Raw genomic sequence first — 57,671 nt, forward strand, 5'->3', positions numbered from 1 at the left:
GCAATTAAAAACATGGCCCGCCAACCCAGATGCGCACCCACAAAACCGCTTAAAGTGCGGGAGCAAAGTATGCCGATCAGCAGGCCGCTCATTACCGTGCCGATGGCTTTGCCACGCGCCTCGGGGCGGGCAAGCTGCGCAGCCATCGGCACAAACAGCTGGGGCACCACGCTGGTGGCGCCAATCAGCAAGCTGGCTGCCATTAACGTATAGAGGCTGGGGGAGAAGGCCGCGAGCAAAAGCGACAGGATGATCAGGGCAAAATCAACCATGATCAGGCGCTTGCGGCGCAGCATATCTCCCAGCGGAATGATGAACAACAGCCCGATGGCATAACCCACCTGCGTGAGCATGGCAATATGACCCGCTTTCGCCTCCGGCACCCGGTATTCACGCGCAATTTCGCCGAGTAGGGGCTGGCTGTAGTAAATGTTGGCCACCACCATACCGGAAGCGATGGTCATGAGCCAGAGTGTTTGGCGCGTTAAATGTGGTGCGGTATCCGGTGTATTGGTACTACTCATTTTAATGGAAGTGCAAGCGTAAAGTTACCTTAAACATACTTTTGAAAAATATGTTTGAACACACAGCCTGTTTGTTAAGCCTAAACTGCCATCGCCTAAGTTACAATGATAGGGGCATCAGCCACGCATATGAAATTCCGACAGCTAACCTTTTGCTTGTACCGTATCTACCATCCATGTTACCTTTACCGGCGTTAACGGGGATACATTTTCGTTCCCGGGGCATGGTTCCCGTACCTTTACCTAAAACCTGGCAAGCCTGCACCACTTATACTTCTATAGCTAGTACCGTATGACTCGGATTATTTTGATTCTGGGGGTAATATCCCTTCTCCTAGATTGGTATGTTTTCAAGGGCTTGCAACGCATAACAGCCGGATGGAAATCCGCGCGGCTGCGCAAAACCTTTAACTGGGGGTATTGGACCTTTTTGCTGGGCTTCCTTATCTTTTTTGCCTACGGCATCTACACACGCTTTGAAACGGACAGATCTACCCAATTATCGGTCTGGGGGATTGCCGGCTTTCTCACCTTGCTAGTCACTAAGCTGGTGTTTGTGCTGGTGCTGTTTGCAGAGGATATTGTTCGCCTGGTCATCGCCGCTTTTCGCTTCTTCGCAGGCCTCGGCAGAGAGGCGGCAAGGGAGAAGCCGCTGATGCCCGCGCGCAGGAAATTTGTGAGCCAAGTGGCCCTCGCGCTGGCCGCTGTTCCCTTTGTTTCTTTTTTGTACGGCATTGTCAAGGGCAAGTATGACTACACGGTATACCGCCATACGCTGTACTTTGAGGACCTGCCCGAGGCCTTTGACGGCTTCACCATCACACAGGTGTCGGATGTGCATGCGGGGAGTTTTGACGATGCGGAGGCCGTGCAGCGCGGGATCGACATGATCAAAGCCCAAAAGTCTGATCTTTTTGTTTTCACAGGCGACCTGGTGAACGACCAGGCCACGGAGATTGTACCGTACATGGGCATGTTCAGCCAGATAAAGGCGCCCTACGGGCAGTTCTCCATCTTGGGAAACCACGACTACGGCATGTACCACGACTGGCCAAGCGAGGAGGCAAGGCTCGAAAATATCGCGCAGCTAAAGCAGTATCATGCGCAGCTAGGGTACAGGCTGCTGCTGGATGAAAGCGTTTCCATTGAGAAGGATGGCCAGCAGCTTTCGCTGGTGGGAGTGGAGAACTGGGGCGAGGGCTTCATCAAATTAGGTGATCTGGATAAAGCACTGCTGGGGGTGCCTGATGATGCGTTCAAAGTGCTGCTGTCGCATGACCCCTCGCATTGGGACAATGTGGTGAAGAATCACCCGGCGCACGTGCACCTCACGCTGTCGGGCCACACGCACGGCATGCAGGTAGGGGTGGAGACGCCGCTGGTGCGGTGGAGCCCGGCACAGTACCGCTACGAGAACTGGGCAGGGCTGGCGAAGGCAAAGGACAGGTTGCTGTACGTGAACCGCGGCTTTGGCTTTATCGGCTTCTCGGGCAGGGTGGGTATCTGGCCCGAGATAACGGTGCTGGAGCTGAAGCGGGGCAAACCGCAAGTATAAACCTCCTGTCAGCATTTATACTTGACGTGTCGGAAAGTTGGTTTGCTCCCGATCCGTGGAATAAATCGTACCTTTGCAGCAACAGGCTATCGGGCAGTTATAGTAAGCTTATTTTAGCTGTAGATATGGCGTTCAAAATTAAGCTTTGCGCTACCTAAGCTGTCTTTACTTTTCCTGAAGCCATACGTTTACCTCTAGTTATACTTGCACATGTCCTTTTCAGCTATCGGATTATCAGCTTATTTACTTGAAGCCATCACGGCGCAAGGCTACACTAAACCCTACCCCATACAGGAGCAGGCCATCCCGCCCATACTTGCGGGTAAGGACGTGTTGGGCATTGCGCAGACAGGTTCCGGTAAAACTGCCAGCTTCGCGCTGCCCATTCTGGAGCGGCTTAGCAAGCAGCAGGGCAAGCGCAGCCGAAGTGTCAGCGCACTGGTGCTGGTGCCCACCCGGGAACTTGCCATGCAGGTAGGGGAGGTTTTCAAGGCGCTGGGGGCACACCTGCCGCGAAAGGTGAAAACGCTGGCGGTGTACGGTGGCGTTTCGATAAACCCGCAGATGATGGCCTTAAGCGGCACCGAGATACTAGTGGCCACACCGGGAAGGTTGCTTGATTTAATTTCGTCGAAAGCGGTGCGGCTGTCGGAGGTGGAGGTACTGGTGCTGGATGAGGCCGATAAGATGCTGAACCTGGGCTTTAAAGAGGAAATGGATCAGATCTTTGCGCTGCTGCCCCAGGTGCGCCAGAACGTGCTCTTTTCCGCCACATTGGCCGGAGATGTGGCCGCCATCAAAGAGAAGCTGCTGCTAAACCCGGTTACAATCGAGGTGGTGGCCGAAAACCAGGATGCAGAACTTATCAAACAAACGGCTTACCAGGTGCCCGACGAGAGCAAAGGACCGCTGCTGCGCTACCTCATCAAGCAGCAGAACATGCAGCAGGTGCTGGTGTTCATCTCCTCCATCAAGAAGGCAGACAACGTGGTGGTGAAGCTGAAAAAGAACGGTATTGAGGCCATGGCCATGCACAGCCAGAAGAGCCAGGGCTCCCGCACGGAGTCGCTGAAGCAGTTTAAGGCGGGGAAAATCCGTGTGCTGGTGGCGACAGACCTCGCTTCCCGCGGCATCGATATCCAGTTCCTGCCCTACGTGATCAACTACGATCTTCCACGCTCACCGAAAGACTATGTGCACCGCATCGGCAGAACAGGGCGGGCAGAGGCTGCGGGAGAAGCCATCTCGCTCATCAGCCCCGACGAGATGCACCACTTCAAGATAATTCAGAAGAAGATGGGCAAGCGCGTGCCGCTGATCGAAACCGGCGACCTGGACCTGAAAGGATTTTAAGTAGCTAGTGTTTTCGTTTTCAGGAGGTTAAAATCAGATTTTGAGCCAACGCCTTTTATCCCTGACCAATTCGGAACCTTCTGCACATTTCAGGCCTTACTAAGTCGTTCCTTACTCCACTTTTTTTGCCGCTTACGAATGCCCTTACACATCACTTCGCTTAACTCCGGAAGCAACGGCAACTGCTACTACATCGGCAACGAGACGGAAGCGGTGCTGGTGGATGCCGGCATCTCCTGCCGCGAAACAGAAAAGCGCATGAGGCGCCTGGGTTTATCCATGGCGAAGGTGCGGGCGATCTTCATCTCGCATGAGCACTCTGATCATATCCGCGGGGTGGCGGTGCTGGCGCGCAAGTATAGCCTGCCGGTTTACATCACGCCCACCACACTGTACAGTTGCGGCCTGCGGCACGAGAACCTGGAGGTGGTCTCCTTTCTTCCGCATGAGGAAGTTGCTGTTGGAAGGCTTTCAATCACAGCTTTCCCTAAACGGCATGACGCTACTGATCCTCATAGCTTTATAGTAGCCTGCGAGGGTGTGAAAGTGGGTGTGTTCACGGATATCGGCTCGCCCTGCGACCAACTCATCCGCTACTTCCAGCAGTGCCATGCCGCCTTTCTGGAAGCCAACTATGACGAGGGTTTGCTGGAACAGGGCAGGTACCCGTACCACCTCAAGAACCGCATCCGCGGCGGCAAAGGGCACTTGTCCAACCGCCAAGCGCTGGCGCTCTTCGCGGCCTACAAGCCCGATTTTATGAGCCATATTCTGCTCGCCCACCTCTCTAAAGACAACAACAACCCGCAACTGGTGAAGGACCTGTTCTCGCTGCACGCCAACGGCACCCAGGTGGTGGTGGCTTCGCGCTACGAGGAATCTGCCGTGTACTCCATCACCGGCTCCGGTAGCTTTCCGGCTATGCCCGTTCAGATTCCCGATGCAGCCCCGGTGAAAGGCATCCAGATTCCCGGCGTCCAGACATCCCTCTTCGACTGGTAAGCCAGCCACTGAAACGAATTTTCCCCGCAAGTATAGCTACCACGCGTGCCCAGCGCGGTTGATTGCCCATAACAGCCACCGCGAACAGCCGTACACCATAAACTGCTGAGGGGGTGGCGTAGCCTGTCCCGCTAATCAGGCACAAAGGGGTAGGGTGGAGGCGTATTCTATACTTCGCCTCAAACAAGTCCCGTTCAGCCGGCGTGCCTATTATCTAACACCTAACTCGAACTATGGAAAATTATGCTAAGATCGCCGCTACATCAAAATCCCGTGTTGTTATAATAGGAGGGGGCTTTGCAGGCATTGAACTGGCAAAGTCGCTGCGCGAGGCTGATGTGCAGGTTGTCTTAATTGATAAAGAGAATTACCATACGTTTCAGCCCCTGTTATACCAGGTAGCCACGGCGGGCGTGGAGGCAGACTCCATCATTCACCCTTTCCGGAAGATATTCAAGCACCAGCAGAACTTCTACTTCAGGTTAGCCGAGGTGGTGCACGTGGACACTGAGAACCGCTTTGTTGAGACTTCCATTGGCCTTATAAAGTATGACTACCTGGTGATTGCCACCGGGGCCACCACAAACTTCTTCGGCAACAAGCAGATGGAGAAAAACGCCATCTCCATCAAAAGCCTGGATGATGCGCTGGAGCTGCGGAATACCATACTGTACAACTTTGAGAAGGCGCTGCAGCTAAACGATAAGGAGCAGCTGAACAGCCTGATGGACTATGTGATTGTGGGCGGAGGGCCAACCGGCGTAGAGGTGGCGGGCGCGCTGTGCGAGCTTCGGAACCACGTGTTTCCCAAAGACTATAAAGAACTGGACTTCCGGGAGATGGATATTTACCTGATCCAGAGCGGGCCGCAGCTGTTGAAGGGCATGTCGGATGAGGCCGGACAGAAGGCGCAGGAGTACCTGGAGCGCTTTGGCGTGAAAGTATGGCTCAACCGCCGGGTAAAGACCTACGACGGCTACACGGTAACGCTGGATACGGGTGAAACACTTGTTACGCGCACGCTTATCTGGGCGGCTGGAGTTACAGGGGCGCCGGTGCACGGGATACGGCCGGATAGTGTGCTGAAGGGAAACCAACTGCAGGTGGATGTATACAACCGGGTGGCAGGTTATGAGAATGTGTTTGCCATTGGCGACATAGCCGCCATGATTACGGAGGAGTACCCGCTTGGTTTGCCGATGCTGGCCCAGCCGGCGCTGCAGCAGGGAGAGCTGCTCGGGCAGAACCTGAAGCGCCTAATGGCCGGTAAGCCCATGCAGCCTTTCGAGTACAATGATAAGGGATCTATGGCCACTGTGGGGCGCAACCGTGCGGTGGCAGACCTGAAACTGTTCAAGAAGGAAATCAAGACACAGGGATTCATCGCCTGGCTGATCTGGATGTTCATTCACCTGATCTCGGTGGTGGGCTTTCGCAACCGTTTGGTGGTGCTGGTGAACTGGGGCTGGAATTACTTCACCTACGATACCGGCAACCGGTTGATTATGGGCAAGAAGCACGTAAATGTTCCGGTAAAGGAAACTATCACCGAGAAAACCATGGAATGACCATTTCTATACTTCATAAGAGAAGGACCTGACTTAAAGAATCAGGTCTCTTTTTTATGATGCTTACATAGAGGAGGTAAGGCTGTTTATTTTTTGCTAAATAATCCTGGTGAATTTTGAATACGGGGTTTGTACCCGGTGGAAAAGGCGCCCTACGCGGCTTCTTTTTGCTGGTATGGCGTGATTTCGCCGTCCTCCACAAGAAAGGCTCTGTCCGCCCGGTTCAAAATTTCTTCTTTGCTGTCTGAATAGGCTTCGATAATTTTATAGGGCTTGCCCTTGAGGTATTGTTCCAGGCGGGCAATCTTCTCCTCCGCTTTGCAGGCCAGCCCATCGGCCAGGTAGGTGTGGCCGTTATAAGTTACCTTGGTGCCGGCGAAGGCATCAATTTTATAAAGGTCGAACAGAGGTTTTACGTACAACTCCAGGCCGCCGGTAGCGCAAAACAGCACGATGTTCTGTGCTTTAAACTCATCGAAACGGTGCATGAGGTCCTGGTTGAAATTGGAAGGGAACTCCCGCTCCCAGAACTCCTTTGCATAAGCTTCCACCTGCGCCGGCGGCAGGTCATCCAGGTAATTAAAGAAATTTTCCTTAAACTCTGTCTGCCTGATCTGGTGCAGTTTTAGCAGCAGGTTGTAGTAGCCCATCTGCAGCAGGTATTTGATCCGCTTTGGCCGCTTGGTTAGGATGAACTTATAGAACTCATCTTTGGAGCTCTCGTTGTAGAATGTCCCGTTCAGATCAAAAATAACAACCCTTACCTCCTCTTTGTCGTGCTCCATTCCTTTTTAATTGAAATTAGGGGTGCATTCACATGTACTTTGCGGTACATTTACGTACAATTGTCAGCTTCGCCACCTAAAAAAAGCGATTTTTTTTCCTGGAGAAGCTTATTCTGGATCGCAAGCCCACAGGGGCATGAAACTGATCTAAAGCCCGTTTAGTTATGAAGGCGAAGTACACGAAAGGAAGCAACGGATGTTAGAAAACTCAATGTTTCAGAACCTGCCATCCTGGCACCAGGCGGAGGTTTTAACCAGAAAAGGCACCTTATTGGCACAACGCAGGCACAATGGCTGGCTTGTTAGCCTGTATGCGCTGGACAACTCTTTTATAGAACTCTGGTCGGGAACAGCGGCCGAGGTGGTGGGCATGTTCTCTAAATCAGCAAGCGCATTAGAGATTCTGGATCCTTACACCCATGCCATCGATATCCAGGAGTTCCTGGATTAGCAACTTAGTCTATAAAGCCATACTGCTGGTTATCAGCTGGAAGTATGGCTTTTCTAATTTAAAGGAACAAGTATAAATCTTTGCTTAGTAGGCCACAAAAGAGGGATTCAGCAGGTTTGGCTTGTTGTATTCCAGGTCGTGTTGCAGGTCTGCCTGGTACACGCTGCGGTTCACGGCCCGAAGTATGGCGTGGCCGGCCGCGGTGTCCCACTCCATGGTAGGGGCAAACCGGGGGTAAATGTCTGCTTTGTTCTCGGCCAGTAACATCAGCTTAAAGGAACTGCCCATCGTCTCCAGCCGCACGTTTTTAAACTGATGGATGAACTGCTCTGTTTCAGGAGACAGGTGAGAGCGGGAAGCCACAACGATAACCTCGTCTTTCTGCAGCAGCGCCTCTATACTTAGCTTTTCCTGCAGCGGGTGCAGCAGCACCTTCTTTCCGGCGGCTTCTTTGTACACCTTCGTCTCTTTGGAGCCATAGTACAGCACCTGTGGCACAGGTGCGAAAATAACACCTGCCACCGGGATGTTGTCCTGCATCAGGGCAATGTTTACTGTAAATTCTCCGTTGCGTTTGATAAACTCTTTGGTGCCGTCAAGCGGGTCTACAAGCCAGTACAACGGCCATTTTGTCCTTTCCTGAAAATCCGTTTGAGCGCCCTCCTCTGAAAGTATGGGCAGCCCTGTTTTCTGCAGATACGCGGTAATGATGGAATGGGCGGCTTTGTCCGCCTTCGTGAGTGGTGAGTCATCTGTCTTCAGGTTCACATCAAAATCGCCGGAGGCATACACTTTCAGGATGGCTTCGCCTGCCTTCAGCGCCGCTTCTCGCGCAATCTGCACTAATTCAGAAATATCCATGTAGTAGGTAGGGTTGGGGAATGAGAAAGGTTTTCTGATGAGCGCTGGCTTATACTTGCGACAGCACTTTCATACGTTGCTGCGGCTTTAGTTGCGGCTCCACTACCTCAATCAGTTTGAGCAGCGACTCCTCAATGGCCTCCTGGTCCGTCTTCAGTTCAACATCCGGGGCAAGGGGAGACTCATAAGGGGCGCTGATGCCGGTAAAGTTCTTTATTTCGCCGCGCCTGGCTTTGGCGTACAGTCCTTTGGTATCCCGCTGCTCGCATACTTGCAGCGAGCAGTTCACATATACTTCTGTAAAGCGGTTTTGCCCCACTATCTCCTGCACCAGGTGCCGTTCTTCTTTGTAAGGAGAGATAAAGGCGCAGATCACAACCAATCCGGCATCCAGCATCAGCCTGGCCACTTCGCCTACGCGCCGGATGTTTTCTTTCCGATCCTCCGCCGTAAAGCTTAAGTCTTTGTTCAGCCCGTTGCGCACATTGTCCCCGTCCAGCAAAAACACTTTGTATCCCTGGTGAAAAAGGTAATGCTCCAGCCGCAGGGCCAGCGTACTTTTTCCCGAACCCGACAAGCCGGTTAAAAATACCAGGCGCGGTTCCTGCTGCATCATCTCTTTCCGTTGGCAGTAGCCTACCTGGGAGTCGAAAGGGAATAAGTGCTTCATTTTTTTCAAGGTTTTAATTGATCAGGGAACGGCAAACATACCGGGTAAAGAAAGACAGTCCTTGTACCTGAAAAAATGGAATTGAGTTATGCTACTGGCTGATTCCGGTTATTTCCTGGTGTAAGCATCCGCTTGTGCCGACGTACACGGAAAGGTCATTGTCATCTCGAACACAGTGGGAGATCTATCCGGAATACTGTAAAGATCTCTCACTGTGTTCGAGATGACAATAGTAGAGGTGCTCGAAAGTGTAGCTGTGCAGGCCATGAACCTTTTTTTCATCGCAAGGCACAAGCGGACGCTTGCGCCAGTGTTTTTGCAACTTTAAACAGTATAGAAGAATGTATACCTATACTTGCCGGAGCCGTATAGGGGCGTGACGAAATTTATAAACCACCCCTGACTATGAAAATCCTGCAAGGCGGCGCACCCAAGTGCGGTAACTTCTGGCTCTACCAAATCATCCAGCAATTACTCGAGCGCACCGGCTACGACACATCCACATTCATTCAGAAACAGCCTATTTACAAGCTCGCACAGAAGTGGGAGCTGAACTATCCGACACAGGCGAGCATCGATATGGTGGATATAACTGACCTGCAACTCAGCTATCGAATCAGCAGTATCTTCCGAATGCCCATCGAGAATATTGAAAGTTACCTTAAACAGACCAACCACGTGTGGACGCACTCGCCGATTTGCAAGCGCAGCCCGGAACTTCTGAACCTGTTCGATAAGAAAGTATACATAGTGCGCGACCCGCGCGACAGGGCCATTTCAGCCTCCAAGTACTATACTTCGGAGTACATGCTGAAATACTATCCGCAGGAGGAAACGAATGCGCAGCGCTACCTGGAGAAGCACTTTGAGGAGCTGATGCTGGAGTGGGTGTGGCACGTGTACGATCATGTGCGCCTAAGCCGGGAACATAACATCCATATCGCTTTCTACGAAGGCTTTCTGCTCGACTTTCAGCAGGAACTGGGCCGGCTGCTAACATATTTGGGTGTTGATCTGCCGCAGCAGGAGCGGGAGGAACTGCAGGAGGCAATGAGCTTCTCGACACTCAAAAAGAAAAACCCGAAGCACCTCAAAAAAGGCACGTCGGGGTATTGGATGGATCAGCTGACGGAGGCGCAAACAGAAAAAGCCAGCATAGTTGCCGGTCCCTTGATGGATTTTCTGGGCTATCCGTCAGGCAAAGATCAACCGATGAACTATGCCCCCGAGCCCGCCCATCAGGATTTTGAGCAGCTGAAGCAACAGATTATTGCGGCACAACAGCCGCTCTACCAAAGCTGAGGGGCAACTACCAAACACCCAGTTGCCGCCCGATTGTCTTTAACTGGCCGATATGGTAGCCGGTGTGGTGTAGTGTGGTCATGGCGGCCCAGGAGCGGGTTTCACCGTTTGCCTGTACCTCAAAGAGGTCGGTGTTGGGGTTCTGAACCAGCTGTATCATTTCGTCCAGTTCAGCCGCATAGGCATCTATGGCCTGGTTCCATTCCTGTTCGCTCTGCGGCACGTGGTTCTCGGGCCAGTGCGCGTCGGGCCATACTTCCGGGTTGTCGGCCGGGGCTTTCATAAAGTTCAGCAGGGTTTGGTGGCGGGCGCGAATGTGGCCCAGCAAGATCCAGGCGGAGAAATGAAGGCCCTCCAGCATTACACCTGCTTTGTCATAATTGAACTCCCGCAGCAAAATAACATTCGGGGCAAAACCGCCTTTCAGCAGTTCTACCAGTTGCGCTCTTACAAGTTGATCTATGTCGTTTTCGGATGCCATATAGCCATGCTATTATCTGAATTTCTGAAGATAAATTTCAAGAGTTCAGAAACGATTTTATACTTGCGGGGTTTAGGTTGATGGCAATATACAGGTATAATTTCCTGGAAATCAGTGGTATGTATTAAAATTGATTTTGCTGTTGCTGCAGTAGCTTTTCTTCCTGCTCGTGCACTGCTTGCAGCATCTCGTTTTCGGGCGCGGCAAGTGCTTCCTGCATATCCCTTTCCTCAATCTGCTGGTTCACCTGTGCCGCATGCTGTACAAGTGTCTGGAAAATGCGGCGATGCGCTTTCTTTTGCGGCAGGTACTCCGGGTGCCACTGTACGCCAATCACAAATTCCTGAACTGTGTTCTCAATGCCCTGCACCACCTGGTTTGCCTCCTGGGCTACTATGTCGATGTCTTTGCCGGGTTCTTTGACCGCCTGGTTATGCAGCGCATTTACATCCAGTTGCCGGGTGCCAAGTATGCTGCCGAGTTTGCTTCCCTCTTTAATGTACACGCGCTTCACTGGGAAAATACTCGATGGATTGGGCTCCTCGAGGTAAAAGGTGTTAATGTCCTGGTAAAGCGTGCCGCGGAAGTAGACGTTGAGCAGCTGTGAGCCCCGGCAAATTCCAAGTATAGGAAGTTGTTTCTTTACCGCCTGGTCTATCAGTTGGATCTCAAGGTGGTCGCGGGCATGGTCTAATCCATGGCTGCGGCTGCGCTTGCGGCTGAAAAGCTTGCGGGTCAAGAAAAGAGCCGGGTAGTATAGCCAGCGGGCAAAACGGCCCACGCGCTGGAAGATATTTTTGGTGGGGTGCTTGAGGGTGCGCTGCAGGTACTCATCAAAAACATGGTCCTGCTCATACGTGCTGGGGTCTACGTCGGCGCCTCCGCCTACCACCAGCGCCTGCAATCCGTCGGCGGTGCGGGGGCGGGAGGGGGTAATCCGTACGGGCCAGCCACCCGCCAGCAAAATTCCGAACGCTGTAAAAAACCAGGCCGTTCCTCCGCCTTTGTCCGGCCCCGTCACGCCGATAGTTGGTCTGTTGCGGTCTATTTTATACTTCTTCGTCAGGTTAGCCATTTTGCAGTTTCTTTTGTCCACTTGCCCTCAAACCCGAGCAACGACTTGTCTTTCAGGTACAGGTACTCTTCACTCATTTTCGCGATTTTATCTGGCTCATTTGCCAGGTCATCCAATACCACCCAGTTGTTCCACTCCTGAGCCAGCGTCCAGTCGGGTTGCGAGATAGAACTGTTTGGCAAGCGGTAATGGAATGTTTCCCTGTCCTTCACCTTGCCCACATCCTGGAACTCTGATACCGTCTCTTTACTAAGCGCAGAAAAAAGCGGGTACATGTCCAGCGGCCGGTTGCGGTCGGGGTTGTAGAGGTGGTAATCGCGGATAAGCGTTTCCAGGTCCGGCTCGTATGTCGGTGCAAGTATAACTTTCGCGTAAGCCTCCGGGTAAGGATCGATAAACGGGCTCACCCGACGGGCAAAATCCGTTTCCCCGACTTCCAGCAGCCAAGGGTAAAGCAGCAGGAAAGCGCGCAGGTAATTGAGCAGCGTACGCGGCTCTGTATCGGGCACCTCCACGTTGATGTGTGTGCCGAAGGCGTTGGTTATAAAATCCTTCGTACCCTTGGCATGATGCGCATACAGGGCTTCCCGCAGCTTTTCCAACTGTTCCAATTCATTGCAGGGTACCGGAGGCGTGGCGATCTCGTAGGGGAATATTTTGCCGACCACACTTTCCAGCATTGTTTCCACGCTGTCTTCCAACGTGTCTTCGCCGATCTTGTACTCGTTCAGGTTGATGTGCAGCTTATCGAAGGCTTTCTTGTAGTTCTTTTCCGTCAGCAGCGTCAGGTCAAACTCCACTGTAAAATCACCAATTGTTGTATCCACCACCTTCTGCGAAAAACGGTGCGCCTCCTGCACTTTTCCGCCGTACAGTTGCTGTATAATCTGCACAGCCTCTTCCACACCTACGTTTGTAAACTCAAGCTCAAACCCAACGGTACGCAGGTTCCCGTTCTTATTATGCTGTACAGACAGTTGATTAAATTGCATAGGCAAATTAGATTTTTCCTTCTTACAAACGGTAAAAAGCAAAAGCTGTTCACTTTGGCGGGTCTGATAGCGGAAATAATGCAATATTTAAGTTGCTCTCACAGCGATATCAGAAAGATTTATAAAGGTCAGAAAGAGTGAGGCAGAAATTCAAAGAACTTGCTTTACTTTAGCTTCTACCTGCTTTGCATCAAAAATCAAGACGCCTTTGATGGCTTTTCAGGGTGAAATGGTATCTTCATCAAATCATTGCGTTCAAACTTTAAATGAGTTCTACATGCCAGAATTTGTACTTGGTGTAGATATCGGAGGCACCCACATAACAGCTGCGGTAATTGATCTAAGCAGCCGCGCAATTCTGCAGGAAACCCTAAGCCGGGCACCCGTAGACTCCGGCGGTTCGGTGCAGCAGGTAATAACCACCTGGAGCAGCGCCATGCATGCCGCCATCCGGAAATCAGGACAGCAGGTGCGCCGAATGGGTATTGCCATGCCTGGCCCTTTTGATTATGAGTATGGCGTGGCGCTGATGCAAAACCAAGGCAAGTATGATCACTTGTATGGCGTCAATGTCAGGCCGTTGCTGGCCCAGGAGCTGCAGGTGCCGGAGGAAAATATCCTGTTTCAGAACGATGCTCCCTGCTTTCTGCAGGGCGAGTTTTTTGGCGGCGCAGCAAAAGGATGCACCAGGGCCATCGGCATGACTTTAGGAACTGGTTTGGGATCTACGTGGTATGCGAACGGCAAAGCAGTGGACGCCGACAGGTGGAATACCCCTTTTGGCGATAGTATAGCGGAGGAGTACCTCAGCTCGCGCTGGTTTGTGAAGCGCTTTGAGGAGCTGACAGGACAGCAGGTGCCCAATGTTAAAGCCATTGTTGACCAATTTCCTACAGAGCCGAAAGTGCAGCAACTGTTTGATGAGTTTGGGAAAAACCTGGGTGTTTTCCTGATCCCTTTCGCGCAGGAGCGGAACCCAGAGGTGATTGTGTTGGGTGGCAACATTGCCAAAGCGCTGCCGCTTTTTGCCCCTTTGCTGCTTCAAACGCTGCACCAGCAAAACGTTCATGTTCCGGTAAAGCAGGCGCAGTTAGGTGAGGAAGCCGCCTTAATTGGAGCAGCTAGCTTATGGAAGCAAGCGTAATAAATCGCCATACTTCTGATTCATAATTTATTATTCAGCATTCATACTTTACCCTTCGCTCAATGAAGAAGCTTTTACTACCCGTTCTGCTACTCTCTCCCATACTTTTGCTGGCACAATCCAAGCCTGCGCATGACCTGGTGAAGTACGTTAACCCGATGATCGGCACGGCCAAAATGGGGCATACGTATCCGGGAGCCACGGTGCCATTTGGTATGGTGCAGCTAAGCCCGGACACCGACACCATTCCGTATGCGGTGGATGGCAAGTATAACAAGGATGTTTACAAGTACTGCGCAGGTTACCAGTATGACGATCCAACCATCGTTGGTTTTAGCCATACGCATTTTAGTGGCACCGGCCACTCTGACCTGGGCGATTTTCTGATTGCGCCTACCACAGGTAAACTGCAGCTGAACCCCGGTACGGAAGACAAACCAGAGAGCGGTTACCGCTCGGCTTTCTCACATGCCAACGAAAAGGCCGAACCTGCCTATTATAAAGTGAAGCTGGACGACCACAACATCCTAGCGGAACTGACTGCCACAAACCGGGTAGGCATGCACCAGTACACGTTCCCTAAATCAGACGAGGCGCACATTATACTTGATTTGATGTCAGGCATTTATAACTATGACGGTAAAAACACCTGGACTTTTGTGCGGGTGGAGAACGATACACTGATTACCGGTTACCGCCAAACCAATGGCTGGGCCAGAACACGCACCGTATACTTTGCCATGGCCTTCAACAAGCCTTTTCACCAGTACGGTAACAAGAACTACGAGGAGGAGCAGGTGTACAAGGGCTTCTGGCGCAAGTTTGATCAGACCAAGAACTTCCCCGAGTTTGCCGGTAAAAAGCTACGCGCCTACTTTGACTTTAAAACGGAGGAAGGAGAGAAGATCAAAATAAAATTTGCCCTCTCACCGGTAAGCACAGCGGGCGCGCTTGCGAACATGCGCGCCGAAATTCCGCATTGGGACTTTGAGCGGGTAAAGCAGGAAGGGCAGGCTAACTGGAACAAGGAACTTAACAAGGTGGTAGTAGACGCCAGCAAGGACAACCTGACGAATTTCTACACGGCCATGTACCATTCCTTCCTGGGCCCGACAACCTATATGGATGTGGACGGCAAGTACCGGGGCCTCGACATGAACGTGCACCAGGCGAAGGATTTTACGAACTACACCAGCTTCTCGCTTTGGGATACGTACCGCGCGCTGCACCCGCTGTTTAACATTCTGCAGCCCGCCCGCAATGCCGATATGGTGAAGTCGATGCTCGCGCATTACGACCAGAGCGTGCACAACATGCTGCCGGTTTGGTCGCATCATGCCAACGAAAACTGGTGTATGATCGGCTACCATGCCGTGCCGGTGATTGCGGATGCGGTAATTAAAGGAAACGCCGGTTTTGATGTGAACCGGGCACTGGAAGCCTGTGTCACCACCGCCCGAAACAACTACTACGATGGCCTGAACTACTACATGGAGATGGACTACGTGCCGGAGGACAAGAACGGTTCCTCTGTATCAAAAACGCTGGAGTACGCCTACGACGACTGGTGCATCGCCCAGATGGCCAAGAAGCTGAACCGCCAGGACATCTACGAGGAGTTTATGAAGCGCGCCTCCAACTACAAGAATGTGTATGATTCTAAGTCTGGTTACATGCGCCCGAAGTTAAGCGATGGCTCCTGGAAAAAGGAGTTTGACCCACTCGATACGCACGGGCAAGGCTTTATTGAGGGCAACTCCTGGAACTACAGCCTCTATGTGCCGCACGATCCGGCCGAGATGATAAAGATGATGGGCGGGAAGCAGCGCTTTGCCCAGCACCTGGACTCGCTCTTCACTATGGACCTGCCGGACAAATACTTTGCGAATACGGAAGACATTTCCCGTGATGGCATCATCGGCAACTACGTGCACGGCAACGAACCTTCGCACCACGTGGCCTACCTTTACAACTGGACAAATGAGCCCTGGAAAACGCAGGAGCGAACGCGTATGGTGTTGAAGGCCATGTATAAACCGACTGTTGACGGTCTCGGCGGCAACGACGACTTTGGACAGATGAGTGCCTGGTACATCTTTAGCTCGCTTGGCTTTTACCCCGTTGCTCCCGGCTCGGACCACTATGCCATCGGCAGCCCTGCAGTAAAATCGGCCAATATAAACCTGGAGAACGGGAAGACCTTCAACATTGAGGTGAAGAATCAGAAGGATAAGAACGTGTATGTGCAGAAGATCGAGCTGAATGGCAAGTCTATCGACCGCAGCTACATTACACATAGCGAGATTATGAATGGGGGCAAAATTACCTTTTACATGGGCAGCAAACCAAACAAGAAGCTGATGGCAGTGGCTGAATAAGTATAAACCAGCAAGCATGAAAAAGCAGAAGAGCACCTCTAATAAGCGGTGCTCTTCTGCTTTTAGCGGTGTAATTTCCTCTCCGGCCATCGAGCGCAAGTCTTCAGACTTGTGTCTAATTATTATGTCGAGTTTGAAACTCGACTGGCTTGAAAAGCCATCCTTGCATAGCGGCGGCTATACTGGTTGCAGCCATAGTTGTTACAATATCTGGCGCAAGCGTCCGCTTGTGCCGTCGTCTGCTTCAGCTATACTTCCATCGCCACAGCTTCCGCATATGCGAACAAGCTATCCTTTCTAGCTACTGCTGATCCTCCAGCTCCCAAATATCTATCGTTTCACCTTTAGCTTTGGAGCCCTCACGGCCGGGAGGTCCCGTCCTCGGGCATCGCGCTGGGACCTTTTCTTTGCTCGCTGCGCTTTGCAATCCCGCTCCCGCGGGACCGAAAAACTCCAAAGGCGCTCTTTTTCGAGGGCCCCTACCCCCACCAAGGACTGGAATCAGTTTAAGTAGCTACTGCTTTCGCTAAATGACTTCAGCCAAGTCCCCCCTTAAGGGGGGTAGGGGGATGTTTTACTCCTGCGGATAATTCCCCTTCTCGGAGGGGCGAGGGGTGGGTAACGCATCTAATAAGTACTGCCATCAAGCCTATTGCTGCTCATCTCTGGAAAAGGAGTATGGAAAGGCACTTTCCGATATTCCGCGGGTGGTGTTTGGTGTTACGACCATGTCAAATTTAAGCTTTCCGCCCTTTAGAATTGTTTCGTGCGATATCCAGTTCTTATCATACTTCTTTCCATTGAGCCTGGCCTGCTGTATGTATAGGTTTTGAGCGCTGTTGTTGGGTGCTTCAATCACAAATTCTTTCCCGCTTTCCAGCTTCAGCGTTATCTTCCTGAAGAGTGGTGCGCCGATCACATACTGGTTTACCGCTGGCGTAACCGGGTAAAAGCCCATGGCCGAGAACACGTACCAAGCCGAGGTCTGGCCGTTGTCTTCGTCGCCGATGTAGCCATCTGGAATCGGTTTATACATGCGGTTCATGGTTTCGCGCACCCAGTACTGTGCTTTCCAGGGAGCGCCGGCATAGTTATACAGGTAGATCATGTGCTGTATCGGCTGGTTGCCGTGCGCGTATTGGCCCATGTTAGCAATCTGCATCTCGCGTATTTCATGGATCACACCACCGTAGTAGCTCTCGTCGTACACGGGAGGCAGCGAAAAAACAGAGTCCAGCTTGGCTACAAAGTTTCGCTTGCCGCCCATCAAATCCACCAGCCCCTGCACATCATGGAAAACGGACCAACTGTAGTGCCAGCTATTACCCTCTGTAAACGCGTCGCCCCACTTAAAGGGGTTAAACGGTGACTGAAAAGTACCATCCTGGTTTTTGCCCCGCATCAACCCTGTTGAAGGATCGAAGAGGTGGCGGTAGTTCTGACTACGTTTGGCGTACAGGTCAATTTCCTGTTGCGGTTTCTTCAAGGCTTTCGCCAGTTGGTAGATGGCAAAATCATCGTAGGCATACTCCAGCGTACGGGCCGCGTTCTCGTTGATTTTTACATCATAAGGAACATATCCCAGTTTGTTGTAATAGTCGGCGCCGGCACGACCAATGGCTGTAATCGGTCCTTCGTTGTTGGCGCCATGCAGCAGTGCCTCATACAGTGTTTCGATGTCGTAGCCGCGCAGGCCTTTCATGTAGGCGTCGGCCACCACCGAGGCAGAGTTATTGCCTACCATAATGTTGGCATAGCCCGGGCTTGACCACTCAGGCAGCCAGCCTCCCTCTTTATAATCATTTACAAGCCCTGCCTGCATTTCTTTGTTGATGGCCGGATACACCAGGTTCAGGAACGGGTAAAGGGCACGGAAAGTATCCCAGAAGCCAGTGCCGGCAAAGCGGTAGCCGTCGTATGTTTTCCCGTCGTAGGGGCTGTAATGCACGGGTTCTCCAGCCGCATTCAGCTCATACATTTTGTGCGGGAAAAACAGCGTGCGGTAGAGGCAGGAGTAAAAGGTGCGCAGTTGCTCGTCTGTGCCTCCCTCAACGATGATGCGGCTCAGGGCTTTATGCCACTTTTCTTTGGCTTTGCGTTTGGTAGCCTCAAAATCATCCTTTGCCAATTCCCGCTGCAGGTTTAACTCTGCCTGCTCCATACTTATAAAAGAGGAGGCGACCCGCAGGTTAACCTTTTCGCCCTTCGCTGTTTTAAAGCCTACAATTGCTCCGGCATGGTTGGCCTCCATCTCCAGCGCATCTTTTACCAGGGTAGAGTCGTGCCAGGTATAGGCCACCTTCAAGGGCTTATCAATATAGATGACGAAGTAGTTTTTGAAATTTACCGGGTTGCTGCGTGCGGCGCGGGTAGTATAACCGATGATTTTGTTTTGTTCCGGAAGCACCTTCACGTATGAGCCTTTGTCCAGGGCGTCGATGACGATAAAGGAGCTGTCGGATTTGGGGTAGGTAAAACGGAATTGCGCGGCGCGTTCGGTTGGAGTGAACTCTGTGGTGACGTCGTGGTCAGCCAGATAGACGCTGTAGAAATAGGGTTTGGCTACCTCAGATTTGTGTGAAAACCAGCTGGCCCTGTCCTCCTCCCGAAACTTAACTTTGCCCGTTACGGGCATAATCACGAACTGACCGTAGTCGTTCATCCAGGGCGAGGGCTGGTGTGTTTGCTTAAAGCCTTTTATCTGGTCCGCATCATACGTATAGGCCCAGCCGTTTCCCATTTTACCCGTTTGGGCGGTCCAGAGGTTCATGCCCCAGGGTACAGCCACAGCAGGGTAGGTGTTGCCATTCGACAAGCTGACTTTTGAGTCAGTGCCCATAAGCGGGTTTACCAATTCCTCGGGTTCAAACGGCTTTTGTTTTTGCTGTGCAAGGGCGGGAGACACTGCGCCTACAGAAAATGCCAGGAGAAGGTAAGTTATTTGCGATTTTAATTTCATAGTAGAACAGCAGCAGCTTTATATGTTATGTTGCAAGAGTTTCAAGGGATGGTAAAACCATTTGAGCGCATCAACCTTGTTTATTTTCCTAAATGGAATTGATATAGGCAGGTACGCTTGTACAAAGTAATGTTCTTTCGCGCAAAGATCAAGAACGCGCTGCTTGAAGTATACCATACCTGGCATGCCAACCGAACAGGGCCGACAACAAAAGCGTGCTGAATCAGCACAGGCCGCCTTTAAATGCTTTTGTTGAATACAATGTATCGTATAAGAGGCCCTGATCACACGCAGCTATCAGGTGTAGGTATTTATACTTACTAGTCCGTATAACATGGTATTATTCAACAATAAGCCCTTAATAATTATATTATAAGTGGCAGCGTAAGCTTTTGCACCGTATCTTTAGATTATATGCAGGTAACAGTATGGCCAAAGCATTAGCTGAGGTAAATGTCTGAGGTTTGGCTGACCTGTATCTATCTTAAAGGAGGGAGAAGTCATTTGTGATGGGTGCTATGAATGGCTCTCCCTACCCTTTATTCTCTCTAAAGCTTCTTAGTAAAAAGGCTCTGGCAAATACTGCCGGAGCCTTTTTATTTATGCAAACTTTAGCAGACACGGCTCTACCCGCTTTACCAAAAATACAAATGTATTTAATGCAACCTAAGCGCATTGGCTGCTAAACCGGCTATTGAAGCTAATTTACACTTTGGGCGCAATACTCATTTACCAAAGAACAGGCAGACCAAGTATGGCAGGCTTATAACGCCAACCGGCCCCTCATGTAGTTGAGAGGCCGGTTGGCGTTCTGATTTTAAATGTTCATGCTTAATTGCCAGGCCAGGAAACCCAGGGAATACGGATCAGGATCAGGAGTAGTCCGATGCCATAAAAGATGGCAATGCTTTTAAAACCTTTGTCGGTTCCCACCATGCGCTTGGCACGGGAGTAACCAATGGTAATCAGCACCACCGCGATTACCATGGTTAGCGGGTGCTCCAGGATGTAAAGCCTGGAAATAGAGTCGCCCATTGCGGCGCCTGAAAAGTTGCTGGCTCCACGCGGTGAGACAAAGTAGAGGATCAAGCCGATAACCCACTGGAGGTGCGCAGGAATAAGGCCAAGCAAGGCGATTTTTCGGTCACCGTCTGAAAAAATTCTTTTGCCGAACAAGCCGATGAGGGCGCTGATAAAGCTGATGAGCAGCCCGAGCAGCACGAGGTAAGTCATGTAGGAGTGAGAATGCAGTAGTCCTGTATACATAGAGGGTTTGATTTGTTGCTGCCGTAAATATATAAATTTAAAATTCAAAGTTGCAGCACGGCACTCGAATCAAAGCAGCAACGCATCCACCCGATACGCATAAACCATTTCCTCGCACGGGGACCAGGCAAAGATGGTAAAAGCACCATCCTGCGAGGCCACCATGGCAATGGCATTGGGTTGGTCGTGCACAAACTGGGCTGCCGATAAGTGCCGCGTGCCGCCGCTCTGTGTGGGAGAAAGGGTAGTAGGCGTGCTGCCAACGATGGGCTCCGTGAACACAACTTTCTCAATTGGATCCTTTCCCTCTGGCCTTCCGATCTTCGCACCAAAGGCCAGCACCTCGTATTGGTCGCTGATGAGGGTGGCGCCATCCACTGCCGTGAAACCGGCAACGCCCTCTACGGCATCACGCAAGGCTCCCTTCCACAGGCTCTTGCTTCGCTCCGTTTTCTCCTGCCGCATCAGGTTTGCCAACCCCGCGTAGGCCGGCTCCACAGCGTACATGATCGGGTGCATGATTGATTTGCGCCAGGAGTCCGTGCCCGCTGGCACCACCAGCAGCGTGCCCCCGCGCTTATGCGCCCGCATCGACACAGCCAGTTGTACGAGCAGGTTCACCGAATCCTGGCCGGTGGAGGGAGATGTGAAGTTTAGCAGGGCAGACAGAAGAGTGGGGCAGTCAGGCAGGCTGGCCGCTTTCTCGTCAACTATTTTTACCTGGTCTCCCTTCAGCACGGCTACGTTGGCCAGCTTCCCAAGCCCCCCGAAACGTCGGTGTTTTACCACCAGCAGGGCAGGATCAGAAACATCAAGCACAAAGCAAAGGTCGGGTGTGGTGCGGGTACAGCCCCAGATATAAAGTTCTCCCTCCTCATGCCATACCCCCAGGTGCACGCCCGGCCGCTCCACAGCCGGGGCTACTTTTGTGAGGGTTGCAGACGTAAAGGAAAGGCGCTGTTCAAAAATAAGGGGCGAGCTGGATGATTCCGGGGGAAGAAAAGCCATTGAAATTTTAGGCGAAATGCCCTCTTCGCGGCGCAGGCTCGCCCAAAAGGCTGTGTCGATCATCGACTCGATCTCGTGCGCGCCCGGCGCTGGGGCCAGGTTCTGATCACCGCGCTCCTGCGCCAGCACAAACTGCTGCTTAAAGTGTGCTTCGATGGAAGTGGCCACAGCGCGGGCTGCCTGGTAGGTGGTATGGTGCGGGGATAGCATGTATGGCTTTAAACAAAGTATAATTAGGAGTACACGTAAACTATAGGGTGTAACCCCAAAACGGGCTAAAATGTTAAGGTACAAGTATAGCACCCTGACGCTGCTGACCTTTCGCAAGCGGCAGGGCTTGTTCAGGCAAAGTTAAAAATTCGCTGGGAAACGGGTTATTTATACTTGCTTAAGGATTTCCGGAGACTTACATTGCCATCAATCGTTACCTTTGGCAAAATCCGGATTTGCAGGAGTGCAGCGTATACTTGATCGCGCGCACCGCCAAAACCGCTTCCATCAGACACAGCAACAACACAGATGCCGACCCAGGTGTGGACTTTTAGACGCTTCTTTTTCAGCGAGTATTTTGCGGACGGGGTGCGGGTTACTTTTGCCCTCCTACTTCCGACACTACTTCTCTCGCTGCTGGGTCATCTGCAGGCAGGCATTCCGCTAGCCATGGGTGCTTTGCTGGTTAGCCTTTCCGATGCGCCCGGTCCTGCCACGCACAAACGAAATGGAATGCTTGTATGCATTCTCACCGTTTGGTTAGTGGCCCTTACTACAGGCTTCGCCCGCCTGAGCAGCCTGGCAATGGGTGCTGAGATTCTTGTTTTTTCCTTTCTCTTCTCGATGCTGACCGTGTACGGCAACCGTGCGGCACTGATCGGCTCCGGGGCTTTGCTGGCCATGATCCTGGTTATGGGCCTGCACCCTGAAAATGTCTGGGGCTTTGCTTTTCTGGTGGCTGCCGGCGGGTTGTGGTACTTTTTGCTAAGCATGCTGTTTTTGCGCCTCTTGCCTTACCGGCCGGCGCAGCACGCGTTGGGCGAATGTATTCGCGAAACAGCGGCCTTTCTGAAGCTGAGGGCGGCTTTTTATAGCCTCTCCACTGATCCTGATACTAATTACCGTAAAATCGTGCAGCAGCAGGTGGTGGTCAGCGAAAAGCAGGACGCGGTGCGTGAGTTGCTGCTTCGGAGCAGGCAATTGGTAAAAGAAGCCACCGACCAGAGCCGGCGGCTGGTGCTGGCCTTTGTGGATGTGGTGGACCTGTACGAACAGATTTCCGTGATGCAGAACGACTACAATGCCCTGCGCGACACGCTGAGCAAATTAGGGCTGCTTGACCACATTGGCCTCCTGATCCGCCATATGGCTGAGGAACTGAACGAAATGGGATGGGCCGTACAGTCCATTGCCCCTTACAAGCCAACGCATGCGCTGGAAACCGAGCTGGCAAATCTGCGGGAACGGGTGCAGCAAACTCCTGAAGCAGCCCTGGCAGCGCAATCGCCCGTGCTACAGGGAATACTGGTAAACATGGAGCGCATTCTTGAGAAGTATGCGCACATCCGCCACTATTTCGGACCTTCAACAGGCGAAAGCGCTGGTTTGGGACAGGAAGAGGATTACGCGCGCTTTGTCTCGCACGAGGAATACAGCGCCAGCAAATTAGTAAACAACCTTACCTGGCAGTCATCTATTTTTAAGTATTCCCTACGTGTGGCGCTGGCATGCTTTGTTGGCTTCATGCTCATGCAAACGGTGATAGAGGGCAGCCACAGTTATTGGGTGTTGCTCACCATTCTGGTTATACTAAAGCCTGCTTTCAGCCTGACAAAGCAACGCAATTTCCAGCGCCTGTTGGGTACCATTATTGGTGGGCTGGTAGGGGTGGTGGTGCTGGCACTGGTGCAGGACGAGGTACTGCGTTTTATGATCCTGATAATAGCAATGGTTGGAACTTTTAGCCTGATCCGTCTGAATTATATTGTGAGTGTAATTTTCATGACACCGTTTGTGCTGATTGTTTTTAGCTTTCTGGGAGGTGCAGGCACAAACATTGCCCAGGAGCGGATTATCGACACGTTGATCGGTTCAGCTGTTGCGTTTGCTGCCAGTTACCTGCTATTCCCGAACTGGGAATCAGCTAAACTAAGCCTGTTGCTGCGTGCTATTCTAAAAGCGAACATCGCATACCTGCAACGGCTCTCCCTAACCCTGGCGGGAAAAGATGTGGCCTCCATAGAGTATAAACTGGCCCGGAAAGAGGTGTACGTCAGTGCTGCCAACTTATCGGCTGCTTTTCAGCGGATGATATCAGAGCCAAAGAGCAAACAGCGAAACGTAGAAGCCATTTACAATTTCCTGGTGCTCAATCATATTCTTTCCTCAAACATTGCGTCTGTGGCCTCGCTGCTGCAGGCGGGCCGACAGCAAACCGCTACGGCCGGGCACCTGCAGGAGGCGGTAAACCAGGCAGTGGACCTGCTGCAGCGGAGCCTTCGGCAGATCGAGGAAAGCCCAGCCGTGGCCGAAGCGGCTCTTCCACAACTGAATGCCGAACCTCAAACAGGCCAGGAACGGTCTCTGCTGCAGGAGCAGCTGGTGTTTCTGCAGAAAGTAAGCCAGGATATTTACAGAACAACCGGTGCCATAGTTGTCTGAATAGGAGAAGCTGCAAATGAGCTGTGTCGTGCCGCATCAGTATACAAGCAAACCCCGCCTGTTTGCACACCTTTAGAGACTTGCAGGCTCTTCCGATTTGTAGAGAACACCAGTCTAGCTTCTTTCTGCAGCTGTTTTCCTGAACCTGCACCGCTGTTTCGCCTGATGTATCGCTTTATTTAGATGGGTAAGGGTTAGCTGGCCGCAGCCTACAGCAACTATTTACGTAGCTAAAGGCTGCGGCTCAAAAGATAACCTGCTGTTTTGCAGTAGCCGTTAATTTTGTAGCTTAGGCCAATTGGCAGAACCATCTTCATGAAACATAAATTGAACCGTTTTCAGCTGGGCTTTTTCAGGTGGCGCAGGAGGCAAAGCAACAACCGCATTATGCCCTTTGTGCTTAGCGTGGTGGTGGGTTTAATTGTGGGAGTGGCGGCCATACTTATCAAAACAATCATTTTTTACATTGAGCAGTACGCGGTATATTTCGCGCCAAACCTGCTGAACTTCCTGTTGCCCCTCATCGGGTTTCTGCTGGTTACCTTCCTGAACCGAAATGTCTTTAGCCAGACCGCTCATTTCAACGGTGCGCGCAACGTTATCCAGGCCATCGAAAAAAACAGCTCCATCATCAAGTTCAGGCTTATATACTCCAAGTTTGTTACCACGGGCCTGACCATTGGCTTTGGGGGAAGCTCCGGGGTGGAGGCGGCCATTATCTCGAGTGGGGCGGCGGTGGGCTCTAATGTGGGGCGTGTGTTAGGGCTGGGCTACCGGCTGCGCACGCTCCTGATCGGTTGCGGTGTGGCTGCCGGCATATCCGCTGTCTACAATGCCCCGATGGGTGGGTTTATATTTGCCCTCGAAACCATACTTCCGGAATTTACGCCCACGTTGCTTATTCCGCTGCTGGTGGCGGCGGCGGCCGGTAAAATCCTGTTCGAATTTATTATGGGAGAGCACCTGCGCTTCGAGGTGCCGCTCACTGATTTTGCCTACGAGCAGATACCACTCGTAATCCTGCTTGGGGTACTGGGGATGCTGATGTCGAGCTACCTGTTGCGCACCTACAGCTACTGTGCCACTTACTTTGGCCGGATTAAGAATGCCTATCTGCGGGCTATAGTCGGAGGCGTTGCCCTGGGTAGTATCATTTACCTGCTGCCTCCTATGTATGGGGAGGGCTACGTAAGTATAAATGCCTTGCTCAACTCAGAAGAGCGCTCCCTCATTGCCAATTCGCCGTTGTCTGTGTTCCCGAACACCATCTGGTTCAACTTTCTTTTCTTCTTTTTGATCACCATGGTGAAGCCCCTTGCCACCGGCATCTGCGTGAACTCGGGCGGAGAGGGGGGTTATTTTGCCCCTTCCATTATCACAGGTGGTCTGTTGGGGTTTTTGTTCTATAAAGTGGCGGTGCTGGCAATGCCTTTTTACGAACTCAACCCATCCACCTACATCTTCCTGGGAATGGCCAGTGTGTTTGCCTGTATCATGAATGCCCCGGTAACGGCAATATTCCTGGTAGCGGAGATCACGCAGAGCTACCAGCTGTTTGTACCGCTGATGTTGGTTTGCTCCGTATCATACTTCCTGAAATACTACATCGAGAACCTAAGCAAGAGCGTGGTGCAACCGCAGGGGCAGAGTAAGGCAATGCGCGTGGACAGAATCCTGTTAAACGAGCTGGACATACGGCTACTGGTGGAGGACGACCATACGCCTGTGCGGGAAGATGCGTCGTTTAGGAGTATTGTGGAAACATTTGCCAACTCTAACCGAGATGTACTGCAGGTGCTGGACAAAGAGGGCATGCTGGTTGGCGTTATTTCATTGAGCGATCTGCGGAAGCAGTTAGGGGATGTTTCTAATTATGATACGGTGCTGGCCCGCGACCTGATGCAACCACCTCAGGTAACGGTAGACATAGACGAGCCCGCGGCTGATGTCCTGGACAAGTTCGATGAAAGTAAACTGTGGTCGCTGCCTGTAGTGCACCGGGGCAGGTTTAAAGGGTTTATTTCAAAAAGCAGCCTCCTGACGCAGTACCGAAACGAATTGACGCGTGTTAACAGGTTCTTTTGATCAAGGACATATTTGGTGTTGTGCTCGTGCACGTTGCCTTCAAGTATAAACCTGGCCGCCGTTCTTTTTTCTTTATTTGCAAAGGCATGCGCCTTAACTGTGATGTAGCAAAGCAATGCTGCAAGTATAAATTAGAGCAATCCAATGTGTGGGAAGTATAAATAAACACATGGCAGCACCTGCGGGCTCTTGCTCTCGCAGAACAATCATGTTTCAGGCATAAACCTCTTTGGAAATCATCTCCTCCACAAAGTACATATCGATTGCTCCTTTGTTTTTGGCATCTATCTTACCTCTGTAGTAGCATACAAATTCATCTTTGATGATTTCGTAAGTGGCACCCGATATATTTATTTCCCCCTCTTTGCAACTGGATTCCATGCAGGCTGCGGTATTTACGGTGTCCCCCCAAATATCGTAGGCAAACTTTTGCGTTCCCACAATACCCGCCACCACCGGACCCGTGTGAATGCCTATCCTTATCTCAAACTTATGCTTCTTTGCATAATTATCCGGGTTCAGGCTTTTCACGAAGGCCAGTATCTCAAGCCCGGCCTTTACCACATCAGCGGGTGTGTTGGCGTCCGGGTTCGGAATGCCGCCTGCGCACATGTAGGAGTCGCCTATCGTCTTGATTTTTTCAATGTTGTACTTCGCAATAATTTTGTCAAAGGCGCAAAAATAGAAATCGATAACTGCCACCAATTCCTCCGGCGTCAAGTTTTCGCTGATCTTGGTGAAGTCTTTGAAATCAGTGAAAAGCACGGTGGCGGCCTCATAGCTACGCGCCTCCGCACGTCCTTTCAGCTTCAGTTCATCGGCAATCTCCACGGGCAAAATGTTCAAGAGCAGGTCGTCCGACTTTTTCTTCTCCGTCTGCAATTGCACGGTGCGCTTTTGCACGAGTTTCTCAAGCCTTCTTTTGGAGGCGATCAGGTTGCGGTGCTTTGCCTTGAAGACGCCCCAGATAATGCTGCCCCACAGCAGCACGTAGAAAAGGTAAGCCCACCAGGTACGGTAGAACGGCGGAAGCGAGGCAAAGCTGAACGTGGCTTCCTGGCTTTGGATGCCGTAGATATTCCTGGATTTCACCCTGAATACATAGTCGCCTTCATCAAGGCCGGTATACTCTTTTTTTGTTTCGGTCGTCCAATGCGACCAGTTTTGGTCTTGCCCTTCCAGCATATAGCTGTACATCAACTGCCCGGGGGCGTCGTAGGAGGTGGCCGCATACTCAAAGCTGATGGAGCTGATGGCGTGCGGCAGCGTGAATTTAAAGCGGGGAGACTGTTTTAAAGACACCTGTCCATTCTCGGAAAAAGCGCCGTAAAATACGGTGGAATCGCCCGAGAGCTTTACTTTGCGAAGTAAGGTGAGGTGCTTATCTTTGTAGTCTTTAGGAATAAGCGGATTATACCTGATAATGCCTTCGGTTGTGCCAAGCCATACGATTCCCTGAGGGTCAGTGTATATTGTCCATACATCCACCCGTGGAATGCGGCTTAAGGGGGTGGTATCCCACACATAGGTGCTGTTTTGCAGCTTAACCAACTGCCCGGTCCTGAACTCGGAGGTTAACCAGATGTCACCGTTGTTGCCTTCTGAAAGGTTAATCGCCTCCCGTGATCCATCAGCGAATTTTACCCCAAGGGATGCATCAGGTTTGAGTTGGTAACTGTCGCCTTGTTTCTGCAGACTGTAAATGCCCTTGCTAGTTCCAAAATAGATATTTCCCTGGATGCTGTACACCTGAAAGCTGCGCAGTTCGTTTGCCAGCTCAGCAGATGGCTTGAAGTTGCGAACCGGTGGTTGCAGCCCATGTGCCTTGGAGTCGTCGATAGCGGAAATATTGTCGTTGCAGGAGGCCCAGAGCGTTCCTGTTTTATCTGTTGCCAGCCAGATCACGTCATGATTAACGGCTGTTATCTCACCTTCCCACTTCCATTTGCCCTTGCGGTGTGTTACCACAGCCAACCCATCAGAGGAACCAACATAATATTTGTTTTGGTCGAAGGCCGACTGCTGTATTGTTTTATAAGTAACGCCCTCAGTTTGCGGTGAAATCTGTTTTAGAACCGTATTCTCCAACACATACACCCCAGGGGAACTGACGACCAGTAGTGTGTCTCCCCGTTGCAGCAGTTTCCATACTTCAGCCTGCAAATGAGGGTGCTTCTGGAATTCCGGCATGTACGTGCTCTCATCAATAAAGTACAGGCCTGAGGATGTGCCTACATACAGGCGGTTCTCCTGCTTTAAAATAGACAGGGCAATGCCATCGAGGCCCATCGGTTCGCTCAGATAGGTGAGGGGGGAGGGATAGTCAATACGGCTAATGCCTTTGTTTAGGGCAGCCCACAAAGCGCCCTCCATATCCACGTATAAATGCAAAGCAGCATTGTCGTTTAAGCCGTTTTCCTTTGTTATTGACTTTTTTATCTTCCCCTTTTGGTCCAGAATTACCACGCCTCCGGTAATGGTAGCCAGCGCGATAGTTCCGTCTACAAGCGGTGTGGCATGCATAAAAAACTCCTGGCTCAGTACCTCTGACGGCTCAGTTACAAATTCCTCCAGTTTTTGGTCTTTGAAAGAGAACAGACCTTCATCATACGTCACCACCAGAAAGTGCGGCTTTGAGGCTTCTGTATCAGGGAGTGGGAGCAGGGAAACAACATTCAGGTCTTTCAGGCTTTTTCCTCCCAGGACAGGCTGGAACCGATTGCGCTCCAGCACGGAAAGGCCTTTTTCTTTATCGATAGCGTACAGTTTGTTCTCGCTCTGGTAAATACGGCCGAAGCCTGCCTTACTGTGCCACACGTTAAATTTCTTTCCAGACCAGCGGAAAACATTGTTTTGAGTGCTGAAATACACCTCCTGCCCCAGGGTGGCAATTTTGCCGATCTTTAGCTCTGGGTACTTGTGCTTCAGGTGATGCATCAGGGATATAAACTGCATCCTGCCAACCGAGTCGGGCGCCAGGTATCCGAAGTCGCTGTTACTTCCTAAAAAGATCCTGCCGTCGCTGTTCTTCGCAAGTTGAAAACGCCCTGTGTTTGCAGTTCCATGCACCAACCGCCAGGATATGCCATCATACTCCAGCACACCACTCGTGTTGCTCACATAGATCACGCCTCTGTCGTCCTGTATCACCGCCCAATTCTGCGGACTGGAGATATAGGAGTCGCTCTGGTAAGCAGCGGGTGGGAAAGACTGGATGTGAGCATCTCCGATTTGCGCCATTAACCTACAACTACCTATCAGAATGGATATGGTAATAAATAGATATCTAAACATTGTAATATATCATGAAAAAATAATACTTATTTATATATACGCTTTGTAGTTATTTAGATATTAATTAGTACTTTTAATTTAGTGAACAGGCGGTAATGTCTGATAATCAATCTCTAAACCAATTAAGCGAAGAAGCCATGCCACGAGGAGTAGTAATTGCCATCACGCCATCTAAAAAGAGTGTACAGGCAGATGAAGAAGTACAGGAACTCGCTACGAGCGATACATCTGCCGAAAATGCAGCAGGTGCAGAAATAGAAAGTGCTGCAACAGCAGATAATTTGGTGCGAGATGGGGCAGGTGCGGCAGAAGAAGATCAGGTTCGTGCCGGTTGTTATGGAACAGTTAGAATCGAAGAAACGAATCATGAACATAATGGTAAAGTAGCAAAGTTTGTCATTCCAAGAGGGTCAAGGCAGCAGCCCTGTTGTTCCAAGAAAAGAGGGGACGAGGTTACTGTAGGTAATATAAGAGAGGAGAAGGACGGCTTGCATGCTGATATCATAGGTAACTGCTGACTTATTTCCTTTTGTGTAAAGATTTAAAAACCTAAAACTCATAGCCATGCCACAAGGAACAGTTATAGCCATTAAACCCATGGGCTTTGTTGGAGATTCTCAGCAACTGCAGTCGTTTGACTCAGGATTAGACCAACAATATGCCTATAGCGCCGCTGGAAATCCCGAGCAGAGCGGAAACATAGTCTTCATTAAGGTGCCACCAAAAGGAAACACCGACCGAATTTTCTGGTTTGAGGACAGGGTTGAAATGTTTGCTTTGAAGGACAAAGTAAAGTTTGACATAGATGAGGCCAACACCAAGTCAATAAAAGGGGCTAAAAACGTTGTTAAGCTTAAAAGCAGAGTTCCTGCGCTACCTGGCGGCCTTCTCCCGCAACTGGCACTTCTGGCCGCCGCGCTACTCATAATCGGCGTTACGCTAGACAAAAACCGCTAAGACATAAACTTCTTACTTTGCTCCAATGCTGATGAAGTATCAAGTATAAATGTTTTATAGCCAAGCTCGCGTTTGGGCAAGAATAGAGACAAAGGACTTAAAAAGAAAAGCGCTGACTCTATTAGAGCCAGCGCTTTTTCTATGGGATTAAGTTTAAGGTTAAAGGATACGCGAGCGGTCACCTTCTGATCGGTGACGTCTCAGTTCCTCTTCACTTAGGTTCTCAACGTCAACATTCGTTTTGCGAACGGTGCCGTGTATGTCCTCTACATGTTCTTCCACATCCTTGCCAATATTTATTTCCTCCACCACGCGGGCTTCTTTGTCAACAATTGGAACTTCGGCATGCTCGGTCATTTCCACCTCTCCCTCTTTAAAGGCATTCAAATCCCGCTCTGATGCTGGGCGATTAACCGGGTTGCGCTCCACATGCACATGCTCCTCGCGTAAGCGCAGGTGCTCTTCAATGGGACGCTCCACAATGCGGCTGCGCACGCGCACACCACCTGTTTCCACGGTACGCTTGCCTACGTGCATTTCCTCTTCTATTATCGGGATAGTGGTATCATTGGTAGTGGTATCTCTTCTGGTGGTATCTGTTGCGGCTGTGCCAGCGGCACCAGCGGCGTAGCCTGTAGAAGCGCGCTCATCTAAGTTAACAGCGCCATACTCATCAAGAATATCGGCTGCGCGTTCTGCTTCCTGTGCTGAATTGGCGTGTACCGTTACGATGGCGCCATTGCGGGCATAACTGGAATGGCGTTCTGTGCGCTCATCGCTTCCGAACAAGTTTCTGAAAAAATTTCCGATGCTGTCGTTGTCCTCATGGCTGTCTTGTCCGGAGGTTGTCTGAGGGGCGATATCTATTCGTTCTCTCTGGAAGCCACCGCTCACTAATTGCTGTAAGGCTGTCTGTGCTTCTCTGGAGGTATCAAAAACTCCTACTACTGTGTGTGACATAGTTTTGTCTTTTAAAGTTAAGTTTGTTTCATGCAACAGCCTTTTTAAGGGGCTGGCTAGCTTGGATTGATAGCAATAAAATTAAATTTTATAAGTAGTAATACGCTGGGGTTTGGGTATAGTTGGTATTTTATTTTACTAATTTATAAGCAGTATATAGCGATTATTAACTTGATGAACAGGTGGGGTGCTTGTGATTTGGGTGAGAAAAGTACAAAAAAGCTTGCCTGGTGATGGCTTAGTGCAAAAGAGCATTATAAAGCGCAGCTTTTATACTTGTTGCCAAGGGCTGATGTAGGATTGAAGCATCAGCCTTTACCTGTTCCTTCTGCTTCCGAAACATGGAGCATGCGGAGAAGGGCTGTTTTCTTGTACTGGTGTTGCTGCATCCGCTTCATGATATCATCCAGCAGGGCAATGGATTTTAGGATGTAAGTGCCTTTGTTCAGCATTACGCAGTCTGCGCGCTGGGCCATGGCCGCATCGGTGATTTCGGCGCGGGAGGGGCGTCCTTTCTTGGTGAGTTTCTCCAGCACCTGCGTTGCCCACACAACCGGCAGGTGTGCCGCCTCTGCAATCCATAAAATTTCCTCCTGTACCTCGGCCAGCCGTTGCCAGCCCAACTCAACAGCCAGGTCACCCCGCGCGATCATAATGCCGACGGGATGGTTGCGCATGAGCGTGAGCAGCAGTTGCGGGAGGTTCGCGAATGCGGCCTTCGTTTCTATCTTCAGCATGATTCCCACATGCGAGGAATTGTGCTGCTGCAGGGCCTGCTGCAATTCCTCCACCATCTCCAGGTGGCTGACAAAAGACAGGTTAACGACATCGGCATGCTGCACTACAAAGGCTAAGTCATTCCTGTCTTTCTCGGTCAAAGTAAAGAGCTCCAGGTCGCTCTCAGGCAGGTTTATGCCCTTGTCAGGCCTAAGTTTGCTGCCGCTTTCATCCGCGCCGGTTATTTTAACTCTGATCACATCTGGTGTAACCTCAGTTATTTCGCCTTCTATTTCGCCATCATCAAACAAGATTGGCTCCCCCACCTTTACCCGCGAAAAAACTTCCGGCAGGGTGCAGGAGATATGGGCTGGTTTCAATACATTTCCATCCTGGTCGAGTTTGGCAGGTTCACCCGGAATATCCTGGCGATGCAGTAGCAACTCCTGCCCAGCCTTCAATATGAGCGGAGTTACCATGGCGGGCATCGCCCCCAGCTTTTCTGCAACCGCCTCGCCCGACTCATCCATGACGCGCAGCTCAGTGCCTGAGCCCAGGTAAGCCGATTTGTAAAGATGCACCAAAGCGCCCTGTTTGTTTTTCTGGACAACGGTAAACTTTCGCTTCCTGCGCCGGGTATCCACAAACCGGATGTCGCTTCCTTCGGTAAGCAAGTTAACCCATTCCGGTGAGACAGTGAGTGCTACATCAACAGGTTCCGGTGCCGGCTTGCCTTTAGGCGCCAGCCATACTTTCGCCGGCATCAATATATTGCCCAGTTCATCGATTAAGGGATGAATGCCCATTACCTTTGGCCCCGGTTTCAAAGCACCTGTGCGGAGTTTGGGTCCCATCAAATCAAACAGGATGGTACACTGCCGGCCTGTTTCCTTCTCGGCCTTTTTGATGTGCCGCACCATTTTCTCCCACACTTTTTCGTCGTCGTGGGCGCAATTGATGCGGGCACAGTTCATGCCAGCGGCCACTAAATCACGCACCTGCTTGTAGTGGTCGGCCATTTCTTTTGCAAAGGTTACCATGATTCGCCCGGCACGGCCGGGGGAAGGAGCGCCGAGCAGTGCTTTGATATTCGCGTCTAAGTGAAAACGGGAAGAAGGGAAAGGCTCCAGAACGGGCATTGATTCGCTTACGTGGCCCAATAGCAGCTGCAGCTGGTTGCGCACAGCCGTTAAGTTGGCCAGCACATGGCTCTCCGACCTCCCGAGCGAGGACAGGCCCAGACGCGAAAGCTCGACCTGTAGCTCGCGTATGTCATGCTTGCGCAGGGCCAGGTAATGCAGCAGATTTTTGCTGCTTTCGAGGTGCTTCGGGTGCACCTGTTCCAGCTGTGAGACAAACTTTTTCTCTTGCGCTACTGCTTCCTGCTGCAGCTTCTCAAGTTGCTTCAGCAGCTTCGTAAGCGCTGTTTTTGCATATATCTTTTTTGCAGCCGGCTTTGACTTCTGATCCTCTTTCATTCCTTTATCAGTTGCGCGTGAGCGTATTCCTGTAACAGCCAGAACATGCTACAAGCCTCTCTCTCATACGTGTCTTTAAGAGACACAGTAATGTTGTAAAGTTGATGTTCTGCTTCTTCAATATTTTATTTTCATAGAATTTAAAACTTCAAAGGAGGTATGGGAAGGGCAGAAGTTAGACGTTATGGGTATACTGGCACTAAGAAATGCTTGTAGGGATGGGAGAACTTGCACTGGACTTTATTTGTTTTCTGCCAGTTTCTCTAACAAGGGGAGGTGTTGCTTGTAGTGAAGTCCCTGTTTTTATAGGAGATATGTTTAATGCCTCTATACCAAGTATAAACTCTAGGGGTTCTGCTAGTAAATAGTAGCAAGTAAACCCTAGTTAGGGATGGTACAAATTTGATTGTTGAATTAGTACGCGATATGATGAAGCCAATCCATCAGGAATTAAAAATATTAGCAAAAACCTGCGTCTTTTGAGCTGCCTTGCCGTCATCAGGTTGTAAAAACCTAAAAAGACACCTACATGGAAATCTCAACACAAGACAAGCCTGCCTTGATTCTTATCGATATTCAAAAAGCCTTCGATGACATCAATTATTGGGGAGGACAACGAAATAATTTGGAGGCAGAGGACAATTCGGGTAGGCTGCTCAACTTTTGGAGAGACCGCAACTTTCCCATTTTCCATATACAGCATTGCTCGGCAAACCCCAAGGGCTTACACGCCGAAGGAAGTATAGGCAATGAGTTTAAGGACGTTGTGAAACCAAAGGAAGGTGAAGTTATCATAAAAAAGAGTGTAAACAGTGCCTTTATAGGTACTAACCTTAAGCAGCAGCTCGACGAGAATCACATCACGAAAGTTATTATAATTGGGCTGACAACGGACCATTGCGTTTCCACGACAACGAGAATGGCCGGTAATTACGGGTACGACACCTACATTGTCTCTGATGCAACGGCAGCCTTTTGCAAGAGAGGTGTGGCCGGGCAGTTATTCCCGGCAGGGATGATTCATGACACCGCCCTGGCAAGCCTTATGGGTGAATTCGCCACCGTAGTTAAGACAGACGAATTGATAGACGCTTTAAGTAAAGAGATTCTACCTGAAAGCATTAAACTTGCATCGGAGGCGGAACTGATGTTTCGGTGGGTGCCAGACACAAGTATAATGGTTATGTTTAAATAGGTTGATCAGAAGTATAATCATTTGCAGCAGCTCTAGTCAAAGTAGGGTGGCTGCTGCTGTATAGGTTCTTCGTGAGAATTTTCAACCTCTTTAACTTCTTAAGCAATCTGCAAAAAATTATTTGGCATAGCTCTGCTTGTTTGCGGCCCGGAATTGCTCTGGTGTCTGGCCGGTGTGCTTTTTAAAGAAGCGAAAGAAGTAGGTGTTGTCGAAGTACCCTAGTGCCGACGCGATCTGGGAACTCGTCAGGTCGACGTGCACCAGGAGCCGTTTTGCCTCCAGCAAGGTACGGTACTGGATCAGTTCATTGGTGGTTCTGCCCAGAGAGGCTTTACATACTTCGTTCAGGTGCTTTGCCGTCACGTGCAGGCAATCGGCATAAAAGCTGACGGGAGCGTGCTCCTTGTAATGCAGGTCTATCAGCCTTTCCAAGTTTTGGAGGAGCATCCTGTCTTTTCCCGGTACTTCCGATGCCGCCTCCTGCAAGTGAAAAACTCGTGTCAGACTGATCAGAAGCACGTCCAAATACCTGCTAAGCATTACGTCGCGCATCAACTTCGCCTCCCTGAATTCCTGTTCCAGCATGTGCAGCACAGGCATCAGCGCAGTTTTATCTTCCTGCGACAAAGTAAGTATGGGTTTGTTTCGTAAAGCATTAAAATAAGGAAAGTCAAAGAGCATGCGGTGCGGATACTCGTTGGCGTAAAATTCCTGCGTAAAGAAAATTACACAGCCATCCGCATCAGCCGACAGCTCCCAACTGTGCACCTGGCCCGGGGTCATGAAGAACACAGTATCCGGCTTTACATCGTATACAGTGAAATCGATGGTGTGCGTACCGGAGCCTTGGGTTACAAACAGCATAATATAGAAGTTGTGGCGGTGTGGCTCCCGGGTAAACTGATGCTCCTGCAGGTGGTCTGCTAACGAGCTAACGTAAAAATACTGCTCTTTCTGGGCCAGCGCCTTAAAGTCCTGTATTTGGTATATGGGTAGGGGTTCGTTCCGCATGCACGCGTGTTTTACGGGACACAAGTTAAGTATGTAGAAGTTAAAGGCAGCAATGTATTTTCTGGCACTGTGGTAAGTGGCCGAAAAGTGCAGTAAAGGGAGACTTTTGTACCGCTGGTTTTTCGCCTGCTATCGTACTTTTGCTTTTGTAATGCTTTGGAGTAATCAACCATGAATCAGAAAAGATCAGTCCTGTACAGTATAATCACGGCCAAGTGCCCCAGGTGCCGGGAAGGCAATATGTTCACGAAAGGAACTTTGTACAGCACAAAGTTTGCGGACATGCACGAAAGCTGCCCCTGCTGCGGGCAGGCGTTTGAGCCGGAACCCGGTTATTATTACGGCGCCATGTACGTCAGCTTCGCCTTTAACGTGGCTATTTTCATTGTCTCGCTTTTTATACTTTACCAGTTTGTGGAGGATGTGACCATTGCCATGATGATGGGCGTGGTGGCCGTGGTGGTAATTGGGTTGCTGCCTGTCATCTTCCGTTTGTCGCGTGCGCTCTGGATCCACATGTTTGTCCGTTACGAAGGTCCCTGTGATCAAATTCCGAACAAAGTGCACGAGTAGCAGGACAAAAAAAAGCAGTACAGAAGTGATTTAGCGTAGCAAGGTCAGGTTCCGACAAGAGGCCCGTCTTCAGCTGCGCCAGGGGGGTGGGCAAAAAGCTGCTGCAAATTTAAGCTTTAGGTCAAAATTGAATAAAATTTAAGCAGGGATAATGCCTGAGATGCCTTATATTGAACGCTGAAATTTGTGTTGGTTATAAGGTATGGCTTTTCTTAGATTACAATCACTGTTGACCAGGTGCATGGCCGCATCTGCTTTCTGCTTGGCGCTGCTTTCCTGTTCGGAAGATAAAAAGAGTACACTGTTTGAGACGATGTTCCCGGACAATGAGGGCCGTGAGTTGGTGGTGGTGCCAGCCTCTTTCACCCCGGACAGTGCCCGGCAGTTGGGTCACCAGCTGGACTCTATCTTTAGCCGCCTGCACAAGAAAAGAGGCTTTAACGGCACGGTGCTGGTGACCAAGTATGACCAGGTAATCTACAAGGGGGCTTTTGGCTATGGCGACTTTCAGTGCAAAGACACCCTTACCACCGAATCTGTTTTCCAGCTGGCTTCTGTTTCTAAGCAGTTTACGGCCATGGCCATCATGATGCTGAAAGAGGAGGGGGAGCTCAGCTATGATGACAGCGTGCAGCAGTATGTGCCGGATTTTCCGTACAGAGGCATCACCATTCGCCATTTGCTCACGCACCGGTCCGGCTTGCCGAACTATACTTACTTCAGCGATGAGCTTTGGCCCGACCGTAAGGTTTCGCTCACAAACGACGACGTGCTTCACCTGATGGCTGCCCATCAGCCGAAATATTACTTCACCCCGGACAAGCGCTTCGATTACAGCAACACCGGCTATGCGCTGCTGGCCTCCATTGTGGAGAAAGCCTCAGGCGTACCCTTTGATACATACCTGCAGGAGGAGATATTTGAACCCCTGGAAATGACGCGCACCTATACTTTCAGGCCGGAACTGGCCGTGCAAAATGAAGGCATTGTGACGGGGTACACCGGTGGCCGGCGGAAAAGAACGCCTGACTACCTGGATACAGTGCTGGGTGACAAAGGCCTTTATTCTACTGTGGAAGACCTGTACAAATGGGACCAGGCCTTGTATACCCAGAAGCTGGTGAAACGGGAAACGCTGGCGGAAGCTTTTATAGGCTATAGCCCGGGCATCAAAAACGAGGAAGATTACGGTTTTGGCTGGCGCCTGAAGCAGGTGGAAAGCGGGGACACGGTGGTGTATCATGGCGGCCTGTGGCACGGCTACAATACCTACCTGCTCCGAAACCCGAAAGACCACAGCGCCATCATCGTTCTAAGCAACGTGACCAACGGGAGCTTAAATTACCTGAAAGAGCTGCGCAAGTTTTTATATCCTGCCCAGCCAGTCAAAAAGGATGAACAGAAAGAAAAGATAGCTGCTAACTAGCAGCCTTTATCAAGGCATGCTACTGTTGTTTAATCAGGTGGTTGTAGAGACTGTTTACCGTCGCCACGATCACCTGGTTTGGCTCTTCTTCGGCTGGCGTATTGCTGCCGTTGGTTAGCACTACAATTCCGAATTTCTCTTTCGGATGAAAGAACATGGCGCTATAAAGGCCGTAGGCGGTGCCCGTGTGGCCGCGCATGGTTTTGCCGGGTATCAGGTTCTCCACGTTGTCAATAGCAAGTCCATAGCCATTCTCTGCCACCTTTTTCTGCATCCTCTTCGCACTCTTCTTCGAGATAATCCTGACGCCGTTATACGCACCATCGTTCATGTGCATCAACATGTATTTTGCCAGATCGGTGGCAGACATCTTCATGCCTCCAGTAGGTGAGAAGATGGGCGCGCTGTAACCCATCACATAGTTCTGGATTTCCTCGCGGCGCGGTGCGTAAGCCGATGGCGACGGAGTATACTCTTTTGTAGCAGGATCATAGGCGTACAAGGTGGCGAAGCGGGTGGAATCCAGTGACTCAACCCAATAGCCGCCGTACAAGCCCAAAGGGTTCAAAATATGCTGCTTTACATACTGGTCAAACCGCTCCCCTGATTTCTTCTCGATGATGGTGCCGATCATGTTAAAGTTAAGGTTGCAGTATTCGTAGCCCTTGCCCGGTTCATAGTCGTTGTAGCACTTGGCCCAATCGGGGTTTTTAGCAGGGTTAATCACATCCAGGTTAAAGTAGCCTTCACTGTCGTTGATGCTGGAAGTATGGGAGAGAGCCATTTTAAGGGTGATGACTTTTTCCGGATACTTCGGGTTACGCACCCTAAAGCCTACCAGATCACTCATGTCATCGCTCAGCGACAGCTTTCCGGCCTCAACCAGTTGCATGACGGACGTGGCGGAGAAGGACTTGGAAATGGAGGCAATCCGAAAAATGTGCTCCTCCTTCAGCGGAGCATTCCGCTCCACATCCTGCAAGCCGAGGGCGTTGGAGTAAATTATTTTATCGTCTTTGACCACAGCCACAGACATACCCACCACATCCATCTCGTCCATTATCCGACGTAAGTCTGCCTCGGCTTCTGCAACTTGCCCACGGGCGCTAAAAGAGAAGATTAGTGCCAGGAGAAGTATAGCTATGTTTCTAGGGTTTGTTATGACCATACTGCTTTGATTTTTGGAATATTAAGATACAAATGCTTTGGCACAAAGCAATTTATACTTGCTGGCAGATTCAGCCCTTTTTTCATACTTCCTGATTGATATGTTGTCGCTACAGTATTTCTCCAGAATTGAGCGGTAAAGTTGTACTGCAAAAAGACAACATACATGAAACCACTGCTACTCACATTCCTCGTGCTCCTATGCGCCTCCCAGGCTGAGGCACAGCTATCAACTGAACCTGATTCAGCGTCCTCCGTGGTGCCACTTGTGCCGCAGCAGAATGATTCCAGCCACTGGGTGAGGGAGGCAAGGCAAAACCTGCACCCATTGGTGCGCCAAGCTATTGTGCCAAGTATACTTATTGGCTGGGGAATTACGCACATGGGAGATGAAGGCATGTTTGAGGGAAGCGAAGGAATTAGAAACATGGTGAAGCGCAACTACCCTGAATTCAAAACCTCACTGGATGACCATACCGGCTTTGCGCCCATTTTGATGGTTGTAGGGTTAAACCTTTCTGGCGTAAAAGGGGAGCATCATTTTACCGAGCAGGCAGTATTGCTCGGCATGACCTACTTTGTTAACCGCAGCCTCACCAACAACCTGAAAAGCCTGACCAAAATCAACCGCCCCGATGGGCAGAGCAACGATGCTTTCCCGTCGGGCCACACCTCCACAGCCTTTGCCTATGCTACTTTTCTGCACCGCGAGTATGGGCGCCAAAGTATCTGGTACAGCGTGGCCGGCTATTCCTTTGCCACGGCAACTGGTATGATGCGCATTCTAAACGACCGACACTGGCTTTCAGATGTGCTTACGGGAGCGGGTGTGGGCATTCTGTCGGCTGAAATTGCCTACCTGGCCTACCCCTTGTTGCAGCGCAGCATCCTGAACAATTTCAAAGAAAAGCAAAGCATTGGGATTGCCCCTTACTACAACCAGGGAGCCGGAGGACTTGCCTTCGTCTACCGTATAAGGTAATCCGGGCGCCGGCTCTGCCAAATACAGGTCCGGCAGGACGGCAACAGCGGCTCAAGATTGCAGACCGGTTCCTGAATTGTTACAGAATTATCCCATAGCTTTAGCTCCTTATGAAGATCCTGTTGATAGAAGATGAGCCCGCCATGCTCGACAACATGGTCAAATCCCTGACAGGGGAGAAGTACGTGGTGGAGACAGCCACTACTTTCCGTGCTGCCATGGATAAGATTCATGTGTATGACTACGATTGCATTCTGCTCGATATCTCGTTGCCTGACGGAAACGGGCTGGTGCTGTTGGAAGAGTTGAAGGCGCTCGATGCCGCGCAGAGCGTAATCATCGTATCGGCCCGGGATTCGGTTGATGACAGGGTGGCCGGCCTCAACCTGGGAGCCGACGACTATCTGCCCAAACCCTTTCACATGGCAGAACTGCATGCGCGTGTGAAATCGGTTCTTCGGAGACGAAAGTTTGAGGGCAGCCGCATTATTGAAATAAACAACCTGCGGGTAGACCCCGAGGAGCGTGCGGTGCATGTGAACGACCAGCTGCTCCTTCTCAGCCGCAAGGAGTATGACATCCTGCTGTATTTTATCTCTAACAGGAACCGTCTGGTGAGCAAAACCGCCTTGGGCGAGCACGTATGGGGAGATCAGATAGACGAGGTGGACAGCTTTGACTTTATCTACTCCCAGATAAAGAACCTCCGCAAAAAGCTGAAGGAGCATGGGGCGCAACTGGAGATCCAGGCCATCTACGGCATAGGGTATAAACTGCTGCTGGCATGAAACTGCTGAACCACACCCTTTCGTACCTTGCGGCCATACTTTTCGTGGTTATCACGGGCTGGTCGGCCCTGCTCTACTACAGCCTGCTCGATGAGATTTACGACAGCCTCGACGACGGGTTGGGAAACTATAAACTGCTGATTATGCAGCGCGCGGCGGCAGACAGTACCATCCTGCAAAGAAGCAGCTTTGGAGAGAATAATTATGCCATCAAGCCCATCGCAGGTCCCAAGGTATTCCGGGTGACGGATGTGTACAGCGACACGGCTATGTTTATGGTGAATGAGCAGGACTTTGAGCCGGTGCGCATGCTGAAGACTGTTTTCCGGCACAACGGCAATTTTTACGAACTGCGGGTTATTAACTCAATGGTAGAGACCGATGACCTGGTGGAGGACCTGCTGGTATCTATCTTTTGGCTGTACCTGGGGCTTATAGCTATTATTCTCGTTCTAAATAATTTCCTGCTGAAAAAGACATGGCAACCTTTTTACCGTTTGGTGCAGCAGCTCAGGGATTTCCGCCTGGAGAAGCAGCACCAGATCAAGTATGAGGAGACGCGCGTGGAGGAGTTTCAGGTGCTGCATGATGCCGTTTCGAAACTTATCCAGAACAGCACCGATACCTACCAGAGCCAGAAGCAGTTTATCGAGAACGCCTCGCACGAGCTGCAGACACCGCTGGCCATTAGCCTGAACAAGCTTGAGCTGCTGCTGGAGGAAAGCAACCTGACCGAGGAGCAACTGCGTCTGCTGGCCGGCGCAGTGAACAACCTGGAGCGTATGAAGCGGTTGAACAAGTCGCTGCTGCTGCTCTCCAAGATCGAGAACAGGCAGTTTCAGGTAGAGGAGGAAGTCAACATCAATCAGGTAATCAAAACCCTGCTTGATGATTTTTCTGATCAGGCCGAATACAAAGGCCTCGCCGTTACACTGGTGGAAGAAGGAGATTGCAGGGTGCGCATGAACCCTGATCTGGCAAGTGTGCTGCTTACGAACCTGCTCAAAAACGCTATCGTGCACAACCACCAGGAGGGCTTTGTGGAGGTAACCGTCAGCCGCGATAAACTGGTTGTCGCTAACAGTGGAAAGACTAGCGCCCTGAACGAGCAGCGCATGTTTTCTCGATTCCAGCAGGATAGTCCCAGCGAGGCCTCTACCGGACTTGGGCTTCCGATCGTGAAGGCCATTGCGAACCTTTACAGGTTTCAGGTAAAGTATAGCTTTACCGGTAAACACATCCTAACGCTCTCTTTCCACCCGCCCCACCAATAAGCTTCTCCTTTATTTAAGATTATTTTTAAACCTCACGTATCTCACCCGATTCCCAATTCTCTACAGATTCGGCCTTTACCTTTGTTAGGTATCTTCATTATAAGACCTAAAAAAGAGAATGTTATGAATCTAAATATAATAGCACTCGCCGCTGCCTGTTCGCTTATGTTTATTTTTTCTTCCTGCGCCAGCCAGGATATTCCACAGGATAAAGTACCATCTGTAGTCGTAAACACTTTTGCGAAAGCTTACCCCACAGTTACCCTGGTGGAGTGGCAGAAGCATGAGCAGGGATTCGAGGCAGAGTTTGACAGCGACACCACAGAGCTCACTGTACTGGTAGATAACAGCGGTACAATCGTGCAGACGAAAAGGGACCTAATGGTAGCGGAGCTTCCGGAGGCAATTCAACACACCCTGAACCTCAACTACAAAGACAAGAAGGTAGACGATGTGGAAATAGTAGAAAAAGCCGGTCAGGCCTTTTACCAGGTGGAGCTGGACGCTATGTGGAGGGACACCAAACTTGTGTTTGATGAAGCTGGCGAAGAGCAGCAAAACTTAAATTATTGGGAATAAATTAACATGGTTACAAGTATGGGCAGGAGACAATAAACGCCTGTTCATACTTGCCAGTCATACTCTTATAAATATAAACGATGATAAACATACCATTTAAAAAGATAGCAGTTGCCGCCTCTTTAGCGGGAGCCATAACTTTTGGTGCTATAAAGTCTTTTGGCGATGCCCCGAAACCTGTTTCTACAATAGAAACGACGGAGGAGATGCTGCCCAAAAGTGTTGTAAAGTGGGAATTGCCCGCAGCACTGCGTGAAGTATCGGGTATCGCCCAGCTGCCCGATAACCTGATGGCCTGTGTGCAGGATGAGGAGGGAGCCATTTACCTGTACGACCTGAACACTAAAGCGGTAAAGCGTAAGATTGCGTTCGCAGGGCCAGGCGACTACGAAGGCATAGCTGTGGATGGCAACACCGCCTACATCCTCCGAAGTGACGGCACCCTGATTGAAGTTGCAGCCTTTTTAGGACCCAAACCCGAAGTGACGACACACGCGTCGGTGCTGACACCGGAGCACAACACAGAGGGGCTGGCCCTGGACAAAAAGAATAACCGCCTGCTTGTTGCCGGCAAGGGCTTTGACACCAGACTAGGAGACAACAAAGGGATATACGCCTTTGATCTGGGGAAAAGGAAAATGGCTCAAAAGCCTGTTATCACCATTCCGCTGGCGCAGAAGCAGTTTGCTGCAAAAGGCAAAAAGAAAAAGAGCAAGTACGATGTTTTCCAGCCTTCATCCCTGGAGATCCATCCGAAAACTGGAGAGCTATACTTGCTGGATGCCGTGAATGAGCGGCTGCTGGTGCTAAGTGAAGCAGGCGCTATTCAGAGAGCTGTTGACCTGGATAAAGGACAACTGATGCAACCAGAAGGCCTTAGCTTCGACAGCAACGGAGCGATGTACATTGCCAGCGAAGGTGGTAAAAAAGGCACTGGGGTGATTGTAAAGTATGACAAAGGGATCTAATAGAGAACCCTCAATAATTGAGCAAGCGTAGCGATTGCAGCATCCAAAAGCCTTTGCTGTATCCGGTTGAAAGCGACTCGATCAATTATCAATACTAAACCCGGGGCAGCCTAAGCTCATCCCAGAAATATATTAGGCCTGGGCTGCCATACTTTTTTTCAGAGTAAATCAACTTACATGTATGCCGGAAAACACCCAAGCCGAAAATAAACAAGCCACCGAAACAGGCATAGGAACAGATAAAGAGCATGACGCTAATAACGGCCAAAGCAAATGGCCTTTGATAGGGACTGTCCTACTTATCGGCGGCCTCGTTGCCGCTTACTTTGTCTTTCCAGGTTTTAAGGGTGGGGTGCAGGAAGCATGGGCTGTGCTCACAAGCGGGGATGAGCAGCGCATTTCGGCATGGGTGGAGCAGTTCGGTTTCTGGGGGCCGTTCTTTATTGTACTGGCCATGGTAGCGCAGATGTTTCTGCTGGTTATTAATGTAGTGGCGCTGATGCTGGTGGCCATTATTGCATACGGTCCTGTTTGGGGCTCTGTGATTGCAGTGGTGGCCGTGGGGGTGGCGTCTACCATCGGCTACTGGCTGGGGCGTAGTCTGGGGCAGGCGGGCGTGAGCAGGCTCATCGGCGAAAAAACAGAGCGCAAGGTTGAAGGTTTCATGGAGGAGTACGGCATTTGGGCAATTATCATCGCCAGGATATCGCCATTCCTCTCAAACGATGCTGTGAGCTTTGTGGCCGGCATCGCCAGAATGGGTTACCTCAGGTTTATCGCCGCTACCCTGGCAGGCATCATCCCGCTGACACTGCTGCTGGCCTGGCTGGGGGAGAACAGCGAACGCCTTAAAACAGGGCTAATCTGGGTATCCGGCGTAAGCCTTGCGTTCTTTATTGGTTACATCCTTTACAAGAAGTATGGCAGGTAAAGTCAGAGCCTGCACCTGCCGTAAAATTTGCACTTTAAACACCTTTACACTATGAAAATGAAGCAAGTAAGAATTATATTTTTTATTATCATCCTAGCCTTATCTGCTATACTAGTAACTGAACTGATGTACTGATGTGGTGCAAGTATAAATCTCTGCTTTCAGAACTGTGTATAGTTGGGGATTATGTTCTTGCTAGCCAAGGCTAAAGTTCAGTCTCTTGGCAGTTGGTAAATCAAGTATACATGAGGTAATGCGGTAAAAGAAGTTGTAATAATAAAACAAAAGAACTCTCGGTGGACTTACTGTGAGTTCTTTTGTTTTGAGCAATAAACAATTGAAAGTAAGCTACTAGGCGTTGTCAGTTTCGTATAACAAACAAAAGGTTAGGTGCGGCCCACAGGCGAAAACTGGATTATGGTGAAGCTTAGAATATTGTTTTATTTGCTGTCGGCCAGTATGGTGCTAAGTTTGTCTTGCGCTGAATCAGACCCTGAGCCTGTGGCTACTTTCAAATTTACTGTGAACGGAACATTGCTGGAATGGAATGGGCCGGGTAATGGCATTCCGGTTTGCGTGCTGTGCGGTCCCGGTCTCTCGAATTACGCCTCCTATTTCGTACTTCACTCCAGTGCTCCTCAAATGTATGGCGAGGCCTTAATTCTGCAACTTAATGCCGCTTCGCTGGAAACCAAAACATATAGCGATACAGTAAGCACTGCTGTCGATTCTTTGGAAGCTACGCACAGGCTTTACCTGCCAACTCTAAAAGCAGCCGCAACAGAAGTAGGCGATTACGCATCAGTCACTTTTACATCCATAGAAAACGATAAATACTATAGTGGCACTTTGAGGGCAAGCCTCACCTCATCTCCTTTTGGCCCGGACGCACCCAAAGTCGAGATAGAAGGGGAGTTCAAAAATGTAAGAGGAAGCTTATAGACAAGAAGCTGCGGCTGCCGCCATAGTTTGAACCTGCTTCTGGGACAGATATTTTAATGTATAGCCATACCTCCTAAATGTTTATGTACCATGGCAGCAAAATGGCTTTCTAACAAATGTATCATAGCAGGAATGGTAATGTTGCTGCTGGCCTGTGAAAAAGAGGAGAGGCCACAGTCTGAGGCTGTTATGGTTACTACTTTTGCAGGACGTGGAGAAGGTTTGGTCGATGGCGCCGGTATCCAGGCACGGTTTAATGGACCTAGAGGTGTTGCAACAGATGCCCAAGGCAATATATACGTGGCTGATGCAGCGAATAACGTCGTCAGAAAGATTACACCCGCAGCCGAGGTAACCACACTGGCAGGCAGTGGGGAACTGGGCCACAAAGATGGACCTGGCAGCACCGCACAATTCACTAATCTTGACGCCATAGCAACTGATGCACAGGAAAATATCTATGTTACGGACTTTAACCGTGTCCGCAAGATTACTCCGTCGGGAGATGTAAGCACGGTGGCAGGAGGAGGCGCACCCGGCTATGCTGATGGAGATATAAGTGTGGCCAAGTTCACTGCCTTAACAGGTATAGCGGTGGATGTGCAAGGGAATATTTACGTGTCGGATCTGGAAAACCAACGTATCCGCCAAATATCTCCGGAGGGAAAGGTCAGAACGTTGGCGGGAAGCGGAAAGCCGGGTTTTGCTGATGGAACAGGCAGCGCCGCACAGTTCAATTATCCCAGAGGGTTGACCATCGATAACCAGGGCAACCTTTACCTGATCGATTCTGTGGATGACCACATTCGAAAAATAACGCTGGCGGGGGTGGTAAGTACCCTGGCTACTGTAAGGGATGCGGCCGGAATCGCAACGGATGAATTGGGGAACATCTATGTAACTGAAGCAGCGCTTACCCCGGAGTTCCATCGTATCCACAAGATTTCTCCTTCGGGTACAACGAGCGTTTTGGCCGGTCATGCTTCCGGCTATGCTGATGGCAACGGATCAACTGCTCTGTTTGATACCCCTGTGGGTATAGCCCTTGATGAGAGGGGGAACATCTACGTTTCGGAATACCGGCCAAACCGGATCAGGAAAATTTCCTTCAATTAAAGAAGCTGCTACTTGTTGGAGCCAACGCAAACCAAGTAGATGTGCCGCAAGTAGAGGTCGTGTACTACGGTGCCTGTGCTGGAGTAGAGTATTTTCCCCTATCCTACAAGTTTTAATGTCGGCCCGCTCAAAGGCCCCGGCACAGAAAAGTACAAACAACCATGTCATACTTCCGAACAATCCTGCTATATTTCATTTGAAATAGGGACAGCTAATTACCGCTTTTCATATCTGAGCTGCATGTTAAAAATTAACATGCATGGCATGAAGTACTTATAGCTTGGTGGAGCTGATTTAGCAGCCGGAAGCTGCGGGAGTTCAGTATCTTTAGCTGGGCGGAGTAAGGCAAAAGAAAATTTATACTTAAAGGCAAGGCTCCGGCGAGTGAAGCGTTAGAATAAAAAAATTACATGGGATTACTGAATTACTTTAGCCAGGGAATTGCCATAGATCTAGGCACGGCAAATTTTCTGGTCATACATGAAGACAAGATTGTGGTGGATGAGCCCTCTATTGTGGCTTTTGACAGAAGAACAGGAAAGATGATTGCCGTGGGGCGAAAAGCCATGCAAATGCAAGGAAAGGCCCACGATGACATCCGGATTGTGCGTCCCCTTAAGGACGGCGTTATAGCTGACTTCCATGCCGCCGAGCAGATGATAAAAGGCATGCTGCAAATGGTTAGCAATGGGAAAAGCCGGTTTACACCTTCTTACAAGATGGTGATTTGCGTACCCTCTGGCACCACAGAGGTGGAAAAGCGCGCTATCCGTGATTCCGCCGTGATTGCCGGCGCTCGGGAGGTGCACCTGGTGCACGAGCCTATTGCGGCTGCCGTCGGCATAGGGCTGGACGTGGAAGAGCCAACCGGGCACATGATTATCGATATTGGCGGGGGCACCACCGAGATTGCCGTGATTGCCTTAAGCGGGATAGTTTGCGACCAGTCGGTGCGGGTGGCGGGAGATACTTTTGATGCCGAGATTGTGCACTTTATGCGCCGCAAACACAACATCCTGATCGGTCAGCCTACAGCGGAACGTATAAAAGTGGAGGTGGGATCAGCCTTGCCTGAGTTACAGGACCCACCCGTTGATATAACCATTCGTGGCCGGGACCTGATGACGGGCCTCCCCAAGCAGGTTTCTGTTTCGTATGTAGATGTGGCACACTGCCTGGACAGATCGCTCTCTAAAATAGAGGATGCTGTATTGAAAACCCTGGAGATCACGCCTCCCGAACTTTCCGGCGATATTCACCAGTCCGGTATTTTCCTCACCGGCGGCGGAGCGCTGCTTCGTGGCTTGGATAAAAGAATATCATCTAAAACCAAGCTCCCCACGCATGTGGTGGATGACCCGCTTCTGGCCGTGGTGAGAGGCACGGGCATTGCCTTGAAAAACATAGGCCGTTTTCAGTTCCTGATGCGCTAGTTTATACTTGACGCAGTCTCCAAAAGTATCTTTAACCTACAAGTATAAAGTCAGGCATTCCTGAAGCTTGCGAAACAAGAAGCAGCAAGTATGAGTGTTCTATAGAAAAGGCCGTTCCACTGAAGGTGGAGCGGCCTTTTCTATAAGTATAACTGTAACTTAACTTAAGATGTACTGCCTTCTGCGTGATAGTCTTTTAAGGAAACACTATAGGGTGGGGGAAGTATGGCCGCAGCCTCAGCAAGCTACTTCCTGAATCAAGCGCTTAATTTCTTCCTTTGTGAGGTGCCGCCACGCCCCCGGTGACAGATCGCCTAATTCGAGGTTGATGATGCGGGTGCGCACAAGTTTCTTCACCTCATATCCGAGCTTGTAGCACATGCGCCTGATTTGGCGGTTTAGCCCCTGGGTCAACACAATGGTGAAAGTTATTTCATCTACCTGCCGCACGAGAGCAGCCCTTGTGGTTTTTCCCATAATAACGATACCGGCAGCAAGCTGCTCCAGTGCCTGCTGTGTGAGTGGATGGTCTACGGTTACCTGGTACTCTTTTTCCTGTAGCGTCTCCGCATGAAGGATTTTGTACAGCGTTCCGCCGTCGTTGGTGAGCAGCATAAGCCCCTCCGATGCTTTATCCAGCCGCCCTACCGGAAACAGGCTCTGCGGAAAATTCAGCGCCTGCAGCAGGTTGTCCTTTACATCGGGGTTCATGGTGGATTCTACTCCGCATGGCTTGTGGTAGGCAAGGTAGATATTCTCCCGCGGGGCTTTGATAACCCGCCCGTCCAGTTTAACCTCATCCTCGGGGAGCAGCGCCTGGGTTAAGGTCCCTCTGTGGCCGTTCACCAGCACCCTTCCCGAAAGTATAAAGCCAATGGCTTCTTTATTGGAAACGCTAAGTTGCTGCACAACATAATGCTTTAAAGACGAAGTATAGGCTTTCATGTATAGCAGAGAAAACTGATAAAGAACCTGGTTATTTTAAAACAGCATCTTTGTTGATGTAGAAGAGAACTGCATCTTGAATTGAACATGGTTGCGTCAGCAAAAGCTAATCAAGAATATCTGGCCCAACCGGCCTGTGGCAAAGCATTCTATACTTGCTTTTTGAAGTATACCTGAAAGGTAGTGCCACGGTTTACCTCACTTTGCACCTCAATTTTTCCCTGGTAGTTATCAAGAATCCGTTTGGTGACGTAAAGCCCCACGCCGCTTCCCTCTACGTGGTCGTGAAGCCGCTTAAAAAGGGAGAATATCTTGTTTCGGTGCTTGTTCAAATCGATGCCTATGCCATTATCGGCAACTGTCAAAACAATATATTCCTCGGTGTCAGAAGTAGTTACCTTCACAAATGGAGCCTGCCCAGGTGAGCGGTATTTGATAGCATTCGTGAGAAGGTTCTGCAGGATACTTTGCAGGTGTTGCGACACAAAATGCACCTTGGGTTGTTTGTTGAAATCATAGGCGATTTGCACCCCGGACTCCTGAACCAGGTGGTTTATATTCGTCAATACGTCTTTGAATACTTTTTCGAAAGATATTTCTTCCAGCACCTCCTCTTCAGCTCTGCGCTGTATCTTGCTCACATCCGACAGGTCCTGAATGGTGCGATTGAGTTTTAAGACAGACACTTCCAGGCGTTGCAGGATGGGCGCTACAGCTCCATTGGGCAAAGCCATTTCTTCGTTCAGTGCAGTTAGCAAGCCTTCCATATTCGTTATGGGCACCTTCAGGTCATGCGAGGCGGAATAGACAAAGTTATCCAGGTCGGAGTTGATCTGGATTAGCTCGTTGTTTTTAGTGATAAGGGCCGCCTGTGTCTTTTCCCTTTCCTCTATTTCGGCAGCTAAGGCGTTGTTAGCCTGCAGAAGCTGGTGTGTTCTTTCCTCCACCCGGGCTTCAAGCGCCTGTTTCGCCAGGTTGAGCTCGTCCTGAATTTTTTCACGCTCCTCTATTTCTGCCTTAAGCTGGCGGTTAGATGCCTCCAACTGAGCATTGCTCGGTATGGCCAACAGGGCAGGAATGGACTTATAAAGCACAACGGCAGTAGCGATGGATACCAGCCCGGTTACCATTTTAATGGTCCCTGCGAGCCGATATGTGGGAATCCAGGCTGTCCAGATATCCATAACGTGCGTTGTGCCACACAGCATGATAAAAGCACCAAAGAGAAAAAATACATGTTTGTGTGCCAGGTCCTGACGCGTCCTGGCAAAGTAAAAGAGCATCAGTGGAATGGAGTAATATGCAGCTGCTGTTAAGGCGTCTCCGCCCACCGTGAGCCACAGAATTTCGGGCTTCCAGAAATAGCAATGCCCGTGAGGCATAAAATCGGACTGTAGTAGTTTCTGAAAAAACTCCATTTGTATGAGGTATAGACGATGAAAGTCGAAGATAACTTCAAATATAATTCAAAATGTGGTGTGATTGCATAAGGCGGTATGGTCAAGTTTCAAGTAGGCTGCGATATGCAAGGCTTGGAACACAAAAGCCCGATTCCGAAAGCAGTGTCAGCGTCACGGCAAGCAACCTATCTGCACCCTCTTAAACTATATGCACATTTTTTCAATCCAGATTCGACCTACAGCTCGCCCTATACTGACGGATTTTGCTGCCTTCATTTTTCCAGATAAAAAGGAGAGGCTTTCGTTCAATGCAGGCCTTGGCTCGAAGATGTGCCAAATAATTTTAGTAAAGCATTAAGAATATAAAGTATAAGTATTATGAGATTAGTTTATGCTATTTATATTTACTGAAATTGATGCACCATCCCTTCTTCCTGCTGCTGATCCCTTGCAGTCACGCTAAACTTATTGTTTAACAATTTATAAATAACGCTATGACTAAAGTATGGACTCGCGGCTATAAGCTGCTGGGAATGTTTGTTGCGCTCGCCCTTTTTGGTTGCGAGAGCCAGGAAGACGTGCAGCCAGGTAGCATGCAGTCTTCCCTGGAGCAGGAGCAGAAGAAAGTAAAAACGACTGTTTATTACGGGCCACTTACAGCGTATTTAGGCGGAACCGCCCGCACTTGGGTTGAAGTGGTGAATGGCAAGCCTATTGCCATAGGAATAGAACTCTCTGAGGACGTACTGGTGAATCTTCCGGAGGAGATGGGAGAGTTTGTGCTTAAGCTCCCCGGTCAGGCACATTCCACCGGAATAAAGACCATAATGGTGGGGTGGAACCCAATGGGACACGATCCTGAAGGCGTGTACACAATCCCTCACTTCGACTTTCACTTTTATACCATCACCCATGGGCAGATTAAGCAGATCACCGGAGGAGTGGATGAAGGGGCCTATACGCTCCAGGAAAAGGGGATTTTCCCCGCAGTCTATACTTTTGGCCCCGTGCCTTTTGCTGTCCCCCACATGGGCGTGCACTGGTCGGATATAACCTCTCCTGAGTTTTCACCTGCAGGTTTTAGCAAAACATTTATTTATGGCTCAAACAAGGACAGGGTCACCTTCCTGGAGCCTATGATTACACTTGCCTACCTCAGGAGCCTGGGGGCAAATCAATCAGTTGAGACACCCATCCCTTCATTGCTCAGGTACGAGGACCCGGGTTACTACCCAGAGTCCTACACCGTCACGTATGATGCTGCTTCCGGCACCTACAGTATTGCCTTAACAGACCTGATATGGCATAACAGGAATAAGTAATTAAAAAGCAGGCTCCTTACCTGATCGTAAGGAGCCTGCTTTTTGATTTTGTTGATGTGTTGGTGTTTATAGATTCAGCTTTAAGGAATCAGAAGTTTGTCTTTCTGCTGGACCTGCTTGTTATACTTGTTGCGGTACTCGATGGGCGTAAGTCCGGTGATTTTCTTGAAGACGGTCCGAAAGGCTTTGGTATCGGTATACCCCACGTCAAACAATACTTCGTTGATGTTTTTTCTACTGGTTTCGAAACTGCGTTTAGCAGCTTCTATTTTAACCCGTTGCATATACTCCAGCACCGAGTTATGGGTGGCTTTATAAAAACGGCGCTCAAAACTGCGCCGGCCTACGGCTACTTTTTCAGCTAACTGGTCCACTGAAATCCTGTCATTGTAATTTTTTTCGATGTATTCCTGAGCCGCTTTTACAGCTGAGTCATTGTGGCCTTTCTGCCCCTGAAACAAAGCAAAAGCTGCCTGGCTGTTTCGGTCTATATCAATGGCAAAATATTTCGAGGCAAGTATAGCTGTTTCGCGGTCTGTATATTTTTCCACCAAGTGCAGCAACAGGTTCCAATAAGAGTTGGCCCCGCCACTGGAGTACAGCCGGTTTTCCTCGGTCACTATACTTCCATCAGCCACCTCCACATCCGGAAACATTTCCCTGAACTCATTGGCAAAGCCCCAGTGGGTTGAGCACTTTTTACCAGCTAGCAAACCCGTTGAAGCCAGCAGAAAGGCACCCACACAAAGCGAGGCGACTTCAGCCCCCTTATGGTACTGCGCCACGATCCAGGGCACAAGGTTCTGGTTTGCCGCCACCGCACTTGCCATATCTCCAGCCAGAGCAGGAACGATGACCAGATCTGTTTGCGGCACATCTTTCAGTTCCTTGTCAGCATGCACCGTAAAGAGCCCCTCGTTTAGTTTCACCTCGCACCTGAACCCGACAAGCTGCACATGGAACAGGGGCGCCCTTCCTGCTACGGCTAAAAACTGGTTTACAGCGGTAAACAGATAACGCGGGTCAGCAATGGCCTGCATCACCGACAATTCGGGAACCAGGATGGAGACATGTTTCATAGGGGTTAATATACAGAATTAGTGGCGCAAAATGCCCTTTCTTTGTCGTTTTTGTACAGGTTGTTTGTCTGATATTCCCGCTAAGTTTGTCATGTTGATCAAGGCATGATGTTTTTGTAAGTCTGCTATATAGCCATCTGGAAAACGAAAAATATTTTAAAGTACACCACTAAAAAAGATAGAAATGGAAACCATGAACAAAACAGCCATAACCGTTGAAACGACTGTTCACGCCCCTGTAGCGAAGGTATGGGCGTGCTGGAATGAGCCACAGCACATCACAAACTGGGCTTTTGCTTCGGATGACTGGCACGCCCCGCATGCAGAAAATGACTTACGCGAGGGAGGTAAATTCAAAACGACCATGGCGGCCAAGGACGGAAGTATGGGTTTTGATTTTAAAGGCGTCTATACTTCCCTCAAAGATCAGGGAATGATTGCCTATACTATACTTGATGGCCGGAAAGTAAACATTGCATTCACTGCAAAAGGTGAAGCAACTCATATTGTAGAGACGTTTGAGGCGGAAGACAACCTTCTGCCCGAACTACAGCAGGACGGTTGGCAAGCAATCCTTGACAATTTTAAAAAGTATGTGGAAGCAAACCGGTAAGTCTAAAGCCTGAACAATGAAACCATTGTAGACCTAGTGACAGCAGCCATTATGCTGGAGCGCCTTCAGAGCCGGATGCCCTAAGCAGAAATCAACTTCGATCTGGAAGACTGCGACAACATATGAAGGGTAAAAGCGAAACAGTGCCTGTTCAGTCCTTTCTGGCGTTGGTTCAAGCACACGGCGTTCACTGTGTCGTATTGCCCTAGCCAGGATTTCATTGCAGTCGTAGCTAAGCAATGACTAATACCAGGAGGATAAATAACACATTAAAAAAAGCCGCTCTACAGAATGAGGAGCGGCTTTTTTGTGATTTCCATAACGATGTTGTATTCCTGAAAAGCATGCTTAATTAGCGATCAATGGAGTGGTAAAAAAAGATCAAGTCCACTCCATTGCTATAGCTTGCTGCTAATGATTGGATGGACACATTGTATATTCTCTTATCGATATATACAACTGGAGTTACGTGTACAGGATGTATTCGGGAGAAGCCAAATCTTACCACGCCCTGAAGGACTTCGGGCCTATCTCTCGGTTAACTGAGTGAAATTTACTGACGCAAAGTTTCACCATCTTCCAGCGAGCCAGTCAAAACGATGTTCATTCTTTTTATAGAAGCTTTGCCACCGCAAAAATTAATAGAGCTGCTGTTTGAAAATACTTCCTGTAGTTAAAAAAGGGGAGTGCCGCCGTAGTTTTGTTGCGTCTGTGCATGATGCTTTTGTAACAGCGGCATGTGATAAACCTGTACTTTTAATCCTTTATACTTTACAGGGTGACCTACCTTCGGCTCCAGAAGCCTTGCTTTAGCAGTCTTATAAAAAAACTTTTCATCCACAATACTCAAGGTTTGCATCAAGGCGCTGCCCTATGCAAGTGAAACAGGTTACCAGCTAACCCTATTTTACTTGCATAATTTACTGGTTTGCAGACAAAATAATGGACTTCGTCTAAATCTATAGATGCTAGTTTGTAATACATAGTACTATGTGCTACTTTGGTGATGCAAGTACACCCGTACGATTGGAGCTGTGGGGGAATGCAGCTCATATAGTAGAAAATTAAAACACTTTTTCTGCTTATTTAATTACCTGAAGTTCAGATGATAGAGCTTAATTGTATATACGCTAGCACAATAAAACTATGAAACTACAAATCACCAATATCTCCAAAACATATCCCAATGGGGTGCAGGCGCTCCAGGATATCACGCTCACCATTCCAAATGGCATGTACGGCCTGCTGGGACCAAACGGGGCTGGTAAATCTACGCTCATGCGGATTCTGGCAACCCTGCAGGAACCAGACAGCGGCAGTATTCAACTCGGGGAAATAGATGTACTGAAGCAGCAGGACGAAGTGCGCCAGACACTGGGGTACCTGCCGCAGGAGTTTGGGGTTTACCCTAAAGCAAGGGCCGAGGACCTGCTGGACTATTTTGCCGTGCTCAAAGGCATCATCAACCGGGCTTCCAGAAGAGAGGTGGTAGAAGCCTTATTGAAACAAACCAACCTGTGGGATAAGCGCAGGCAGAAACTGGGCGGCTTCTCGGGTGGTATGAAACAGCGTTTTGGTGTGGCAGTAGCACTGCTTGGCAATCCCAAGTTGATGATTGTGGATGAACCAACGGCGGGGCTGGACCCAGCCGAGCGGGTGCGCTTTCTTAACCTGTTGAGCGAGTTGGGTGAGAACAGTGTGGTGCTGCTATCTACGCATATTGTAGAAGATGTGAGCGAGCTCTGTACCCGTATGGCCATCATCAACAAAGGGCAAATACTGCAGGAAGCGGAGCCTATAAGAGCAGTAGAAGGACTGCAGGGGAGGATCTGGCGCCGCATTGTGGAGAAAAGTGTGTTGCCGGAGTTGGAGCGGGAGCATAAGGTTATCTCTACCAAACTGCTAAGCGGACGAACCTTAGTCCATATCTACAGCGAAGAAGATCCCGGCAGTGGGCTCGAATTGGTTCAGCCCAATCTGGAAGATGTATATTTCACCACCATGGCGGGATATGCTCAAAAGCAGGTGCTGCCACAGGAGAGGGAGGTGCAGCTATGAAGCTGTGGAAGATTTTTCGCTTTGAGTTCGCCTACCTGGCCGGGCGCATCTCCACCTGGCTTTATGTAGGTGTCCTGCTCGCCTTCACTTTTGGTATGACCCAGTTCATCAAACCTGGGGACGGCGTGTATCCTAACAATACCTTACTCATCACGGCTATTACTGTCATTGGCATCTTTCTCTGGCTTGTGATAGGCGCATCCACCGCTGGTGAAGCAGCAGCGCGGGACGTGCAGACGCGGATGCATCCCCTTACCTATATCACCCCGGTTACGAAGTTTAGCTACCTGGGCGGACGGTTTCTTGCAGCCTTTGCTGTGAATGCACTCCTGTTGCTTTCTTTGCCTTTAGGTGCGCTGCTTTCCTTCTACCTGCCAGGTTTGGCTCAGGAGGGATTACTACCGTTCAGGCCAGCAGTATATTTGAATGTCTACTTCCTGATTGCCTTACCGCTTGTTTTTATTGCCACAGCCCTACAATTCACCTTTGCTGCGCTGAGCCGCCAGGTGATGACCAGTTATTTGGCCAGCCTGCTATTAGCACTTGTTGCTCAGATAATCGCTATTTCGGTGGCAAAACTCTTCGGGAATTGGGACCTGGTTAAATTACTGGATCCTGTAGGTGTCTCCGGTATTATAGGCAACGAACTGCAAACATGGACGCCTACTGACAAAAATACGCGTCTTGTAGAACTGGAAGGCATGTTTCTGCTGAATCGCATCTTGTGGGGAATTGTGGCTGTGGGGTTGTTGTGGCTTACGTACCTCCGCTTCAGCTTTACTCATCCTGAAACAAGCAGCTGGATGGGGCGCATTATGCGGCGGCCAAAAGTACAGGCTAGTACAACTGCCGAACCCGCCGTGGTTAGAGCAGCCGCCATTCAGGTTCCGCAGGTGCAGCGAAGTTTCGGCTCTGCCACTTATTTCCGTCAGGCACTCAAAATTGCCTGGGCATCTTTCGGGAAGATAGCCAGACACCCTCTTGGACTCACGCTGGTAGGTGCCATTGCCTTGCTCACAGCTGTATTCGGCGACAAAATCGTGAGTGAGTTTGGTATTCCGCTGCTCCCCACTACGCAGCAGGTGGTTGACTTCCTGACCGCTCCTGTAAGTAACATCAGTACCCCTTGGGTGGTTATTCCGTTACTCATCATGTACTTTGTCGGCATGCTTGTCTGGCATGAGCGGGATGGGGGCATAAGCGATATGGCCGATGCGGCACCGGTACCGGAATGGGTGCTCTTCACTGGGAAGTTTCTGGGGGTAGCTCTTATCATCGTGGTATGGATGGTCATCCTCATGGCCGGCGGTATGGGGATGCAGATAGGCCTGGGCTACGATCAATTGGAAATAGGCCTATACGTGCAGGCGCTCTTCGGACTGCAGCTCGTGGACTACCTGCTCTTTGCTCTGCTTGCCTTTGTGGTACACGTAGTCGTAAATCAAAAACACATTGGCTTCCTGGTATTACTTTTGGTCTTTAGTTTCATGGCCTTTCCTTCTCATTTCAATGTTGAGCACCACATGCTCATTTTTGGAGCAGACACAGGCTGGTGGTACACCGACATGCGTGGCTTCGGCCCTTCTCTTGGGCCGTGGCTGTGGTTTAAGTTGTATTGGACTGCCTGGGCATTACTGTTGGCAGTGGGAGCGCGCTTGCTTTGGGTACGGGGAAGAGAACAAAGTCTGCAATCCCGTCTGAAGTCAGCTCAGCGCCGTTTTACAGGCTCCACAACCTGGGTTGCCGTACTTGGCATAGGGCTTCTCCTTACCCTGGGGAGCTTCATTTTCTATAACACCAATGTGCTGAACGAGTACCTGCCAGTATCCGACATACTTGAACGGAAGGCTGAATACGAACGACGCTACGGCCAGTACAGAAACACCCCGCAACCCCAACTGACGTCTACCAAGCTGCACGTGGAGATATACCCTGACCAACAGCAAGTCGTGATACGTGCTGCTTACACGTTGGTGAACAGGGAGACAGAACCTATTGACTCTATCCATCTGGGAAGCGTATCGGGCATAGCGCCTGCTGAAGTCTCTTTCGACCGGCCAGCTGCCGGCGTGCTGCTAGACAACGAGCTCAGTTATCACATGTATGCCCTGGAAGAATCGCTTCAGCCAGGAGATTCGCTGCAACTAAACTTTGTAGTAAATTATAAACAGCAGGGTTTCAGTCACAGCGGCGCCAGCGCAATGGTAGTGGAGAATGGCACCTACTTCACGAATTTCGACCTGCTCCTAACCATTGGCTACCAACACTTTAGAGAAATTGATGATGCAGTTCTTCGGAAAAAGCATAAGCTGGCTGCGCGCCCTGAACTACCTTCTCTTTATGATGAAGAGG

General features: G+C 50.2%; 46 protein-coding genes (2 of these 46 only partly in view). 28 read left to right on the plus strand and 18 right to left on the minus strand.

Going from position 1 to position 57,671, the window contains the following annotated elements; genetic code table 11:
• Positions 1-524, minus strand: partial view of an MFS transporter gene (locus A0W33_RS16550; protein WP_068839203.1) — the 5' portion only. Its footprint begins 709 nt before the window's first position; only the first 524 of its 1,233 coding nucleotides appear in the window; its start codon is at positions 522-524; its stop codon lies off the left edge, out of view.
• A 292-nt stretch (positions 525-816) separates the two neighbouring features.
• Between A0W33_RS16550 and A0W33_RS16555 the strand changes: the two genes are divergently transcribed.
• The 4 genes from A0W33_RS16555 (at position 817) to A0W33_RS16570 (ending at position 6,002) form a co-directional block, all read left to right on the plus strand.
• A complete protein-coding gene (locus A0W33_RS16555) occupies positions 817-2,079 on the plus strand; it encodes a metallophosphoesterase (RefSeq protein WP_068839204.1) in 1,263 nt (420 codons plus the stop codon).
• Positions 2,080-2,289: 210 nt separating this feature from the next.
• On the plus strand, positions 2,290-3,432 hold the full coding sequence (locus A0W33_RS16560) for a DEAD/DEAH box helicase (RefSeq protein ID WP_068839205.1): 1,143 nt from the start codon (positions 2,290-2,292) through the stop codon (positions 3,430-3,432).
• 138 nt (positions 3,433-3,570) lie between these two features.
• The gene (locus A0W33_RS16565) at positions 3,571-4,434 is read left to right on the plus strand and encodes an MBL fold metallo-hydrolase (protein WP_068839206.1); all 864 of its coding nucleotides are present in this window, start codon (positions 3,571-3,573) and stop codon (positions 4,432-4,434) included.
• Positions 4,435-4,667: 233 nt separating this feature from the next.
• Positions 4,668-6,002, plus strand: coding sequence for an NAD(P)/FAD-dependent oxidoreductase (locus tag A0W33_RS16570; protein WP_068839207.1), 1,335 nt, complete (start codon positions 4,668-4,670; stop codon positions 6,000-6,002).
• 152 nt (positions 6,003-6,154) lie between these two features.
• On the opposite strand, the gene A0W33_RS16575 is transcribed toward A0W33_RS16570, so the two are convergent.
• Entirely contained in the window at positions 6,155-6,787 is a 633-nt protein-coding gene (locus A0W33_RS16575; protein ID WP_068839208.1) for an HAD-IB family phosphatase, read from the minus strand.
• Between the two features lie 196 nt (positions 6,788-6,983).
• Between A0W33_RS16575 and A0W33_RS16580 the strand changes: the two genes are divergently transcribed.
• On the plus strand, positions 6,984-7,238 hold the full coding sequence (locus A0W33_RS16580) for a hypothetical protein (protein WP_068839209.1): 255 nt from the start codon (positions 6,984-6,986) through the stop codon (positions 7,236-7,238).
• Between the two features lie 84 nt (positions 7,239-7,322).
• On the opposite strand, the gene cysQ is transcribed toward A0W33_RS16580, so the two are convergent.
• The gene (cysQ, locus tag A0W33_RS16585; RefSeq protein ID WP_068839210.1) at positions 7,323-8,099 is read right to left on the minus strand and encodes a 3'(2'),5'-bisphosphate nucleotidase CysQ; all 777 of its coding nucleotides are present in this window, start codon (positions 8,097-8,099) and stop codon (positions 7,323-7,325) included.
• 49 nt (positions 8,100-8,148) lie between these two features.
• The gene (gene cysC, locus A0W33_RS16590; RefSeq protein ID WP_068839211.1) at positions 8,149-8,769 is read right to left on the minus strand and encodes an adenylyl-sulfate kinase; all 621 of its coding nucleotides are present in this window, start codon (positions 8,767-8,769) and stop codon (positions 8,149-8,151) included.
• A gap of 405 nt (positions 8,770-9,174) precedes the next feature.
• Between cysC and A0W33_RS16595 the strand changes: the two genes are divergently transcribed.
• Positions 9,175-10,071 carry a sulfotransferase domain-containing protein gene (locus A0W33_RS16595; protein WP_068839212.1) on the plus strand — a complete coding sequence of 299 codons (897 nt, stop codon included), beginning with the start codon at positions 9,175-9,177 and terminating at the stop codon, positions 10,069-10,071.
• 7 nt (positions 10,072-10,078) lie between these two features.
• On the opposite strand, the gene A0W33_RS16600 is transcribed toward A0W33_RS16595, so the two are convergent.
• The 3 genes from A0W33_RS16600 to A0W33_RS16610 all read right to left on the minus strand — a co-directional run bounded on the left by A0W33_RS16600 (position 10,079) and on the right by A0W33_RS16610 (position 12,619).
• The gene (locus tag A0W33_RS16600; protein ID WP_068839213.1) at positions 10,079-10,552 is read right to left on the minus strand and encodes a hypothetical protein; all 474 of its coding nucleotides are present in this window, start codon (positions 10,550-10,552) and stop codon (positions 10,079-10,081) included.
• 124 nt (positions 10,553-10,676) lie between these two features.
• A complete protein-coding gene (locus tag A0W33_RS16605; RefSeq protein WP_068839214.1) occupies positions 10,677-11,627 on the minus strand; it encodes a gamma-glutamyl-gamma-aminobutyrate hydrolase family protein in 951 nt (316 codons plus the stop codon).
• Positions 11,615-12,619 (minus strand): amidoligase family protein, encoded by a 1,005-nt coding sequence (locus tag A0W33_RS16610; RefSeq protein WP_068839215.1) that lies wholly within the window; start codon positions 12,617-12,619, stop codon positions 11,615-11,617. The genes A0W33_RS16605 and A0W33_RS16610 overlap by 13 nt, the downstream gene beginning before the upstream one ends.
• A 277-nt stretch (positions 12,620-12,896) precedes the next feature.
• On the opposite strand from A0W33_RS16610, the gene A0W33_RS16615 reads away from it, so the two are divergent.
• Together A0W33_RS16615 and A0W33_RS16620 are read left to right on the plus strand one after the other, a co-directional pair.
• Positions 12,897-13,763, plus strand: coding sequence for an ROK family protein (locus tag A0W33_RS16615; RefSeq protein WP_068839216.1), 867 nt, complete (start codon positions 12,897-12,899; stop codon positions 13,761-13,763).
• A 62-nt stretch (positions 13,764-13,825) separates the two neighbouring features.
• Complete coding sequence (locus tag A0W33_RS16620) at positions 13,826-16,141, plus strand: GH92 family glycosyl hydrolase (protein ID WP_068839217.1); 2,316 nt, start codon at positions 13,826-13,828, stop codon at positions 16,139-16,141.
• Between the two features lie 649 nt (positions 16,142-16,790).
• Here A0W33_RS16620 and A0W33_RS16625 read toward each other — a convergent pair.
• The 3 genes from A0W33_RS16625 to A0W33_RS16635 form a co-directional block, all read right to left on the minus strand.
• Positions 16,791-19,100, minus strand: a complete 2,310-nt coding sequence (locus tag A0W33_RS16625) for a GH92 family glycosyl hydrolase (RefSeq protein WP_068839218.1) — start codon at positions 19,098-19,100, stop codon at positions 16,791-16,793.
• Between the two features lie 831 nt (positions 19,101-19,931).
• Complete coding sequence (locus tag A0W33_RS16630; protein ID WP_068839219.1) at positions 19,932-20,366, minus strand: hypothetical protein; 435 nt, start codon at positions 20,364-20,366, stop codon at positions 19,932-19,934.
• Between the two features lie 69 nt (positions 20,367-20,435).
• Positions 20,436-21,584, minus strand: a complete 1,149-nt coding sequence (locus A0W33_RS16635) for a putative sensor domain DACNV-containing protein (protein WP_068839220.1) — start codon at positions 21,582-21,584, stop codon at positions 20,436-20,438.
• 309 nt (positions 21,585-21,893) lie between these two features.
• Here A0W33_RS16635 and A0W33_RS16640 point away from each other — a divergent pair, with 309 nt between their 5' ends.
• Positions 21,894-24,026, plus strand: coding sequence for an FUSC family protein (locus tag A0W33_RS16640; protein ID WP_068839221.1), 2,133 nt, complete (start codon positions 21,894-21,896; stop codon positions 24,024-24,026).
• A 315-nt stretch (positions 24,027-24,341) separates the two neighbouring features.
• Positions 24,342-26,111 carry a chloride channel protein gene (locus A0W33_RS16645; RefSeq protein WP_068839222.1) on the plus strand — a complete coding sequence of 590 codons (1,770 nt, stop codon included), beginning with the start codon at positions 24,342-24,344 and terminating at the stop codon, positions 26,109-26,111.
• Positions 26,112-26,324: 213 nt separating this feature from the next.
• Here the strand turns inward: A0W33_RS16645 and A0W33_RS16650 are convergent, their stop codons facing one another.
• Complete coding sequence (locus tag A0W33_RS16650) at positions 26,325-29,351, minus strand: adenylate/guanylate cyclase domain-containing protein (protein ID WP_068839223.1); 3,027 nt, start codon at positions 29,349-29,351, stop codon at positions 26,325-26,327.
• Between the two features lie 149 nt (positions 29,352-29,500).
• Here A0W33_RS16650 and A0W33_RS16655 point away from each other — a divergent pair, with 149 nt between their 5' ends.
• Positions 29,501-29,923 (plus strand): hypothetical protein, encoded by a 423-nt coding sequence (locus tag A0W33_RS16655; protein WP_068839224.1) that lies wholly within the window; start codon positions 29,501-29,503, stop codon positions 29,921-29,923.
• A gap of 46 nt (positions 29,924-29,969) precedes the next feature.
• A complete protein-coding gene (locus A0W33_RS16660) occupies positions 29,970-30,362 on the plus strand; it encodes a hypothetical protein (RefSeq protein WP_068839225.1) in 393 nt (130 codons plus the stop codon).
• A 159-nt stretch (positions 30,363-30,521) separates the two neighbouring features.
• Here the strand turns inward: A0W33_RS16660 and A0W33_RS16665 are convergent, their stop codons facing one another.
• A complete protein-coding gene (locus tag A0W33_RS16665; RefSeq protein WP_068839226.1) occupies positions 30,522-31,322 on the minus strand; it encodes a YsnF/AvaK domain-containing protein in 801 nt (266 codons plus the stop codon).
• 308 nt (positions 31,323-31,630) lie between these two features.
• The gene (locus tag A0W33_RS16670) at positions 31,631-33,517 is read right to left on the minus strand and encodes a pyruvate kinase (RefSeq protein ID WP_068839227.1); all 1,887 of its coding nucleotides are present in this window, start codon (positions 33,515-33,517) and stop codon (positions 31,631-31,633) included.
• Positions 33,518-34,046: 529 nt separating this feature from the next.
• On the opposite strand from A0W33_RS16670, the gene A0W33_RS16675 reads away from it, so the two are divergent.
• Complete coding sequence (locus tag A0W33_RS16675) at positions 34,047-34,712, plus strand: cysteine hydrolase family protein (RefSeq protein ID WP_068839228.1); 666 nt, start codon at positions 34,047-34,049, stop codon at positions 34,710-34,712.
• A 117-nt stretch (positions 34,713-34,829) separates the two neighbouring features.
• Here A0W33_RS16675 and A0W33_RS16680 read toward each other — a convergent pair whose 3' ends face one another.
• Positions 34,830-35,723, minus strand: coding sequence for a helix-turn-helix domain-containing protein (locus A0W33_RS16680; RefSeq protein ID WP_068839229.1), 894 nt, complete (start codon positions 35,721-35,723; stop codon positions 34,830-34,832).
• Between the two features lie 171 nt (positions 35,724-35,894).
• On the opposite strand from A0W33_RS16680, the gene A0W33_RS16685 reads away from it, so the two are divergent.
• Together A0W33_RS16685 and A0W33_RS16690 are read left to right on the plus strand one after the other, a co-directional pair.
• On the plus strand, positions 35,895-36,296 hold the full coding sequence (locus A0W33_RS16685) for a DUF983 domain-containing protein (protein WP_068839230.1): 402 nt from the start codon (positions 35,895-35,897) through the stop codon (positions 36,294-36,296).
• A gap of 241 nt (positions 36,297-36,537) precedes the next feature.
• A complete protein-coding gene (locus tag A0W33_RS16690) occupies positions 36,538-37,722 on the plus strand; it encodes a serine hydrolase domain-containing protein (protein WP_229802053.1) in 1,185 nt (394 codons plus the stop codon).
• A 19-nt stretch (positions 37,723-37,741) separates the two neighbouring features.
• On the opposite strand, the gene A0W33_RS16695 is transcribed toward A0W33_RS16690, so the two are convergent.
• Complete coding sequence (locus tag A0W33_RS16695; protein ID WP_068839231.1) at positions 37,742-38,890, minus strand: serine hydrolase domain-containing protein; 1,149 nt, start codon at positions 38,888-38,890, stop codon at positions 37,742-37,744.
• A gap of 165 nt (positions 38,891-39,055) precedes the next feature.
• On the opposite strand from A0W33_RS16695, the gene A0W33_RS16700 reads away from it, so the two are divergent.
• The 9 genes from A0W33_RS16700 (at position 39,056) to A0W33_RS16740 (ending at position 47,902) form a co-directional block, all read left to right on the plus strand.
• Positions 39,056-39,871: a phosphatase PAP2 family protein gene (locus A0W33_RS16700; RefSeq protein WP_071890080.1), complete on the plus strand. Its 816-nt coding sequence runs from the start codon at positions 39,056-39,058 to the stop codon at positions 39,869-39,871.
• A gap of 110 nt (positions 39,872-39,981) precedes the next feature.
• Complete coding sequence (locus tag A0W33_RS16705; RefSeq protein WP_068839233.1) at positions 39,982-40,659, plus strand: response regulator transcription factor; 678 nt, start codon at positions 39,982-39,984, stop codon at positions 40,657-40,659.
• Entirely contained in the window at positions 40,656-41,933 is a 1,278-nt protein-coding gene (porY, locus tag A0W33_RS16710) for a PorY family sensor histidine kinase (protein WP_068839234.1), read from the plus strand. The genes A0W33_RS16705 and porY overlap by 4 nt, the downstream gene beginning before the upstream one ends.
• A gap of 123 nt (positions 41,934-42,056) precedes the next feature.
• Positions 42,057-42,512 (plus strand): PepSY-like domain-containing protein, encoded by a 456-nt coding sequence (locus A0W33_RS16715; protein ID WP_082815286.1) that lies wholly within the window; start codon positions 42,057-42,059, stop codon positions 42,510-42,512.
• An 80-nt stretch (positions 42,513-42,592) separates the two neighbouring features.
• Positions 42,593-43,480, plus strand: coding sequence for an SdiA-regulated domain-containing protein (locus A0W33_RS16720; protein ID WP_068839236.1), 888 nt, complete (start codon positions 42,593-42,595; stop codon positions 43,478-43,480).
• Between the two features lie 181 nt (positions 43,481-43,661).
• Positions 43,662-44,411 (plus strand): TVP38/TMEM64 family protein, encoded by a 750-nt coding sequence (locus A0W33_RS16725; protein WP_068839237.1) that lies wholly within the window; start codon positions 43,662-43,664, stop codon positions 44,409-44,411.
• Positions 44,412-44,828: 417 nt separating this feature from the next.
• Positions 44,829-45,353 carry a hypothetical protein gene (locus A0W33_RS16730; protein ID WP_139237071.1) on the plus strand — a complete coding sequence of 175 codons (525 nt, stop codon included), beginning with the start codon at positions 44,829-44,831 and terminating at the stop codon, positions 45,351-45,353.
• 189 nt (positions 45,354-45,542) lie between these two features.
• Positions 45,543-46,469 (plus strand): NHL repeat-containing protein, encoded by a 927-nt coding sequence (locus A0W33_RS16735; RefSeq protein WP_172798132.1) that lies wholly within the window; start codon positions 45,543-45,545, stop codon positions 46,467-46,469.
• 410 nt (positions 46,470-46,879) lie between these two features.
• On the plus strand, positions 46,880-47,902 hold the full coding sequence (locus A0W33_RS16740) for a rod shape-determining protein (RefSeq protein WP_068839239.1): 1,023 nt from the start codon (positions 46,880-46,882) through the stop codon (positions 47,900-47,902).
• A 237-nt stretch (positions 47,903-48,139) separates the two neighbouring features.
• Here the strand turns inward: A0W33_RS16740 and A0W33_RS16745 are convergent, their stop codons facing one another.
• Positions 48,140-48,847, minus strand: a complete 708-nt coding sequence (locus tag A0W33_RS16745; RefSeq protein WP_068839240.1) for a pseudouridine synthase — start codon at positions 48,845-48,847, stop codon at positions 48,140-48,142.
• A 149-nt stretch (positions 48,848-48,996) separates the two neighbouring features.
• A complete protein-coding gene (locus tag A0W33_RS16750) occupies positions 48,997-50,265 on the minus strand; it encodes a sensor histidine kinase (RefSeq protein ID WP_068839241.1) in 1,269 nt (422 codons plus the stop codon).
• Between the two features lie 476 nt (positions 50,266-50,741).
• Between A0W33_RS16750 and A0W33_RS16755 the strand changes: the two genes are divergently transcribed.
• Positions 50,742-51,569 (plus strand): hypothetical protein, encoded by an 828-nt coding sequence (locus tag A0W33_RS16755; RefSeq protein ID WP_068839242.1) that lies wholly within the window; start codon positions 50,742-50,744, stop codon positions 51,567-51,569.
• An 80-nt stretch (positions 51,570-51,649) separates the two neighbouring features.
• Here the strand turns inward: A0W33_RS16755 and A0W33_RS16760 are convergent, their stop codons facing one another.
• On the minus strand, positions 51,650-52,648 hold the full coding sequence (locus A0W33_RS16760; RefSeq protein ID WP_068839243.1) for a GlxA family transcriptional regulator: 999 nt from the start codon (positions 52,646-52,648) through the stop codon (positions 51,650-51,652).
• Positions 52,649-52,832: 184 nt separating this feature from the next.
• Between A0W33_RS16760 and A0W33_RS16765 the strand changes: the two genes are divergently transcribed.
• The 3 genes from A0W33_RS16765 to A0W33_RS16780 form a co-directional block, all read left to right on the plus strand.
• Positions 52,833-53,261: an SRPBCC family protein gene (locus A0W33_RS16765; protein WP_068839244.1), complete on the plus strand. Its 429-nt coding sequence runs from the start codon at positions 52,833-52,835 to the stop codon at positions 53,259-53,261.
• A gap of 1,146 nt (positions 53,262-54,407) precedes the next feature.
• On the plus strand, positions 54,408-55,319 hold the full coding sequence (locus A0W33_RS16775; RefSeq protein ID WP_068839246.1) for an ABC transporter ATP-binding protein: 912 nt from the start codon (positions 54,408-54,410) through the stop codon (positions 55,317-55,319).
• Positions 55,316-57,671, plus strand: the 5' portion of a protein-coding gene (locus tag A0W33_RS16780) for an ABC transporter permease/M1 family aminopeptidase (protein WP_068839247.1). Its footprint extends 1,223 nt past the window's final position; only the first 2,356 of its 3,579 coding nucleotides appear in the window; its start codon is at positions 55,316-55,318; its stop codon lies beyond the right edge, outside the window. The genes A0W33_RS16775 and A0W33_RS16780 overlap by 4 nt, the downstream gene beginning before the upstream one ends.

This window comes from Pontibacter akesuensis, assembly GCF_001611675.1.
Lineage (GTDB): Bacteria > Bacteroidota > Bacteroidia > Cytophagales > Hymenobacteraceae > Pontibacter > Pontibacter akesuensis.

Excerpts from the sequence above, each read along its gene's own strand:
- A0W33_RS16555 (WP_068839204.1), top strand. The coding sequence starts at position 817 with ATGACTCGGATTATTTTGATTCTGGGGGTAATATCCCTTCTCCTAGAT.
- A0W33_RS16560 (WP_068839205.1), top strand. The coding sequence starts at position 2,290 with ATGTCCTTTTCAGCTATCGGATTATCAGCTTATTTACTTGAAGCCATC.
- A0W33_RS16565 (WP_068839206.1), top strand. The coding sequence starts at position 3,571 with ATGCCCTTACACATCACTTCGCTTAACTCCGGAAGCAACGGCAACTGC.
- A0W33_RS16570 (WP_068839207.1), top strand. The coding sequence starts at position 4,668 with ATGGAAAATTATGCTAAGATCGCCGCTACATCAAAATCCCGTGTTGTT.
- A0W33_RS16575 (WP_068839208.1), bottom strand. The coding sequence starts at position 6,787 with ATGGAGCACGACAAAGAGGAGGTAAGGGTTGTTATTTTTGATCTGAAC.
- A0W33_RS16580 (WP_068839209.1), top strand. The coding sequence starts at position 6,984 with ATGTTAGAAAACTCAATGTTTCAGAACCTGCCATCCTGGCACCAGGCG.
- cysQ (WP_068839210.1), bottom strand. The coding sequence starts at position 8,099 with ATGGATATTTCTGAATTAGTGCAGATTGCGCGAGAAGCGGCGCTGAAG.
- cysC (WP_068839211.1), bottom strand. The coding sequence starts at position 8,769 with ATGAAGCACTTATTCCCTTTCGACTCCCAGGTAGGCTACTGCCAACGG.
- A0W33_RS16595 (WP_068839212.1), top strand. The coding sequence starts at position 9,175 with ATGAAAATCCTGCAAGGCGGCGCACCCAAGTGCGGTAACTTCTGGCTC.
- A0W33_RS16600 (WP_068839213.1), bottom strand. The coding sequence starts at position 10,552 with ATGGCATCCGAAAACGACATAGATCAACTTGTAAGAGCGCAACTGGTA.
- A0W33_RS16605 (WP_068839214.1), bottom strand. The coding sequence starts at position 11,627 with ATGGCTAACCTGACGAAGAAGTATAAAATAGACCGCAACAGACCAACT.
- A0W33_RS16610 (WP_068839215.1), bottom strand. The coding sequence starts at position 12,619 with ATGCAATTTAATCAACTGTCTGTACAGCATAATAAGAACGGGAACCTG.
- A0W33_RS16615 (WP_068839216.1), top strand. The coding sequence starts at position 12,897 with ATGCCAGAATTTGTACTTGGTGTAGATATCGGAGGCACCCACATAACA.
- A0W33_RS16620 (WP_068839217.1), top strand. The coding sequence starts at position 13,826 with ATGAAGAAGCTTTTACTACCCGTTCTGCTACTCTCTCCCATACTTTTG.
- A0W33_RS16625 (WP_068839218.1), bottom strand. The coding sequence starts at position 19,100 with ATGAAATTAAAATCGCAAATAACTTACCTTCTCCTGGCATTTTCTGTA.
- A0W33_RS16630 (WP_068839219.1), bottom strand. The coding sequence starts at position 20,366 with ATGTATACAGGACTACTGCATTCTCACTCCTACATGACTTACCTCGTG.
- A0W33_RS16635 (WP_068839220.1), bottom strand. The coding sequence starts at position 21,584 with ATGCTATCCCCGCACCATACCACCTACCAGGCAGCCCGCGCTGTGGCC.
- A0W33_RS16640 (WP_068839221.1), top strand. The coding sequence starts at position 21,894 with ATGCCGACCCAGGTGTGGACTTTTAGACGCTTCTTTTTCAGCGAGTAT.
- A0W33_RS16645 (WP_068839222.1), top strand. The coding sequence starts at position 24,342 with ATGAAACATAAATTGAACCGTTTTCAGCTGGGCTTTTTCAGGTGGCGC.
- A0W33_RS16650 (WP_068839223.1), bottom strand. The coding sequence starts at position 29,351 with ATGGCGCAAATCGGAGATGCTCACATCCAGTCTTTCCCACCCGCTGCT.
- A0W33_RS16655 (WP_068839224.1), top strand. The coding sequence starts at position 29,501 with ATGTCTGATAATCAATCTCTAAACCAATTAAGCGAAGAAGCCATGCCA.
- A0W33_RS16660 (WP_068839225.1), top strand. The coding sequence starts at position 29,970 with ATGCCACAAGGAACAGTTATAGCCATTAAACCCATGGGCTTTGTTGGA.
- A0W33_RS16665 (WP_068839226.1), bottom strand. The coding sequence starts at position 31,322 with ATGTCACACACAGTAGTAGGAGTTTTTGATACCTCCAGAGAAGCACAG.
- A0W33_RS16670 (WP_068839227.1), bottom strand. The coding sequence starts at position 33,517 with ATGAAAGAGGATCAGAAGTCAAAGCCGGCTGCAAAAAAGATATATGCA.
- A0W33_RS16675 (WP_068839228.1), top strand. The coding sequence starts at position 34,047 with ATGGAAATCTCAACACAAGACAAGCCTGCCTTGATTCTTATCGATATT.
- A0W33_RS16680 (WP_068839229.1), bottom strand. The coding sequence starts at position 35,723 with ATGCGGAACGAACCCCTACCCATATACCAAATACAGGACTTTAAGGCG.
- A0W33_RS16685 (WP_068839230.1), top strand. The coding sequence starts at position 35,895 with ATGAATCAGAAAAGATCAGTCCTGTACAGTATAATCACGGCCAAGTGC.
- A0W33_RS16690 (WP_229802053.1), top strand. The coding sequence starts at position 36,538 with ATGGCCGCATCTGCTTTCTGCTTGGCGCTGCTTTCCTGTTCGGAAGAT.
- A0W33_RS16695 (WP_068839231.1), bottom strand. The coding sequence starts at position 38,890 with ATGGTCATAACAAACCCTAGAAACATAGCTATACTTCTCCTGGCACTA.
- A0W33_RS16700 (WP_071890080.1), top strand. The coding sequence starts at position 39,056 with ATGAAACCACTGCTACTCACATTCCTCGTGCTCCTATGCGCCTCCCAG.
- A0W33_RS16705 (WP_068839233.1), top strand. The coding sequence starts at position 39,982 with ATGAAGATCCTGTTGATAGAAGATGAGCCCGCCATGCTCGACAACATG.
- porY (WP_068839234.1), top strand. The coding sequence starts at position 40,656 with ATGAAACTGCTGAACCACACCCTTTCGTACCTTGCGGCCATACTTTTC.
- A0W33_RS16715 (WP_082815286.1), top strand. The coding sequence starts at position 42,057 with ATGAATCTAAATATAATAGCACTCGCCGCTGCCTGTTCGCTTATGTTT.
- A0W33_RS16720 (WP_068839236.1), top strand. The coding sequence starts at position 42,593 with ATGATAAACATACCATTTAAAAAGATAGCAGTTGCCGCCTCTTTAGCG.
- A0W33_RS16725 (WP_068839237.1), top strand. The coding sequence starts at position 43,662 with ATGCCGGAAAACACCCAAGCCGAAAATAAACAAGCCACCGAAACAGGC.
- A0W33_RS16730 (WP_139237071.1), top strand. The coding sequence starts at position 44,829 with ATGGTGAAGCTTAGAATATTGTTTTATTTGCTGTCGGCCAGTATGGTG.
- A0W33_RS16735 (WP_172798132.1), top strand. The coding sequence starts at position 45,543 with ATGGTTACTACTTTTGCAGGACGTGGAGAAGGTTTGGTCGATGGCGCC.
- A0W33_RS16740 (WP_068839239.1), top strand. The coding sequence starts at position 46,880 with ATGGGATTACTGAATTACTTTAGCCAGGGAATTGCCATAGATCTAGGC.
- A0W33_RS16745 (WP_068839240.1), bottom strand. The coding sequence starts at position 48,847 with ATGAAAGCCTATACTTCGTCTTTAAAGCATTATGTTGTGCAGCAACTT.
- A0W33_RS16750 (WP_068839241.1), bottom strand. The coding sequence starts at position 50,265 with ATGGAGTTTTTTCAGAAACTACTACAGTCCGATTTTATGCCTCACGGG.
- A0W33_RS16755 (WP_068839242.1), top strand. The coding sequence starts at position 50,742 with ATGACTAAAGTATGGACTCGCGGCTATAAGCTGCTGGGAATGTTTGTT.
- A0W33_RS16760 (WP_068839243.1), bottom strand. The coding sequence starts at position 52,648 with ATGAAACATGTCTCCATCCTGGTTCCCGAATTGTCGGTGATGCAGGCC.
- A0W33_RS16765 (WP_068839244.1), top strand. The coding sequence starts at position 52,833 with ATGGAAACCATGAACAAAACAGCCATAACCGTTGAAACGACTGTTCAC.
- A0W33_RS16775 (WP_068839246.1), top strand. The coding sequence starts at position 54,408 with ATGAAACTACAAATCACCAATATCTCCAAAACATATCCCAATGGGGTG.